Source organism: Citrobacter sp. Cpo071, from assembly GCF_030332765.1.
Lineage (GTDB): Bacteria > Pseudomonadota > Gammaproteobacteria > Enterobacterales > Enterobacteriaceae > Citrobacter > Citrobacter portucalensis.
In genome coordinates, this window is sequence record NZ_JAOWHE010000087.1 from 101147 (window position 1) to 158817 (window position 57671).

At 52.0% G+C, this 57671-nt stretch carries 56 protein-coding genes (2 of these 56 running past the window's edge); 38 read left to right on the top strand and 18 right to left on the bottom strand.

The features are described 5' to 3' along the window. The 5 genes from OGY09_RS23375 to adrA form a co-directional block, all read left to right on the top strand. Positions 1–798, top strand: the 3' portion of a protein-coding gene (locus tag OGY09_RS23375; RefSeq protein ID WP_032942508.1) for a multidrug efflux MFS transporter. It extends 399 nt beyond the left edge of the window; 798 of the gene's 1197 nt are visible here — the last part of the coding sequence; its start codon lies beyond the left edge, outside the window; the stop codon is at positions 796–798. A gap of 248 nt (positions 799–1046) precedes the next feature. Continuing rightward, positions 1047–1289 (top strand): sigma-S stabilization anti-adapter protein IraP, encoded by a 243-nt coding sequence (locus tag OGY09_RS23380; protein ID WP_032942509.1) that lies wholly within the window; start codon positions 1047–1049, stop codon positions 1287–1289. Between the two features lie 104 nt (positions 1290–1393). Then, positions 1394–2809 carry an alkaline phosphatase gene (phoA, locus tag OGY09_RS23385; protein ID WP_008783904.1) on the top strand — a complete coding sequence of 472 codons (1416 nt, stop codon included), beginning with the start codon at positions 1394–1396 and terminating at the stop codon, positions 2807–2809. 97 nt (positions 2810–2906) lie between these two features. Beyond that, a complete protein-coding gene (gene psiF / locus OGY09_RS23390; RefSeq protein WP_032942510.1) occupies positions 2907–3227 on the top strand; it encodes a phosphate starvation-inducible protein PsiF in 321 nt (106 codons plus the stop codon). A gap of 91 nt (positions 3228–3318) precedes the next feature. Next, complete coding sequence (adrA, locus tag OGY09_RS23395; protein ID WP_095533161.1) at positions 3319–4434, top strand: diguanylate cyclase AdrA; 1116 nt, start codon at positions 3319–3321, stop codon at positions 4432–4434. A 17-nt stretch (positions 4435–4451) separates the two neighbouring features. Here the strand turns inward: adrA and proC are convergent, their stop codons facing one another. Beyond that, positions 4452–5261 (bottom strand): pyrroline-5-carboxylate reductase, encoded by an 810-nt coding sequence (gene proC, locus OGY09_RS23400; RefSeq protein ID WP_032942512.1) that lies wholly within the window; start codon positions 5259–5261, stop codon positions 4452–4454. Positions 5262–5534: 273 nt separating this feature from the next. Here proC and OGY09_RS23405 point away from each other — a divergent pair, with 273 nt between their 5' ends. The 5 genes from OGY09_RS23405 to ppnP all read left to right on the top strand — a co-directional run bounded on the left by OGY09_RS23405 (position 5535) and on the right by ppnP (position 8220). Further along, a complete protein-coding gene (locus tag OGY09_RS23405; RefSeq protein ID WP_008783909.1) occupies positions 5535–5990 on the top strand; it encodes a YaiI/YqxD family protein in 456 nt (151 codons plus the stop codon). Between the two features lie 186 nt (positions 5991–6176). Continuing rightward, positions 6177–6722 (top strand): shikimate kinase AroL, encoded by a 546-nt coding sequence (gene aroL, locus OGY09_RS23410; protein ID WP_032942513.1) that lies wholly within the window; start codon positions 6177–6179, stop codon positions 6720–6722. A 26-nt stretch (positions 6723–6748) separates the two neighbouring features. After that, complete coding sequence (gene yaiA / locus OGY09_RS23415) at positions 6749–6940, top strand: protein YaiA (protein ID WP_003021472.1); 192 nt, start codon at positions 6749–6751, stop codon at positions 6938–6940. Between the two features lie 246 nt (positions 6941–7186). Continuing rightward, complete coding sequence (locus tag OGY09_RS23420) at positions 7187–7864, top strand: AroM family protein (protein ID WP_003830963.1); 678 nt, start codon at positions 7187–7189, stop codon at positions 7862–7864. 71 nt (positions 7865–7935) lie between these two features. Further along, a complete protein-coding gene (gene ppnP, locus OGY09_RS23425; RefSeq protein WP_003021477.1) occupies positions 7936–8220 on the top strand; it encodes a pyrimidine/purine nucleoside phosphorylase in 285 nt (94 codons plus the stop codon). Positions 8221–8270: 50 nt separating this feature from the next. Here ppnP and rdgC read toward each other — a convergent pair whose 3' ends face one another. Next, positions 8271–9182, bottom strand: a complete 912-nt coding sequence (gene rdgC / locus OGY09_RS23430; protein WP_003021479.1) for a recombination-associated protein RdgC — start codon at positions 9180–9182, stop codon at positions 8271–8273. Positions 9183–9273: 91 nt separating this feature from the next. Between rdgC and mak the strand changes: the two genes are divergently transcribed. Further along, positions 9274–10182, top strand: a complete 909-nt coding sequence (gene mak / locus OGY09_RS23435) for a fructokinase (protein WP_032942514.1) — start codon at positions 9274–9276, stop codon at positions 10180–10182. A gap of 27 nt (positions 10183–10209) precedes the next feature. On the opposite strand, the gene araJ is transcribed toward mak, so the two are convergent. Next, entirely contained in the window at positions 10210–11382 is a 1173-nt protein-coding gene (gene araJ, locus OGY09_RS23440) for an MFS transporter AraJ (RefSeq protein WP_032942515.1), read from the bottom strand. A 551-nt stretch (positions 11383–11933) separates the two neighbouring features. Between araJ and OGY09_RS23445 the strand changes: the two genes are divergently transcribed. The 4 genes from OGY09_RS23445 to OGY09_RS23460 all read left to right on the top strand — a co-directional run bounded on the left by OGY09_RS23445 (position 11934) and on the right by OGY09_RS23460 (position 16879). Further along, on the top strand, positions 11934–12491 hold the full coding sequence (locus tag OGY09_RS23445) for a fimbrial protein (RefSeq protein WP_008783915.1): 558 nt from the start codon (positions 11934–11936) through the stop codon (positions 12489–12491). 100 nt (positions 12492–12591) lie between these two features. After that, positions 12592–13314, top strand: coding sequence for a fimbrial biogenesis chaperone (locus OGY09_RS23450; protein ID WP_241033096.1), 723 nt, complete (start codon positions 12592–12594; stop codon positions 13312–13314). 26 nt (positions 13315–13340) lie between these two features. Next, positions 13341–15866, top strand: coding sequence for a fimbria/pilus outer membrane usher protein (locus tag OGY09_RS23455; protein WP_032942516.1), 2526 nt, complete (start codon positions 13341–13343; stop codon positions 15864–15866). A 14-nt stretch (positions 15867–15880) separates the two neighbouring features. Continuing rightward, positions 15881–16879 (top strand): fimbrial protein, encoded by a 999-nt coding sequence (locus tag OGY09_RS23460; protein ID WP_032942517.1) that lies wholly within the window; start codon positions 15881–15883, stop codon positions 16877–16879. A gap of 85 nt (positions 16880–16964) precedes the next feature. Here the strand turns inward: OGY09_RS23460 and sbcC are convergent, their stop codons facing one another. Together sbcC and sbcD are read right to left on the bottom strand one after the other, a co-directional pair. After that, the gene (gene sbcC / locus OGY09_RS23465) at positions 16965–20108 is read right to left on the bottom strand and encodes an exonuclease subunit SbcC (protein WP_032942518.1); all 3144 of its coding nucleotides are present in this window, start codon (positions 20106–20108) and stop codon (positions 16965–16967) included. Then, positions 20105–21307, bottom strand: a complete 1203-nt coding sequence (gene sbcD, locus OGY09_RS23470) for an exonuclease subunit SbcD (RefSeq protein WP_032942519.1) — start codon at positions 21305–21307, stop codon at positions 20105–20107. The genes sbcC and sbcD overlap by 4 nt, the downstream gene beginning before the upstream one ends. Positions 21308–21497: 190 nt before the next feature. Between sbcD and phoB the strand changes: the two genes are divergently transcribed. The 5 genes from phoB to malZ all read left to right on the top strand — a co-directional run bounded on the left by phoB (position 21498) and on the right by malZ (position 28669). Next, positions 21498–22187, top strand: coding sequence for a phosphate response regulator transcription factor PhoB (gene phoB / locus OGY09_RS23475; RefSeq protein ID WP_003830970.1), 690 nt, complete (start codon positions 21498–21500; stop codon positions 22185–22187). Positions 22188–22237: 50 nt separating this feature from the next. After that, positions 22238–23533, top strand: coding sequence for a phosphate regulon sensor histidine kinase PhoR (gene phoR / locus OGY09_RS23480; protein ID WP_003830971.1), 1296 nt, complete (start codon positions 22238–22240; stop codon positions 23531–23533). Between the two features lie 405 nt (positions 23534–23938). Beyond that, positions 23939–25258 carry a branched-chain amino acid transporter carrier protein BrnQ gene (gene brnQ, locus OGY09_RS23485; RefSeq protein ID WP_003021501.1) on the top strand — a complete coding sequence of 440 codons (1320 nt, stop codon included), beginning with the start codon at positions 23939–23941 and terminating at the stop codon, positions 25256–25258. A gap of 81 nt (positions 25259–25339) precedes the next feature. After that, positions 25340–26713: a proline-specific permease ProY gene (proY, locus tag OGY09_RS23490; protein ID WP_003021504.1), complete on the top strand. Its 1374-nt coding sequence runs from the start codon at positions 25340–25342 to the stop codon at positions 26711–26713. Positions 26714–26851: 138 nt separating this feature from the next. Further along, complete coding sequence (gene malZ, locus OGY09_RS23495; protein ID WP_032942521.1) at positions 26852–28669, top strand: maltodextrin glucosidase; 1818 nt, start codon at positions 26852–26854, stop codon at positions 28667–28669. On the opposite strand, the gene OGY09_RS23500 is transcribed toward malZ, so the two are convergent. Further along, positions 28663–29565: a LysR family transcriptional regulator gene (locus tag OGY09_RS23500; RefSeq protein WP_003830973.1), complete on the bottom strand. Its 903-nt coding sequence runs from the start codon at positions 29563–29565 to the stop codon at positions 28663–28665. The two genes, malZ and OGY09_RS23500, sit on opposite strands and share 7 nt — an antisense overlap. A 273-nt stretch (positions 29566–29838) precedes the next feature. On the opposite strand from OGY09_RS23500, the gene OGY09_RS23505 reads away from it, so the two are divergent. From OGY09_RS23505 to OGY09_RS23515, 3 genes are all read left to right on the top strand, one after another. Further along, positions 29839–30480: a hydrolase gene (locus OGY09_RS23505; RefSeq protein ID WP_003021513.1), complete on the top strand. Its 642-nt coding sequence runs from the start codon at positions 29839–29841 to the stop codon at positions 30478–30480. A gap of 173 nt (positions 30481–30653) precedes the next feature. Continuing rightward, positions 30654–31199, top strand: a complete 546-nt coding sequence (locus tag OGY09_RS23510) for an antibiotic biosynthesis monooxygenase (RefSeq protein ID WP_003830975.1) — start codon at positions 30654–30656, stop codon at positions 31197–31199. Positions 31200–31220: 21 nt separating this feature from the next. Beyond that, a complete protein-coding gene (locus OGY09_RS23515; RefSeq protein ID WP_032942522.1) occupies positions 31221–33089 on the top strand; it encodes an amidohydrolase in 1869 nt (622 codons plus the stop codon). Between the two features lie 67 nt (positions 33090–33156). On the opposite strand, the gene OGY09_RS23520 is transcribed toward OGY09_RS23515, so the two are convergent. Further along, positions 33157–33759 (bottom strand): peroxiredoxin, encoded by a 603-nt coding sequence (locus OGY09_RS23520; RefSeq protein WP_003021524.1) that lies wholly within the window; start codon positions 33757–33759, stop codon positions 33157–33159. A gap of 168 nt (positions 33760–33927) precedes the next feature. Then, positions 33928–34509 (bottom strand): ACP phosphodiesterase, encoded by a 582-nt coding sequence (gene acpH / locus OGY09_RS23525; protein ID WP_032942524.1) that lies wholly within the window; start codon positions 34507–34509, stop codon positions 33928–33930. Between the two features lie 90 nt (positions 34510–34599). Between acpH and queA the strand changes: the two genes are divergently transcribed. From queA to OGY09_RS23560, 7 genes are all read left to right on the top strand, one after another. Next, positions 34600–35664, top strand: coding sequence for a tRNA preQ1(34) S-adenosylmethionine ribosyltransferase-isomerase QueA (gene queA, locus OGY09_RS23530; protein ID WP_032942525.1), 1065 nt, complete (start codon positions 34600–34602; stop codon positions 35662–35664). A gap of 208 nt (positions 35665–35872) precedes the next feature. Continuing rightward, positions 35873–37000 carry a tRNA guanosine(34) transglycosylase Tgt gene (tgt, locus tag OGY09_RS23535; RefSeq protein ID WP_003021535.1) on the top strand — a complete coding sequence of 376 codons (1128 nt, stop codon included), beginning with the start codon at positions 35873–35875 and terminating at the stop codon, positions 36998–37000. Between the two features lie 22 nt (positions 37001–37022). After that, positions 37023–37355, top strand: coding sequence for a preprotein translocase subunit YajC (gene yajC / locus OGY09_RS23540; protein WP_003021544.1), 333 nt, complete (start codon positions 37023–37025; stop codon positions 37353–37355). 27 nt (positions 37356–37382) lie between these two features. Continuing rightward, complete coding sequence (gene secD, locus OGY09_RS23545) at positions 37383–39230, top strand: protein translocase subunit SecD (RefSeq protein WP_003021547.1); 1848 nt, start codon at positions 37383–37385, stop codon at positions 39228–39230. Positions 39231–39240: 10 nt separating this feature from the next. After that, the gene (gene secF, locus OGY09_RS23550) at positions 39241–40212 is read left to right on the top strand and encodes a protein translocase subunit SecF (protein ID WP_003021550.1); all 972 of its coding nucleotides are present in this window, start codon (positions 39241–39243) and stop codon (positions 40210–40212) included. A gap of 170 nt (positions 40213–40382) precedes the next feature. Beyond that, on the top strand, positions 40383–40748 hold the full coding sequence (locus tag OGY09_RS23555; protein WP_032942527.1) for a VOC family protein: 366 nt from the start codon (positions 40383–40385) through the stop codon (positions 40746–40748). 23 nt (positions 40749–40771) lie between these two features. Next, positions 40772–41464 (top strand): helix-turn-helix transcriptional regulator, encoded by a 693-nt coding sequence (locus tag OGY09_RS23560; protein WP_032942528.1) that lies wholly within the window; start codon positions 40772–40774, stop codon positions 41462–41464. A 45-nt stretch (positions 41465–41509) separates the two neighbouring features. On the opposite strand, the gene OGY09_RS23565 is transcribed toward OGY09_RS23560, so the two are convergent. Next, the gene (locus tag OGY09_RS23565) at positions 41510–42373 is read right to left on the bottom strand and encodes a nucleoside-specific channel-forming protein Tsx (RefSeq protein WP_003021561.1); all 864 of its coding nucleotides are present in this window, start codon (positions 42371–42373) and stop codon (positions 41510–41512) included. 298 nt (positions 42374–42671) lie between these two features. Further along, positions 42672–43211 (bottom strand): SadB/YajI family lipoprotein, encoded by a 540-nt coding sequence (locus OGY09_RS23570; RefSeq protein ID WP_032944319.1) that lies wholly within the window; start codon positions 43209–43211, stop codon positions 42672–42674. A gap of 153 nt (positions 43212–43364) precedes the next feature. Here OGY09_RS23570 and nrdR point away from each other — a divergent pair, with 153 nt between their 5' ends. The 6 genes from nrdR (at position 43365) to pgpA (ending at position 47472) form a co-directional block, all read left to right on the top strand. Continuing rightward, the gene (nrdR, locus tag OGY09_RS23575; RefSeq protein ID WP_003021571.1) at positions 43365–43814 is read left to right on the top strand and encodes a transcriptional regulator NrdR; all 450 of its coding nucleotides are present in this window, start codon (positions 43365–43367) and stop codon (positions 43812–43814) included. A 3-nt stretch (positions 43815–43817) separates the two neighbouring features. Continuing rightward, positions 43818–44921 carry a bifunctional diaminohydroxyphosphoribosylaminopyrimidine deaminase/5-amino-6-(5-phosphoribosylamino)uracil reductase RibD gene (gene ribD, locus OGY09_RS23580; RefSeq protein WP_008783929.1) on the top strand — a complete coding sequence of 368 codons (1104 nt, stop codon included), beginning with the start codon at positions 43818–43820 and terminating at the stop codon, positions 44919–44921. 90 nt (positions 44922–45011) lie between these two features. Continuing rightward, positions 45012–45482: a 6,7-dimethyl-8-ribityllumazine synthase gene (gene ribH / locus OGY09_RS23585; RefSeq protein ID WP_003021575.1), complete on the top strand. Its 471-nt coding sequence runs from the start codon at positions 45012–45014 to the stop codon at positions 45480–45482. Between the two features lie 19 nt (positions 45483–45501). Further along, entirely contained in the window at positions 45502–45921 is a 420-nt protein-coding gene (gene nusB, locus OGY09_RS23590) for a transcription antitermination factor NusB (protein WP_000801129.1), read from the top strand. 77 nt (positions 45922–45998) lie between these two features. Further along, a complete protein-coding gene (gene thiL / locus OGY09_RS23595) occupies positions 45999–46976 on the top strand; it encodes a thiamine-phosphate kinase (protein ID WP_008783930.1) in 978 nt (325 codons plus the stop codon). Then, complete coding sequence (gene pgpA / locus OGY09_RS23600) at positions 46954–47472, top strand: phosphatidylglycerophosphatase A (RefSeq protein WP_003021578.1); 519 nt, start codon at positions 46954–46956, stop codon at positions 47470–47472. The genes thiL and pgpA overlap by 23 nt, the downstream gene beginning before the upstream one ends. 99 nt (positions 47473–47571) lie before the next feature. On the opposite strand, the gene yajO is transcribed toward pgpA, so the two are convergent. From yajO to xseB, 4 genes are read right to left on the bottom strand one after another with little or no spacing between them, the layout of a single operon-like run. Next, positions 47572–48546 (bottom strand): 1-deoxyxylulose-5-phosphate synthase YajO, encoded by a 975-nt coding sequence (gene yajO, locus OGY09_RS23605; RefSeq protein WP_008783931.1) that lies wholly within the window; start codon positions 48544–48546, stop codon positions 47572–47574. 56 nt (positions 48547–48602) lie between these two features. Further along, on the bottom strand, positions 48603–50465 hold the full coding sequence (gene dxs / locus OGY09_RS23610; protein ID WP_003830996.1) for a 1-deoxy-D-xylulose-5-phosphate synthase: 1863 nt from the start codon (positions 50463–50465) through the stop codon (positions 48603–48605). A 24-nt stretch (positions 50466–50489) separates the two neighbouring features. Continuing rightward, on the bottom strand, positions 50490–51389 hold the full coding sequence (ispA, locus tag OGY09_RS23615; RefSeq protein WP_008783932.1) for a (2E,6E)-farnesyl diphosphate synthase: 900 nt from the start codon (positions 51387–51389) through the stop codon (positions 50490–50492). After that, on the bottom strand, positions 51390–51632 hold the full coding sequence (xseB, locus tag OGY09_RS23620) for an exodeoxyribonuclease VII small subunit (protein ID WP_003021586.1): 243 nt from the start codon (positions 51630–51632) through the stop codon (positions 51390–51392). 197 nt (positions 51633–51829) lie between these two features. Between xseB and thiI the strand changes: the two genes are divergently transcribed. After that, positions 51830–53278, top strand: coding sequence for a tRNA uracil 4-sulfurtransferase ThiI (gene thiI / locus OGY09_RS23625; RefSeq protein WP_008783933.1), 1449 nt, complete (start codon positions 51830–51832; stop codon positions 53276–53278). A 65-nt stretch (positions 53279–53343) separates the two neighbouring features. On the opposite strand, the gene OGY09_RS23630 is transcribed toward thiI, so the two are convergent. Genes OGY09_RS23630 through panE form a run of 3 tightly spaced genes read right to left on the bottom strand, consistent with a single transcriptional unit; the run spans position 53344 to position 55923 of the window. Continuing rightward, the gene (locus OGY09_RS23630; RefSeq protein WP_032942529.1) at positions 53344–54426 is read right to left on the bottom strand and encodes a hypothetical protein; all 1083 of its coding nucleotides are present in this window, start codon (positions 54424–54426) and stop codon (positions 53344–53346) included. Between the two features lie 32 nt (positions 54427–54458). Next, complete coding sequence (gene yajL, locus OGY09_RS23635) at positions 54459–55049, bottom strand: protein deglycase YajL (RefSeq protein WP_032942530.1); 591 nt, start codon at positions 55047–55049, stop codon at positions 54459–54461. Further along, positions 55012–55923, bottom strand: coding sequence for a 2-dehydropantoate 2-reductase (gene panE / locus OGY09_RS23640; protein ID WP_032942532.1), 912 nt, complete (start codon positions 55921–55923; stop codon positions 55012–55014). The genes yajL and panE overlap by 38 nt, the downstream gene beginning before the upstream one ends. 174 nt (positions 55924–56097) lie before the next feature. On the opposite strand from panE, the gene OGY09_RS23645 reads away from it, so the two are divergent. Further along, positions 56098–56589: a YajQ family cyclic di-GMP-binding protein gene (locus OGY09_RS23645; protein ID WP_003831002.1), complete on the top strand. Its 492-nt coding sequence runs from the start codon at positions 56098–56100 to the stop codon at positions 56587–56589. A 46-nt stretch (positions 56590–56635) separates the two neighbouring features. Here OGY09_RS23645 and OGY09_RS23650 read toward each other — a convergent pair whose 3' ends face one another. After that, positions 56636–57671, bottom strand: the 3' portion of a protein-coding gene (locus tag OGY09_RS23650) for an MFS transporter (RefSeq protein ID WP_032942533.1). 329 nt of this gene lie beyond the right edge of the window; 1036 of the gene's 1365 nt are visible here — the last part of the coding sequence; its start codon lies beyond the right edge, outside the window; it ends in the stop codon at positions 56636–56638.

A 57671-nucleotide genomic window follows, 5' to 3' on the forward strand; every position in this document is an offset into this window, starting at 1 on the left:
TGGGCGCTGAGTACGCTCTCTACGGCGCAAATTAGCGGCGTCATTGGCGGACCGCTGATGGGAGGCTTTATCGCCGATCATGTTGGCTTACGAGCGGTATTCTGTATTACCGCCGCCTTGCTGGTGGTGAGTTTTCTGGTCACACTGTTCTTGATCAAAGAGGGCGTTCGCCCGACGATTAAAAAAAGCGAACGTCTGAGTGGGAAGGCCGTGTTTGCCTCGCTTTCGCATCCAGCGTTGGTGATCAGCCTGTTTTTTACCACCATGGTGATTCAACTGTGTAACGGCTCAATTGGGCCTATTCTGGCGCTGTTTATTAAATCAATGGTCCCGGACAGTTCGAATATTGCTTTTCTCAGTGGGCTGATAGCCTCAGTACCGGGCATTTCTGCTCTGATTTCCGCGCCCCGACTTGGTAAATTAGGCGACCGTATTGGTACTGAGCGGATTTTAATGGCGACGTTAATCTTCGCGGTGGTGCTGTTTTTCGCCATGTCGTGGGTCACCACGCCGTTGCAGTTGGGAATTCTACGTTTTCTGCTCGGCTTTGCTGATGGTGCGATGTTGCCGGCGGTGCAGACGCTGCTGGTGAAATACTCCAGCGACCAGATAACCGGGCGCATCTTTGGCTATAACCAGTCATTTATGTATCTTGGCAACGTCGCTGGGCCATTGATGGGGGCAACAGTTTCGGCAATGGCGGGGTTCCGTTGGGTGTTCATTGCTACAGCAAGCATTGTGCTTATCAATATCTGGCAACTGGCTATTGCGTTGCGACGTCGGCGCGGGGTTCGTTGAGTTCCTGATTAACAACGCTGCTTGTCAGCGTTGTTAATCCATAACTGTGTATTATATATTTGTGTGATTATTACTTTTCTTACCTTTTTATATTGTATCATTCTGCATCCAGACGCATTTGCCCTTATTTTGTGTTGTGATTGTTTTCGCAAATCGTTTTATTCCTTATAAAAATACAACTTTCATCCTCTAGGCAGTCGTGAGCCTTAATGATAACGTGGCCCATATTTTGTTAAGGGAATAGGCAAATGAAAAACCTCGTCACTGAGTTGTTACTTAAGCTCGCGCAAAAAGAAGAAGAGTCGCAAGAACTGGCGGCACAGGTCGAAACGTTAGAGCGGGTAATCATTGAAATGCTGCGCAATATGACGTGGAACGATCGGCAAATATTTATTCGTCAAATTGAGGGGGTGCTGGCTGGCGGAAACTGCATGCCCGCGTTTCTGACGAACATACATAATGCTGGCGAGTGCGTACCAAAAGCGTTGTGATCCATCTGTGGTGGGGTAACCACAAGTTATCATAAAAGTGTCACATCAAATACTTATAGTCGCTTTGTTTTAATTTTACCGTATTTATACATGGAGAATATAAAGTGAAACAAAGCGCTCTGGCTATTGCCCTGTTACCTTTGCTGTTTACCCCGGTTATTAATGCAGAAACATCTACTGTAGCGGTTATGGATAATCGTGCCGCTCAGGGAGATATCACCACGCCGGGTGGCGCTCGCCGATTGTCTGCCGATCAAACGGCGGCTCTGCGCGAATCCCTGAACGATAAACCAGCCAAAAATATTATTTTGCTGATTGGCGATGGGATGGGCGATTCCGAAATAACGGCAGCGCGAAATTATGCTGAAGGCGCGGGCGGCTTTTTTAAAGGTATTGATGCTTTACCGTTGACCGGACAATACACACATTATGCGTTGGATAAGAAAACGGGCAAGCCCGATTATGTGACAGATTCAGCAGCATCTGCGACAGCATGGACAACCGGCGTGAAGACCTATAATGGGGCACTGGGTGTGGATATTCATGAAAAAGATCACACCACGATTCTGGAAATGGCCAAAGCGGCAGGTCTGGCGACAGGCAACGTTTCCACGGCTGAATTACAGGATGCCACGCCGGCCGCACTGGTTGCCCATGTCACTTCGCGTAAATGCTATGGCCCGAGCGTGACGGCTGAAAAATGCCCGACGAACGCGCTGGAAAAAGGCGGTAAAGGGTCAATTACCGAACAATTATTGAATGCTCGTGCGGATGTTACGTTAGGCGGCGGGGCAAAGACTTTTACTGAAACCGCTACGGCAGGTGAGTGGCAGGGTAAAACGCTGCGAGAACAAGCCCAGGCCCGTGGTTACCAGATGGTGAGTGATGCCGCGACGCTGGCGGCTGTTAGCGAAGCGAATCAGGATAAACCGCTGTTGGGTCTGTTCTCAGACGGTAATATGCCAGTGCGTTGGGAAGGGCCGAAAGCGTCTTATCACGGCAACCTGGATAAGCCGGTAGTGACCTGTACGCCAAATCCAAAACGTAACGACAGCGTGCCAACGCTGGCGCAGATGACGGATAAAGCGATTGAGCTGTTAAGCAAAAATGAGAAAGGTTTCTTCCTGCAAGTAGAAGGCGCGTCGATCGATAAACAAGATCACGCCGCTAACCCGTGTGGACAAATTGGTGAAACGGTCGATCTGGATGAAGCAGTGCAGCGTGCACTTGCCTTTGCGAAGAAAGATGGCAACACCCTGGTTGTGGTAACCGCTGACCACGCGCATGCCAGCCAGATCGTCGCACCGGATACCAAAGCGCCAGGTTTGACGCAGGCGCTGAACACTAAAGATGGCGCGGTGATGGTCATTAGCTATGGCAACTCTGAAGAAGAGTCCCAGGAGCACACCGGCAGCCAACTGCGTATTGCAGCCTATGGCCCTCATGCGGCGAATGTGGTTGGCCTGACCGATCAAACCGATCTGTTTTACACCATGAAAGCGGCGTTAGGACTGAAATAAGCTGATACCCGGCGGCAATACTTTTGCCGTCGGGTGGTTTTTTTATCGTTAGCAGCCAAACTTACCTGTGTGTCGTCGTTCAGAAAAGGATGGTGCTATGAAAATTACATTATTAATGACGTTACTTTTTGGTCTGATTTTTTTAACTACCGTCGGTGCTGCCGAGAAGACGTTAACCCCGCAACAACAGCGTATGACCACCTGCAATCAGCAGGCCACGGCGCAGACCTTAAAAGGGGATGAGCGTAAGACCTACATGAGTGATTGCCTGAAAAACAGTAAATCTGCGCCTGAGGAAAAGAGCCTGACGCCGCAGCAGCAGAAAATGCGTGAATGCAACGTCAAGGCGACGGAGCAGTCTCTGAAAGGCGATGATCGTAATAAGTTTATGAGCGCTTGCCTGAAAAAATCTGCTTAGCACTTCCGGGTGAGCAGGTAAAATCGCTCACCCGAAATATCATACTTCCGCCACCAGACCCCTTCCTATAATTTGGGAAATTTGTTTCAGAATATTCCCAAATACGATGAATGATGAAAACTTTTATCAAAAGAAGGTCGTCCCGAATGAAGCATTTATATTGCTTCATCAAAATGACCACCAACGTTCCGGTCTGCGATTTGCCCGACGAATCAGGCTGCCGCGAGCGGTGGGACTGGGGGGAATGTTTTTCCCTATCGCGTCGGTATTAGTTTCTCAGCCAATAACCGGAGGCTGGTGGCTTTTGCTGGTGGGATGGGCGTTTGTCTGGCCGCATCTGGCATGGCAATTGGCAAGTAAAGCTATCGATCCACTGCATAGCGAATATACCAACCTAAAAGCCGATGCCATTCTCGCCGGGATGTGGATGGGGATTATGGGGATAAACTTGCTGCCATCCACGGCGCTGTTGATGATTATCTGTATCAACCTGATGGGCGCAGGGGGTATGCGTGTCTTCATCGCAGGCGCCGTGTTGATGGTGGTTTCCTGCCTGGTGACGTTACAGTTAACGGATATTCCCGTGGCTTTTAGCAGTACGCAACTGAGTGTGCTGTTGTCGCTGCCGGTGTTAGTGGTTTACCCGTTGCTGTTTGCCTGGGTGAGTTACCAGACGCTCATCAGGCTGGCAGAACATAAACGTCGCTTACAGGTTATGAGCACGCGAGATGGGATGACCGGGGTTTATAACCGACGTCATTGGGAACTGTTGCTGCGGAATGAATTTGATAATTGCCGCCGCCATCAGCGTGATGCCACGCTCCTTATCATCGATATCGACCATTTTAAGAGTATCAATGATACCTGGGGCCATGACGTCGGGGATCAGGCCATTGTTGCACTGACCCGCCAGTTACAGATGACCTTACGCGGTAGCGATGTGATTGGTCGCTTTGGCGGTGATGAGTTTGCGGTAATCATGTGTGGCACGTCAGCGAGCAGCGCGATTGCAGCGATGTCTCGTGTTCACGAACGGCTTACCCAACTGCGTTTATCCTGCGCGCCGCAGGTTGACCTGCGCATTAGCGTGGGCGTTGCGCCGCTGACGTCTGAAACTGAACACTATCGAGAATGGTTAAAATCAGCAGATATGGCTCTCTACAAAGCAAAGAATTCCGGACGTAACCGCACTGAAGCGGCGGCCTGACGTCCGGCGGTGTTAACTCAGGAGCGGCTGAGTTTTTCCGACTGCTCCATGCACTTAATCATCGCTTCAATCACCGATGAACGGAAACCGCGTTCTTCCAGGACGCGTACCGCCTCAATGGTGGTTCCACCTGGCGAGCACACCATATCCTTCAATTCGCCAGGATGTTTACCCGTTTCCAGAACCATCTTCGCCGAACCCATTACCGCTTGTGCTGCAAATTTATAAGCCTGTGCGCGGGGCATCCCCCCCTGAACGGCGGCATCAGCCATCGCTTCGATAAACATAAATACATAGGCTGGTGCTGAACCGCTGACGCCAACGACCGGATGAATCATTGCCTCCGCAATGACTTCTGCTTCACCAAAGCAGCGGAAGATATTCAGCACGTCGGCTGTTTCTTCTGGCGTGACTAAGGCGTTCGGCGTGACGGAGGTCATTCCGGCGTTCACCAGCGACGGCGTGTTTGGCATCGCGCGAATGATTTTACGGTCGTGACCCAGGGCACGGGCCAGCTGATCGAGAGTGACGCCTGCGGCAATCGAGACGACCAGGGAATCTTTGTTCAGGCTGGAGGTAATTTCACTCAGCACCTTAATCATGATGCCTGGTTTTACGGCCCCAAAAATAATATCAGCGATTTGCGCGACTTCTTGTGCAGACTGCGCCGCATTAATGCCGTACTGGTCGTGTAGCGCGGCGACCTTATCGGGGGAAGGGGTGTAGACCCAGATTTGTCCGGGGAGAACCTGACCGCTGGCGATCATGCCGCCAAGAATGGCTTTGCCCATATTACCGCAGCCGATAAAACCAATTTTCTTGTCCATCTTGTCACTCCCTATGGATGATATTCATTGTTTTATACCCGTCATACTTCAAGTTGCATGTGTGTTGGCTGCGTTCGCTCACCCGAATCACTTACCAGAGTAAGCTCATCGGGACTCACTCTCTTGCCGCTTGCCTGCAACCCGATTTATTTAGGGTAAATCTGGGAAAGCTAAGCTTAGCGCGGAATGAATATGTTCAGAAGGAGAAACAGCACTTTGCCTGAAAGTAAAAGCACGCGACAATGTGCGACAGCACACCAGTGGGGAGAAGTTATGACAATATGGGTGGATGCCGATGCGTGTCCGAATGTGATTAAAGACATTTTGTACCGCGCCTCTGAGCGCATGCAAATGCCGCTTGTTTTGGTGGCCAACCAAAGCCTGCGCGTCCCGCCTTCGCGTTTCATCAGCACATTACGTGTGCCTGCGGGCTTTGACGTGGCTGATAACGAGATTGTGCGTCAATGCAGCGCCGGTGATTTAGTGATAACGGCAGATATTCCGCTGGCGGCTGAAGTGATTGAAAAAGGTGCGGCGGCGCTTAACCCGCGCGGCGAACGCTATACCGAAGCCACGATCCGCGAGCGTCTGATGATGCGTGATTTTATGGATACACTGCGAGCCAGCGGTATCCAGACCGGGGGGCCGGACAGTCTTTCGCCCCGCGACAGACAGCATTTTGCGGCTGAACTGGATAAGTGGTGGCTGGAAGTTCAGCGTAGAAAATAGAGTGTGTAATTTATTATTTACACTTTATTCATTGTGAATTCTTGTTATAGTAGGGGTTAACTCATCTCGCCATTCTTTCTGTAATTTTTTCTTTACGGTTTTGGCGATGTACTAGTTTGATGATATGATTATATTTTTAACCGCATCAGATCCCGCTTGTTGGCGGCTCTCTGGGGAAATTCTGTGATGACGCAACCTCTTTTTCTTGTTGGCCCCCGGGGGTGTGGTAAGACGACAACCGGTATGGCGCTGGCAAAGGCTATTGATTTCCAGTTCGTTGATACCGATCGCTGGTTGCAATCGCACGTGCAAATGACCGTGGCGGAAATCGTCGAAAGAGAAGGATGGGAAGGGTTTCGTGCCCAGGAAACGACCGCTCTGCAGGCTGTTACAGCTCCTGCCACGGTTGTTGCGACCGGCGGCGGTATCATTCTTACCGAATTTAATCGTCATTACATGCGCAGCCACGGCGTGGTTATCTATCTAAGCGCACCGGTATCGGTACTGGTTGATCGTCTGGAGGCCACGCCTGAAGAAGGATTACGACCGACTCTAACCGGCAAACCGTTGACCGAAGAGGTTCAGGAAGTGCTCGCCCAGCGCGATGTTTTGTATCGTGAGGCTGCGCACTATATCGTTGATGCCACCAATCCGCCTTCGCAGGTAGTGGAAGACATTCTTGGGATACTGGCGCAGGCAGCGCCATGGTTGCAGGGCGGTGTCTATACTTAATGTTCATCCAGTGAAAAGGAAGAACTATGCCGACACAACCACCTTACCCACGTCAAGCGACCATTGTTACGGTTGAAAAAGGGACGCCAGGCCAGACGGTAACCTGGTATCAACTTCGTGCTGATCACCCTAAACCGAATTCGTTGATCAGTGAGCATCCTTCAGCTCAGGAAGCGATGGATGCTAAAAAACGCTACGAAGACCCCGATAAAACCTGATATGAAGACCGCTCTGGCACGAGTCTTAAAAGTGCCAGTCCGGGCGTGCATCACATTATTTTAAATTTCGCCGTATACAGTAAAAATTGAAAATTAAACAATAACAATCCAGTACTGGAATGATCTGGAATCTTTACACAATACACCGCCGATCTACTGCTACGCTTTTGAGCATTTGTAGCACAGGTCAGCGCCCGGCACTTATCCGGGATTTCACAGCAAAGTAAGAAGACGGTGGAGCAACAAATGAGTACGTCGTTGGCTATCCTCACGATTGGCGTTGTGCCGATGTGTGAGATGTTACCGCTCCTGACGGAATATATTGATGAACAGCACATTACTCACCACAGTCTGCTGGGGCAGATGCAGCGAGAAGATGTGATGGCTGAGTACGGAGCTTCACCCGGTGACGAGCTGTTATTAACGCTGCTTAGCGACCACCAACTTGCTCATGTCTCACGTCAAAAAGTGGAACGCTCGCTGCAAAGCATTGTGGAGGTTCTCGATAATCAGGGATTTGATGTGATCCTGCTGATGAGTACCGCCTCAATTACCCGTCTGACCGCCCGCAATAGTATCTTGTTGGAACCTATACGCATTATTCCCCCGTTAGTGGCTTCGATTGTCGAAGGGCATCAGGTTGGGGTCATTGTACCTGTTGCTGAATTGCTCAAAGCCCAGACACAAAAGTGGCAGGTGTTACAAACTCCGCCAGTGTACGCCGTGGCGAATCCAGTAGAAGGTTCTGAACAACAGCTGATTGATGCCGGGAAATATCTCCTTGAGCAAGGTGCTGATGTTCTTATGCTGGACTGCCTGGGGTTTCATCAACGTCATCGTGATTTACTGCAAAAGTCGCTGGATGTCCCGGTTCTGCTGTCCAATGTGTTGATTGCCCGACTGGCTTCGGAATTGCTGGCGTAATTTTGCGTGACAGGTGGAACGTCAGCCCCCTATATTGGTTCCTAACTTAATCACGAGATAGGGCCAGTTGTATGCTTCAAAGTAATGAATACTTTTCCGGCAAAGTAAAATCGATCGGTTTTACCAGCAGCAGTACTGGCCGCGCCAGTGTAGGCGTGATGGCTGAAGGTGAATATACCTTTGGTACTGCGGCACCTGAAGAGATGACGGTAGTTAGTGGCGCACTGAACGTGCTGCTGCCAGGGGAAACCGAGTGGAAAGTGTATGCCGCAGGAGACGTGTTTAACGTACCGGGCAACAGCGAGTTTCATCTGCAGGTAGCAGAGCCAACATCCTATCTTTGCCGTTACCTGTAAGCGTAAAAATGACGAATGGCGATATTGAGTCGCCATTCGCTAAACACGGCTTAACGTTGCGCTTCGCCGCCTAATCCTTCCACCAGACTTTTAATCAGCGCCGCCAGTTCGCCTGTCATCAGGATGAAATCGGCATCAAAACGCTGAGCATAATCTTCGCGGTCGATATCTTCATTCTGATCGCGCAGCTCGTCGCTGAACTTCAGGCGCTTAATGGAGCCGTCGTCACACATAACGAACTGAATGCGCTGCTGCCAGTCGAGGGCCAGCTTAGTGACCAGTTTGCCCGCTTCGATATGCACGGCGATTTCGTCGCAGACCAGATCCTGTTTTTTCGCGCGGATCACACCGCCGTCTTCAAGGATCGCTTTCAGTTCAGCTTCATCCAGCAGTTGGAAGCCCTGCGCCGTGGTGCCGGAGCGAACCCATTCAGTCAGCGTCAGCTCAATAGGGTTTTCCATCGTCAGCGGAACGACCGGCAGCGAACCGAGACTCTTACGCAGCAGCGCCAGCGTATCTTCGGCTTTTTTCGCGCTCGCACAATCAACCATGATCAGATCGTTGACGGTATCGATCCACATCATTGTCTGGCTGAAGCGGCTAAAGGCGCGCGGCAGCAATGAGTGCAGAACTTCATCTTTCAGCGAGTCTTTTTCGGTCTTCTTAAGTTTGCGACCTTGCTCAGCTTCCAGTTTGAATATTTTGGCTTCCAGCGCCTGTTTGATAACCGGCGACGGCAGAATTTTTTCTTCTTTGCGGGCGCAGATAATAATTTGGCCATTGGCGGTATGCGTTAATGCATCGCTGTGCGATCCCATCGGCGGAACCCAGCCCATTTTTGCCATATCTTGGCTACCGCAAGGGGTGAACGTCATTGATGCCAGCTGTTTTTCCATCTCTTCGGCTCGCAAAGAAACATCGCGGCTAAGACGGTAAACCATTAAATTTTTGAACCACAGCATGATAATTTCCACGGCCTTGTCGTTAAATCCAGCGGGCATGATAGCGAATTGTCGCTATGCTTGCATTGTTAATCGGGAAGAGGAGCAAACAGTGCGTATAGGTATCGATTTGGGCGGTACGAAAACGGAAGTTATTGCGCTTGGCGATGCGGGCGAACAGCTTTTTCGCCATCGCCTGCCCACGCCGCGTGATGATTATCGGCAAACGATAGAAACCATTGCCACGCTGGTGGAGATGGCGGAAAACGCCACCGGTCAGACGGGAACCGTGGGAATGGGCATTCCAGGTTCAATCTCGCCCTACACCGGGGTGGTGAAGAATGCCAACTCGACCTGGCTTAACGGACAACCTTTTGACAAAGACCTGAGTTCGCGTCTGAATCGTGAAGTGCGGTTGGCAAATGATGCCAACTGTCTGGCGGTTTCAGAAGCGGTGGATGGTGCGGCGGCCGGGGCGCAAACCGTGTTTGCAGTGATTATCGGCACTGGATGTGGCGCAGGCGTGGCAATGAATGGTCGGGTGCACACGGGCGGTAACGGTACCGCGGGCGAGTGGGGGCATAATCCGCTGCCATGGATGGACGAAGATGAGCTGTGTTTCCGACAGGAAGTCCCCTGTTATTGCGGTAAACAAGGCTGCATTGAAACCTTCATTTCCGGGACCGGCTTTGCCACCGACTACCAGCGTCTGAGCGGTAAGCAGCTCAAAGGCAATGAAATTATCAGTCTTGTTACTGCGCAGGATGCTCTTGCGGAGCAGGCGTTGAGCCGCTATGAGCGTCGTCTGGCGAAATCACTGGCACATGTGGTGAATATTCTCGATCCGGACGTCATTGTGCTGGGGGGCGGAATGAGCAATGTCGACCGACTGTATCAAAACGTTCCGACGTTGATTAAGCAGTTTGTCTTTGGCGGCGAATGCGAAACGCCTCTACGCAAGGCGCTACACGGGGATTCCAGCGGTGTACGCGGTGCGGCCTGGCTGTGGCCGCAGGAGTAAGGTTCGCGTAGCCGGGTAGCGCAGATGCTATCCGGCAGCGTGTGTCATCTGGGGTACTGCGCGCTTCAGGCGACCGTACAGCAACAGTGACGACATCGCAGAAAACGACAGCAGTGCCGCCGGCAGCGTCACGTAGTTGTAGGCAAAGCCCAGCGTCAGCATCATGCCACCGCTGTAGGCGCCAATCGCGCTGCCGAGGTTAAAGGCAATTTGCCCGCCAGCCGCACCCAGCAGCTCCCCTCCTTTAGCATTTTGCAGCAATAAAATTTGCAGCGGTGCCGACAGGGCGAACAGGCCCGCGCAGCAAATAAAGGCGAAGGTCAGCGACGCGGCTTTGATCCCGCCAAAGGCAAAGAGCAACAGCAGAGCCAGCACAATCACGAAGTCGGTTATCACCGCAATGCGCAGCGGCGTATAGCGACCAGACAGCCGACCGCTCAGCAGATTTCCCAACACCATTCCTAATCCTACCAGCATCATGATGAAGGTCATCAGCGCTTCGGAAAAGCCGGAGATGAACATCATGTATGGTTTGACATAGCTGAACCAGGCGAAAACCCCGGCGTTACCAAACATGGTGGCGGAGAAAATGAGCCACGGGGCGGGGCTTTTCAAAAAGTGAAATTGTTCGCGCAGGTTTCCTTTTGCTTCATCGCTGATGTTAGGTACCCAAAAAGCGACCGAGACCATCACGGCGATATTAAAGACGGCAATCAGCAGGAACGTATAGCGCCAGCTAAATTCCTGACTCAGCCAGGTGCCGACGGGAATGCCAACCAAATTGGCAACGGTCATACCCGAAATCATGCCCGCGACAGCGGCGGTGACTTTTCCCGGGCGGGCGAGCTTCGACAGGATAATTGCGCCAACGCCAAAAAACGCGCCGTGCGGGAAGCCTGAAACCAGCCTGCCTACCGCCAGCATAAAATACGAGGAGGAGAGGGTGAAAATGGCGTTGCCAATCACACACAGCGTGACCAGAAACAGCAGAATATGCTTGAGCGAAAAGCGGCTGGAAAAGAGTGCAATAATGGGCGCGCCAAGCACCACGCCAAAGGCGTAAAACGAAATCATATGGCCAGCGGCAGGAATGGAGATTCCCACGTCCCGCGCCAATTCGGTGAGTACACCCATGATGCCAAACTCGGCCATGCCCAGCCCAAACGTCCCCAGGGCTAAAGAGAAAATGACTTTTTTCATACCACCTGTCATACACAGCAACAACAGCTAAGTAGGGCTAATGCTATCATATTTGTGAAGTCTGAACGAACGATTGCAATTATTCTTGAAAGCAATTATTTGCATGTTAGATGCCGATAACATACGGACTCGGAATTGTAGTCTTTTCAATATATAAAATACACTAAAATAATGTTTTATTGATGGGCGGTTTCTGGTTGGGAATGGATTATTGTATTCACAGCGTATATGAATCGATAGTGATTTATTTTTTATATATAAAGCACATAGCTATAAATTATTTAAATATTGTTTTTGTTTTATCGGTTAGCTTATTATAAATTGCTGTTTTGTAATGATATTATTTTTTTTGTCTTTGTGCTGTTGATGAAATAAAAATCATATTATATTATATATGCCGACCACAATATTCATTGGGTTAGAACGCATAAGATTCTATCTTTCGGACCTCTTCTGAGGACTGTTTGGGATTTTTATATGCAAAAGTCTTTGGCGGAAATTTCAGAGGCAGCATTCGAAAGATAATAAAATTTATTATAGGGAAATTTCACATGAAAAAGAAAGTACTCCTTTCTGCCTCTTTGTTGCTTGTTGCGGCTATCAATGTTGTGCATGCGGCAGACTTAACTGATGACCAGGGCACCGTCACTTTTACCGGTACTATTATTAACCCACCTTGCCAGGTTGATACAGACAGCGAAGATGTTCAGGTACCCTTTACCCCGCTGGGGACAAACGCCTTTGCTGGTATTGGCGAAGAAGCGTCTCAGGTTCAGCCATTTGCAATTAAATTGACTAAGTGCCCGGCAAATACTGTGGTAAACCTGACCTTTGCAGGTGATACCGCAACGGAAAATACGCAGCTGAAAGCGCTTACTGGCGGCGTTGATACCGGTGTTGGTATTGTGGTTTATGGCGCTGATGCCAGCAATGATAAAGTCGTTTTTAACGACGAAGCGAACTCTGCTTTTGCTCAAACGACCGGGGCAAGCGAAGAAAATGACCTGACGTTTAACTTCACATCAAAAGTTGTGGCAACCGTTGATCCGGCGAGTATCAAAGGCGGCGAGTTTGCTGCAACCACAACCTATACCATTTACTATCCATAAGGGACGTAGAGTGGGTGTGACGTAAGTTCAGACAGGATATGCCATAGGATAATCAGGGTATGTCCTGTAATTCTTTTCGAGATTTAGCCATAAGGGATGAATGATGAATCTCAACATTTCTGGTTTGCTGTTTTCAGCAATACTAATTCTTTTTCAAAACACTGCTTCGGCGGGGGTGCAAATTAGTAATACGCGTATTATTTATCCTGGAGATGTGGATGAAGTTCAGGCAACAGTAAAAAATACGGGTAATGGAAATCAGCTTGTTCAGGCATGGGTTGATAACTTCGATAAGAATGATAAAAGTAAGCCTCCTCTTATTATTACTCCTCCGTTATTTAAACTTATTGGCGGACAGACAAATATCCTGCATTTTATCTCAGTCGATAAAAATGGCATCCTGACAAAAGATCGTGAACAAATTTTTTGGGCTAATATCAAGTCTATCGAAGCGACGCCTAAAGTGTTAGTACAACAAAGTAAGCTACAATTGGCTACCCGCAGTCGTATTAAGCTGATATGGCGACCAAAGGGATTAAATAAAAGCGACGCGCAAGAAGCATACAAAAGCCTGGTATTTTCGGTTTCAGGTGGACGTTTGGCTGTGGATAACCCGACGGCATACTATATTTCTTTGCATAATATGACCGTTGACGGCAAAGAGGTAAAGCCGCCGAAAGATACGCTTTCTGCTGTGTCTATGATGATTTCACCCTATTCAAAAATGATCTATTCCCTACCGGGTGGGAACGCTAAGTCTGTTCGGTGGAGCGCAATTGACGACTACGGTAATGCCACTTCCGAACAGGAAAAGTCACTTTAAATTCGGCGGATAAGGATATCCACAATATGCGGCCTATCAATAATTATCATGAAATTCTCTCATTGAAATTATCAGCTATTGCCGCCGCATTGATGTTGTGTAGTCCGTTTTGTATCGCTGAATCACAAGTTGCTGATGATGAGTTTAATATTGATGCGCTACGTTTTGATTCCCCAATAGACAGCGCAGAGGCGATCCGTACTTTTTTAGACGATAATGCACTTGCACCAGGCGTCTACCTCAGTTCTGTTTATTTTAATAATCATTTTGTTGAAAAAAAGAATGTGACGTATGTGCTTAATGAAGCCCATACCGCACTCATTCCCGTGTTAAAAAAATCAGAACTGGCCGCCTATGGCGTCAATGTCAGCAAAATGCCATTGATGAAAACGATGTCTGATGACGCCACGGTTGATGATATCGGACGTTACATTGAAGAGGCTTCCTGGACTTTCTCCACTCAGCAACAACGGCTGGATATTCGTGTTCCGCAAGTTGCAGTTAATCAGGAAGTGCAAGGGTATATCGACCCTGATAATTGGGATGATGGAATACCTGCTGCACTGTTGGGTTATTACTATAGCGGCTCTAAAACACACTACAGCTCTCAGGGCTCGTCGACACAAAATTACCTAAGTTTAAACAGTGGACTGAATTTAGGGCCGTGGCGCATACGAAACAATGGAAATTACCAAAGCGGAGATGGTTGGGAAAACATTTCGACGTATATTCAGCGGGATATAAAGCGCCTGCGTAGCCAACTGACGCTCGGCGATAGCTCTACAGCGGGAGATATTTTTGACAGCCTTCCGATTCGTGGTATTCGTCTGCAAACAGATACCGCTATGCTGCCCTATAGCCAACAAGGGTTTGCGCCGGTGATCCGGGGGATTGCGAAAAGCGATGCTAAGGTGACCATTAAGCAAAATGGCTACACTCTCTATCAAACCTATGTCAGCGCAGGGGCGTTTGAAATTACGGATATACCGCAGGTATCTTCCGGCAGTGATTTCGATATAACAATCACGGAGGCTGATGGGAGTGAGCGTAGCTTCGTTCAGACGTCGTCTTCTTTACCTATCATGCAGCGACAGGGGGCATTGCAATATAGCGTTGCCGCCGGGCATTACCAAAATAATGATACATCAGAGGATCCTAATCTGGTCGAAGCGCAACTTATCTATGGGTTGCCTTATGGTTTTACCGTGTATAGCGGCGTGTTGGGCAGTGATTTTTATCGTTCCGCGGCATTAGGTTTTGGTATTGATCTTCATGATTTTGGCGCGTTTTCGTTTGATGCCACAACGGCCAGAAGCGAAGTGGCTGATAACGTCTGGCAGGGGATGTCTTATCGTGCCCAGTATGCGAAGAATATCGATACGACCAACACCAATCTTACGCTTGCGAGTTATCGTTACTCTACCCGTAATTTTTATACGTTTACGGAAACGTTAAATAACCGAACTAACGATATTGATGACGACAGTTTTTATGCTTATCGCAATACCAATAACCGTCGTAGCCGCTTTCAGGTAAATATCAGCCAGAGCCTGAATGAGCTAGGTTCTTTCTATATCTCCGGTTATCAGCAAGATTACTGGGGACTGGCGGGATATGAGCGCACGATATCTGTCGGTTATAACCAGAACTGGGAACGGATCCGATTTATGCTCAACTATTCGTTGACGCAAACGCCAACCTCACATCGTGATGAGCAGGTTTCATTTACTGTCAGTATTCCCTTAGATAAATGGTTACCCAGTGCCTGGGCGAATTATACTTATACAGATAACCGTCATCGTAGTCAGCAACATCTGATTGGGATCAGTGGTACTGCATTGCAGGATGATAACCTCAATTATAATCTCCAGCAGTCCTGGGGGAATAATGGAATGGGGGAGAACGGAAGTATGAATGCCACCTGGCAAGGCTCATTTGGCTCTGTTTCTGGTGGGTACAATTATGACAACAACAGCAGGCAAGTGAATTATAAGTTACAAGGTGGGATTATCGGCCATGCTGGCGGGATTACCTTAGCACAGTCGCTACCTGAAACGGTGACCTTAGTCGATGCCGACGATGAACCTGATATTAAAGTAGAAAACAGTACCGGTGTATATACTGATTCCTATGGCTACGCCGTTATTCCATATGCCTCACCCTATCGAACGAATAACATTATATTGAATACAGCGAGTAACCCTCAGGTTGATATCGCGGAACCCGTCAAACAGGTAATTCCTTCGCGTGGTGCGGTCACACTGGCAACATTTTCTGCACGCACCGGTATACGTGTTTTGTTATCGCTACAACATAATGGAAATAACGTTCCTTTCGGCGCGCTTGCGGCATTGGCAGGAGAAAACGAAAAAAATTATGCCAGTATCGTGGGTGATAACGGACAGGTTTATTTAACCGGTGTATCGGCAGGCGATCGCGTTATGGTGAAGTGGGGTGAGAAAGCGACACAGCAGTGTACCGCGCAGATTGCTATTCCTGCCGATGAACTTACCAACAAAGCCGTTGCTATATTAGCGGCAGAGTGTAAATAAAGGTGAAAGTGATAATGATATCCTTCATTAGGTATGTGATTGTATTTTTTGTACTAAACTGGTCAGTGGTAAGTTATGCTTCATGTTATTATAGAAATGATACGACAGCTGCAACCTATACGGTCACCGTTCCGACTATTAACGCTCAGCGCGATGTCCCTGCAGGAACTGTCCTATGGGATAGCGGTTATCTTAGTGCTCCAAATCAATCGGATATATTTTGTAATGGGGTGCACCCAATCTATCGTGGATATGATGACTCATCATTGACGCTGGTAAATGGCGTTGAAGAATATGTTTATCAGACGAATAACCCAGGTATTGGGATTAAAATTTGGTGGTTGTCTGTTGAGAGTGGCAAAAGCTACTCACCAAGTGATGCCCGTATTTTTTATTCTCCGGCAAAGGCCGAGGGTAATAAAACATGTAATGGGTGTGAATACATAAATGTATCGGCAATGTTTGAGGTGCGATTAATCTCAACCGGGCAACCTATTACAGATACTCCCTTGCAATTATCACGATTTAGTGCTTCCCGAATATATGAATCCGCCGCCCAACTTCATATTAACTTTACCGATGCAGATGTGGTGGTTAACAGTGCCAGTTGTGTGCTTAATAGTAAGAATATTTCTGTTAATTTGGGACGTTACTTTAAAACTGTCAGTCTGAATAACCCGGGTGATACTGGTGATGCGGTTGATTTTAAAATTGATTTGACGTGCGATCCGGATACCAATGTCAATGTATTATTTTCTGGTACAACGGCAGCAGGCGATAGCACTATTCTGACATTACATGATCTTGATTCTCCGGCGTCTGCGCAAGGTGTCGGTGTGCAAATTTTATATAACGATCGGTTAGTGACTTTTGGTGAACTCCTGCCCACGGTGAAAAATGTTGCAGAAGGGAGCGTCAACCTGCCGTTTAAAGCACACGTCATACGTTTAAATGAGAACTTGCGGGCCGGCGAAATCAACGCCACGGCGACCTTTGATATGATTTACCGCTAGCGGTTATTTTTTAAGCGTAAGAATAATATGCAGGGAATGATATTGCCGATCTTGTCGGCAATATCAATACGTCGAAAAATCAGCGTCATTCCACTCTGAAAGTGTTGTCGAGTTTGCTGTAGCCCAGCCCGTTGATTTTTTTCACTTTGATTTGCACCGGAATGCGTTCTTTCATTGCTTCGACGTGGCTGATCACGCCAATGGTTTTACCGCTAGCGTTGAGTGCATCCAGTGCGTCCAGCGCGGTATCCAGCGTTTCGCTGTCCAGCGTGCCGAAGCCTTCGTCGAGGAACAGGGAGTCAATTCGTGTTTTGTGGCTGACCAGATCGGACAATGCCAGCGCCAGCGCCAGACTCACCAGGAAGCTCTCACCTCCGGAGAGCGTACGCGTGTCACGCACCGCATCGGCTTGCCAGGTATCGACCACCTCCAGCTCCAGCGCTTCGCTGGCCTTGCGCTGCAACAGATAGCGACCGTGTAGACGGGTTAACTGGTTGTTGGCAAGCCAGACCAGGTTATCCAGCGTCAGTCCCTGGGCAAATTTGCGGAACTTATCTCCCTCTTTCGAGCCGATCAGCGCATTCAGATAGCCCCAGTCTTCGACCTGTTGCGCGACGTTATCAATCTCCTGCATCAGCGCCTGCTGTTGCTGGCGGTTTTCAGCATCCTGCCTGAGTTGCTGGCGAATCTCTCCCTGACGAGTGGTGTTATCCCGCAGCAGTTGGGTGAGCTGCGCCAGCGTGTCGCGAAGATGTTGTGCCGTGAGCGTGAGATCCACCCCGGTTGGTTGCTGCTGTTGATGAGTCGCCAGCGCCTGCTGGGCCTGATTAAGCAGCGTTTGTGCCTGTTGTTGCTGGACTTCCAGCGATTGTTTCAACTGCTCAAGACGGTTGAAGGTCTCTTCATCCAGCAGGGCAGCAATAAAGGCGTCACGGTTGTCAAAGATGCTGGCCTGCAATGCGGCATCAAACTGCGCCTGAATGTCTGCGGCGCGCTGAACGTCCTGTGCTTCCTGCTGCTGCAAGGTTTGCCACTGTCCCTGTAAAGAGAGGCAATCGTCGTGCACCTGCCGCCAGTTTTCCAGCGACAGATCCTCAATGATTTCAGAAAGCGCCTCAGATTCTGGCAGCGTTTCCAGCAGCGGCGCAAGCTGGGCAATCCGGGCCTGTAACTCAGTCAGTTCATTCTGGCGCTGTTGCCACATTTGCGCTTCGTTCGCCCGTTCTCTTAGCCATGAGGAGACTTCATCCTCGGGCGGAAGGGCCAGACCATGACGGTCCAGCTCTGAGGTTAACGTTGCCTGGCGCTGGTCAATATGCTGTTGGAGTTGAGTAATCTGTTCGGTATGCGCGGCGATTTGCGCCTGCAGGGTATGACGCAAGCTTAACTGGTGAAGCTGTTGTTCGTACTCTTCCTGAGCGGCTAGCCACGGGGCAATTTCATCCTGCGGTTGTAGCGATACGTTGAGGCTGGCGGTAACGGTCAACCACTCTTTAGTAAGTGCTTGCTCCTCCTGAGAAAGCCTCTGTGCTTCATGTTCATCGCGCTGAAGTTGCTGCGTTATCGCCTCAAGCTGCCCGCGCAGGGTTGAACCCTCATCGGCCAGCGTTTTGACCTCTTTTTCCAGCGCTTCACGTCGTGCCTGATTTACGCTCAGCTCAAGCGTCTGGTAACGCTCGATAGCCGGATGTGTGGTAGAGCCACAAAGCGGACAAGGTTTGCCGGATTCCAGTAATGCCCGATGGCTTTCCAGATCTTTGATGCGGGCTTCCTGCTCGCAAATGAGTCTCACATCGGCAAGTTGCTGATTTTTATCTTTATAGCGCTGACGTTTCTCGGCAAGTACCGCGTTGCGCTGGGTCAGCTCTTGCTGGCGCTGCACCAGTGAAGCGCGTAGCTGTGCCAGCTGCTTTTGCTTCGGGGCGATTTGCCCGTGCAGATTACTGAGGCGCTGGCGTAGTGGACGAAGCTGCACATGTTGCGCCTGCGCTTCTGTCACTTCCTGCGGCGAAAGGGTCAACGTGGGAAGCTGAAGGGCATCGAGTTTACGTGTGTCGTTCTCCCGCAGCTGCTGCCACTGGCGTAGCTGGGCGCTGGCGTCGGACTGTTGCGCCAGCAGCGCTTTCCATCCTGCCAGTTCGCTACTCCATAAGCGGAAGCGGTCATGTTCGTTTAGCCAGTTGGTTAACGTCTGTTGTTCGGCGAGTATCGCGGTCGATTGCGTGTGCGCTTGCTGACGGATACGCCCGCGCAGCGCTAAGCTGCTTTGTAAGCGAGTATTCACTTCCTGAATCTTCTGGCGCGTACGCTCGATAGTAGCCGTTTGTTCCTGGATTCGCTCCCAGTGAGGGCGCAATGCTCTGGCCGGCTGCGCCAGGCTCAGCGCTGCCAGCTGCGGCTGCGCGTCTTCTTGCGCCTGAAGTGCTGCCTGTAATGCCTGCTGGTGGCGGTTTATGTCCGTCTGAAGCTCATTTTGCCGAATAAGCCAGTTGAGGTGCTGTTGCTGGGTTTGTTGGCTGGTAAGGTATTGTTTTTCTTCGTCAGTAAGTACCTGCAAACTTTCCGTCAGGGACTGCACCTGCTCTGGTGCTAACAGCGCCACGCCGCTGGCCTGGGCCTGCAGTTTTTCCAGCTCCGTACGCGCCGACTTGTGCTTTTCAAACACCATGGCGGAGATTTGGCCGTAGATCTCAGTACCAGTTAACTCCTCCAGAAGCTCGGCGCGCTCTTTCGGTTTGGCATTAAGAAAGGCGGCAAACTGGCCCTGAGACAGTAGCATCGAACGGGTAAAACGCCCGTAATCCAGCCCGGTAAGCTCGGCTGTCATCTCCAGCTTGTCTTTGACTTTATCGGCGAGGATTTTACCGTCAGCGCAGCGGGCTAGCTCTACGCGCGGGACCTGCAGGTTGCCCTCGGGCTGATTGCGCGCCCGGTTCTGGCTCCAGAATGCGCGGTAGGCTTCGCCGCGCACCTCAAACTCAACTTCGGCCAGACACTCCGCGGTATCGCGAGTCATCAGGTCGTTTTGCGACTGTGACACGGTATTCAGGCGCGGTGTTTCGTGGTACAGGGCGAGGCAAATCGCGTCCAGCAGGGTGGTTTTCCCCGCGCCCGTTGGCCCGGTAATGGCGAACAACCCGTTGCTGGCAAAAGGTTCTGCTGTGAAATCGACTTTCCATTCTCCCTTCAGGGAGTTGAGGTTCTTCAGGCGCAGGCTGAGAATTTTCATGCTTCACTCTCCCCGGCAAGCGTGTGTAAGGTTGCGCTAAACAGCTGATTCAACCGCTCACGCTGAGGCTCCTCGAGCTCTTCCAGCGCCAGGCGGCGGTCAAAAACTTCCGTTACGCTTAGCTCGCTTAACGTTTCGCGTCGTTCATTGGCCATAATACGTTCACGTTGTTCCCGACTGCGGCGCACCAATAACACCTCGACCGGTAAATCTTCGGTTAAGGCCTGGATCTTACGTTGCATGTCATGCAGATAGTCGTCGGTGGTGATTTCAATATCCAGCCATATCGGCGGCTCTTGTGGCACGTTACGCCACTGTTCAAGCTGGGCGGTAATGGCGGCTAAATCGCCTTTCAGTACCGCAAGCGGCTGGGTGACCGGTACGGTGAGATTTTCAACGGCGCTGAGTCTCCCCGCTTCGAAACTCACCAGATGTACACATTTGCTTTTGCCGCACTCGTCAAAACTGAGGGCAATCGGTGAACCGCAGTAGCGAATATGGTCCGTCCCGCCGATAACCTGCGCCCGGTGAATATGCCCCAGTGCGATGTAGTCCGCAGGTGGAAAGTTTTGCGCCGGAAAGGCGTCCAGCGTACCGATATAAATGTCACGTACGGCGTCACTTTTACTGGCGCCAACGGTGGTCAAATGCCCGGTCGCAATGATGGGCAGGTTTCGCTCGCCACGCAGCGTGCAGGCGTCCTGATACTGCTGCTGGTAATAGTCGGTGATTGCCCCCAGCAGATGCTGCTGTTTTTCTTGTCCGGTTAGCCCGGCCTGGCTGGTAATGATGTCACGTGGTCGTAAGAAAGGAACCGGACACAGGATCGCTCCCGGCGTGCCATCACGTTGCGGCAGCACCTGCGGCGCATGGCCGGCGCTGGCAACGACTGTGGTGTTGAGAAACGCCAGAATATCGCGGGATTCATTGAGCGTGGCGACGGAATCGTGGTTGCCTGCCAGCACGACCAGATGACAGCCAGTTTGCTGCAAATTGACGACAAAACGGTTATACAGCTCACGGGCGTAGCTTGGCGGTGAGCCGGTATCGAAAATATCGCCCGCCACAATAATGGCATCCACCTGCTGGGATTGTGCCGTTTCCAGCAGCCAGTCGAGAAAGGCCTGATGTTCAGCGGCGCGGCTCTTGCTGTAGAAATTTTGGCCCAGATGCCAGTCAGACGTGTGAAGGATGCGCATAAGAGTTCCATGACGATAAAACAGTGGCGGGGATTATAACCTTTCAAGGACGGTAATATCTTGTCTCCGGGCTGTCATAATTCGTCTGGCTGCGTTAAACCTGGACTATCTTTTCATAAATCTGTCATAAAACTGACGCATAATGGCACCGTATTGATGGCAAACGATTTAATTATAAACAGGGCAAATCATGGCGAGACGTATTCTGGTCGTAGAAGATGAAGCTCCAATTCGTGAAATGGTCTGCTTCGTGCTCGAGCAAAACGGTTTTCAACCCGTAGAAGCCGAAGACTATGACAGTGCTGTGAACCAACTCAATGAACCCTGGCCGGATCTCGTCCTGCTTGACTGGATGCTTCCCGGCGGCTCGGGTCTACAGTTTATTAAGCATCTCAAGCGCGAAGCCATGACGCGGGACATCCCCGTGATGATGCTGACGGCGAGGGGAGAAGAGGAAGATCGCGTCCGGGGTCTGGAAACCGGTGCGGATGACTATATTACCAAGCCGTTTTCTCCCAAGGAGCTGGTGGCGCGTATTAAAGCTGTGCTGCGTCGAATTTCCCCCATGGCGGTGGAAGAGGTTATTGAGATGCAGGGGCTGAGTCTTGATCCCACTTCGCATCGCGTGATGACCGGCGAAGAACCGCTGGATATGGGGCCGACCGAATTCAAACTGTTGCACTTCTTTATGACTCACCCCGAACGCGTATACAGTCGTGAACAACTCCTCAATCATGTCTGGGGAACCAATGTCTACGTAGAAGACCGGACAGTGGATGTGCATATCCGCCGCTTACGTAAAGCGCTGGAGCACAGCGGACACGATCGTATGGTGCAGACAGTTCGCGGGACGGGATATCGTTTTTCGACCCGCTTTTGACTGACAAGAATCAGGGCCTGATGGATTAGGCCGTTTATGGAGTAAGACGTTTGCTAGAACGATTGTCATGGAAAAGGTTGGTACTGGAGCTGATCCTGTGCTGCATACCGGCATTTATCCTTAGCGCTTTTTTCGGTTACCTGCCCTGGTTTTTACTGGCGTCGGTAACGGGCCTGCTTATCTGGCATTTCTGGAATTTATTACGTTTGTCCTGGTGGTTATGGGTAGACAGAAGTATGACGCCGCCGCCGGGGCGAGGCAGTTGGGAGCCGTTGTTATATGGGCTGCATCAAATGCAGCTTCGCAACAAAAAGCGCCGTCGAGAACTGGGTAACCTGATTAAACGTTTTCGCAGCGGGGCGGAATCCCTACCCGACGCGGTGGTGTTGACCACCGAAGAAGGCGGTATCTTCTGGTGTAACGGACTGGCTCAGCAGGTTCTGGGACTGCGCTGGCCGGACGATAGCGGGCAAAATATTCTTAACCTGCTGCGTTACCCGGAATTTACACAATATCTGAAAACGCGCGATTTTAGCCGGCCAATCAATCTGGTGCTCAATACCGGACGGCATCTGGAAATTCGCGTGATGCCCTATACCGATAAGCAATTGTTGATGGTGGCGCGCGACGTTACCCAGATGCACCAACTGGAAGGTTCACGGCGTAACTTTTTCGCCAACGCCAGCCATGAGCTGCGCACACCGCTGACGGTGCTGCAAGGTTACCTGGAAATGATGCAGGAGCATCCGCTGGAAGGGACAACGCGCGAAAAAGCGCTGCATACCATGCGCGAACAAACGTACCGTATGGAAGGCCTGGTGAAGCAGCTGCTGACGCTGTCAAAAATTGAAGCTGCGCCGACGTTGCAGCTGAATGAGAAAGTCGACGTGCCCATGATGCTGCGCGTGATCGAGCACGAAGCGCAAACCCTGAGCCAGCATAAACATACGTTTACCTTTGATGTCGATAACAGCCTGAACGTGCGAGGCAACGAGGAGCAGTTGCGTAGCGCTATCTCGAATCTCGTGTACAACGCGGTGAACCACACACCAGCGGGAACGCACATTACCGTACGCTGGCAGCATGTGGCGTCGGGGGCGGAGTTTTGCGTGGAAGACAACGGTCCGGGCATTGCCCCCGAGCATATACCACGTTTGACCGAGCGTTTTTATCGTGTGGATAAGGCGAGATCGCGACAAACGGGCGGTAGCGGGCTGGGTCTGGCTATTGTGAAACATGCGCTGCATCATCACGACAGCCGTTTGAACATCGAAAGCGAACCAGGCAAAGGGACGCGATTTAGTTTCATGATCCCGGAACGTTTCATTGCCAAAAGTAACGGCTAAGACGTATTCGTAAGATAATCTTTCCAAAAGCCAGCGCAAGCTGGTTTTTTTTATGTGGTCAATAGATGCCTCCTGAATTTCACGACGTTTGATTGTTTTTTGTTCGAACTATTACCCATACCTTTTTCCATGAAATGGTGTTTTGTGCTAACCCTATTTTTCATATCGCTATATTGTTCTGGTTTTTGGATCCCACCTTGCTTTAAAACGTTATAAGCGTTTAAATTGCGCTCCAGGTGCTGTCATACCGACTGCATTTACGCGGTAAATCGAAAAACTATTCTTCGCCGCGCCAGGTCGGGAGTGTTTCCCGCTGGAATTGAGCAAAAATGCCGCTGTATTGTCCCCTAGGGAAAGGCAAAAATTTACTATTTTCAACACCACATCCACAGGCAGTAAGACTTTATGACCCATCAGTTAAAATCGCGCGATATTATCGCTTTGGGATTTATGACATTTGCACTGTTCGTTGGTGCAGGTAACATCATCTTCCCCCCAATGGTTGGTTTGCAGGCAGGTGAACACGTCTGGACTGCGGCTTTTGGCTTTTTGATTACGGCCGTTGGCCTGCCGGTTCTTACCGTTGTCGCGCTGGCGAAAGTCGGCGGTGGTGTGGACCGACTGAGCACGCCTATCGGTAAAGTTGCCGGTCTGCTGCTGGCGACCGTTTGCTATCTGGCCGTTGGGCCGTTATTTGCTACCCCGCGTACCGCGACGGTCTCTTTCGAAGTCGGGATTGCACCGCTGACTGGTGACTCTGCGCTGCCGCTGTTTATCTATAGCGTTATCTATTTCGCGATTGTCATTCTGGTTTCGCTTTATCCGGGCAAACTGCTGGATACGGTGGGTAATTTCCTGGCACCGCTCAAAATCCTGGCTCTGGTGGTCCTGTCTGTCGCTGCAATCGTCTGGCCAGCAGGCCCGATCAGTAATGCGATGGAAGCCTATCAAACTGCGGCGTTTTCTAATGGCTTCGTGAACGGGTATCTGACCATGGATACGCTGGGCGCGATGGTGTTTGGTATTGTTATCGTTAACGCCGCTCGCTCGCGTGGTGTTACTGAAGCGCGTCTGCTGACCCGTTATACCGTTTGGGCGGGTTTAATGGCGGGTGTGGGCTTAACGCTGCTGTATCTCGCGCTGTTCCGTCTGGGTTCAGACAGCGCGATTCTGGTCGATCAGTCTGCTAACGGCGCGGCGATTCTGCATGCGTATGTTCAGCACACCTTTGGCGGTGCAGGAAGCTTCCTGCTGGCGGCGCTGATTTTCATCGCCTGTCTGGTTACCGCGGTTGGCCTGACCTGTGCGTGCGCAGAGTTCTTTGCCCAGTACGTTCCACTGTCTTATCGTACGCTGGTATTTATCCTCGGCGGCTTCTCGATGGTGGTTTCTAACCTGGGTCTGAGCCATCTGATTCAGATCTCTATTCCGGTGCTGACGGCTATCTATCCGCCATGTATCGCACTGGTTGTATTAAGCTTTACCCGCTCATGGTGGCATAATTCTTCCCGCGTCATTGCACCTGCGATGTTTATCAGCCTGATTTTTGGTATCCTTGATGGCATTAAAGCTTCTGCAATTGGCGACGTGTTACCGGCCTGGACCCAGCGTTTACCGCTGGCGGAGCAGGGGCTGGCGTGGTTGATGCCAACAGTCGTGATGGTGGTCCTGGCAGTTATCTGGGATCGCGCCGCGGGTCGACAAGTGACCTCCAGCGCACACTAATATCACTGACAATAAGTTTTAACCACGGGGCTATTAACATGGCCCCGTGGTTTTTTTATTGTGTTAACAGGTTAGGAATCGATGGAAAGTAATAACAAGCTAAAGCGTGGGCTGAGCACCCGGCACATCCGCTTTATGGCATTAGGTTCAGCAATTGGTACCGGGTTGTTTTACGGCTCGGCCGACGCTATCAAAATGGCGGGGCCAAGCGTATTGCTGGCCTATATTATCGGCGGTGTCGCGGCGTACATTATTATGCGTGCGCTGGGCGAAATGTCTGTTCATAACCCGGCAGCCAGCTCCTTCTCGCGCTACGCGCAGGAAAACCTCGGACCGCTGGCAGGCTACATTACCGGCTGGACCTACTGTTTTGAAATCCTGATTGTCGCCATTGCCGACGTGACAGCCTTCGGCATATACATGGGCGTCTGGTTCCCGGCGGTACCGCACTGGATTTGGGTACTCAGCGTGGTGCTGATTATCTGCGCCATCAACCTGATGAGCGTGAAGGTATTTGGTGAGCTGGAGTTCTGGTTCTCGTTCTTCAAAGTCGCCACCATTATCATCATGATTGTCGCCGGTTTCGGTATCATCATTTGGGGGATTGGCAACGGTGGGCAACCTACCGGTATCCATAACTTATGGAGCAACGGTGGCTTCTTCAGCAACGGCTGGCTCGGCATGGTGATGTCGCTGCAAATGGTGATGTTTGCCTATGGCGGGATTGAGATTATCGGGATTACCGCAGGCGAAGCCAAAGACCCGGAAAAATCTATTCCGCGCGCCATCAATTCCGTACCAATGCGTATCCTGGTGTTTTATGTGGGGACGCTGTTCGTCATTATGTCTATCTACCCGTGGAACCAGGTGGGTACCGACGGTAGCCCGTTCGTTATGACGTTCCAGCATATGGGCATTACCTTTGCTGCCGGGATCCTCAACTTTGTGGTTCTGACTGCGTCGTTGTCGGCTATTAACTCTGACGTCTTCGGTGTGGGGCGTATGCTACACGGCATGGCGGAGCAGGGCAGTGCCCCGAAAATGTTCGCCAAGACGTCGCGTCGTGGCGTGCCGTGGGTGACGGTAATGGTGATGACTATCGCGCTGCTGTTTGCGGTGTACCTTAACTACATCATGCCGGAAAACGTCTTCCTGGTGATCGCCTCTTTGGCGACTTTCGCCACGGTATGGGTGTGGATTATGATCCTGTTGTCGCAGATTGCTTTCCGTCGTCGTCTGCCGCCGGAAGAGGTCAAAGCGCTGAAATTTAAAGTTCCGGGTGGGGTAACGACGACCGTTGTTGGCCTGATTTTCCTGGTCTTTATCATCGCGCTCATCGGCTATCATCCGGATACCCGTATTTCGCTGTACGTCGGCTTTGCGTGGATTGTCCTGCTGCTGGTCGGATGGGGATTCAAGCGCCGTCGCGAGCGCCAACTGGCTGAAGCACAGTAATATTTTTGCCGGGTAGCTTTGCGTTACCCGGCAAGTTTCTCCTCCCCCGAACTCCTCCCCCAATAAACGTTAAGATGATGAGTGATCCTGCACTTCGCTATGGCAAGGTGACGTCATTATCATCAAAGGGGATACGTGATGTTGAACGCCTGGCACCTTCCGGTTGCCCCATTTGTTAAGCAAAACAAAGATCAACTGACGATTACATTATGGTTGGCGGGGGAAAATCCACCCCAGCGGGTGACGCTACGCGCAGAAAACGATAACGAAGAGATTTCGCTGGCTATGCACAAGCAGCGCAGCCAGCCGCAGCCGGGCGTGACCGCGTGGCGAGCGGCGATCGATCTCTCCAGCGGGCAGCCTCGTCGACGCTATAGCTTTAAATTACTTTGGCTCGATCGTCAGCTGTGGTTCACCCCACAGGGATTCAGCCGTTTTCCGCCTGCGCGTCTGGAGCAGTTTGCCGTCGATGTGCCGGATAATGGTCCGCAGTGGGTTGCCGATCAGATTTTCTATCAAGTTTTCCCGGACCGTTTTGCCCGCAGCCAGTCGCGTGAAGCGGGACAGGATAATGTCTATTACCACCACGCCGCCGGACACGACATCGTGCGGCGCGAATGGGACGAACCGCTTACGGCTCAGGCCGGTGGCTCCACGTTTTATGGCGGCGATTTGGACGGCATCAGCGAAAAGCTACCGTACCTGAAAACGTTAGGGGTCACGGCGCTGTACCTGAATCCTGTTTTTACCGCCCCGAGCGTGCATAAATACGATACCGAAGATTACCGTCATGTTGATCCACAATTTGGCGGCGACAGGGCACTACTGCGTCTGCGGCACAACACCCAACAGCAGGGCATGCGTCTGATTCTCGACGGCGTCTTTAACCATAGCGGCGATTCGCACGCCTGGTTTGACCGACATAATCGGGGAACAGACGGGGCGTGCCATAACCCAGAATCCCCCTGGCGCGATTGGTATCATTTTTCAGCCGACGGCGTTGCGCTCGACTGGCTGGGATATTCCAGCTTACCTAAGCTGGACTTTTCCTCGGAAAGCCTGGTGAATGAAATTTATCGTGGTGAAGACAGTATCGTCCGCCACTGGCTGAAAGCGCCGTGGAGTATGGACGGCTGGCGTCTTGATGTGGTGCATATGCTGGGAGAGGCCGGAGGCGCACGTAACAACCTACAACATGTGGCCGGAATTACGCAGGCGGCAAAAGAAACCCAGCCAGAGGCGTATGTGGTGGGTGAGCATTTTGGCGATGCGCGCCAGTGGTTGCAGGCTGATGCAGAAGATGCCGCCATGAACTATCGCGGCTTTACTTTCCCCCTCTGGGGATTCCTCGCCAATACCGATATCTCATACGACCCGCAATCCATTGATGCCCAGACCTGTATGGCGTGGATGGATAACTACCGCGCGGGGTTGTCGCATCAGCAACAGCTGCGGATGTTTAATCAGCTCGACAGCCATGATACCGCCCGCTTTAAATCTCTGCTCGGTAAAGACGTCGCACGGTTACCGCTAGCGGTGGTATGGCTGTTTACCTGGCCTGGCGTGCCCTGTATTTACTACGGTGACGAAGTGGGGCTGGACGGGAACAACGATCCGTTTTGTCGCAAACCGTTCCCGTGGCAGCCTGAAAAACAGGACGCTGCTCTGCTGGCGTTGTATCAGCGGTTGGCAAAATTACGCCACCAGAATCAGGCGCTGCGCCACGGTGGTTGCCAGGTGATTTACGCCGAGGATAACGTGGTAGTGTTTGTTCGCGTGCTAAACCGACAGCGCGTAATGGTGGCGATTAACCGTGGCCACGCTTGTGAAGTGGTCCTGCCTGCCTCGCCATTACTGAGCGTGAGTCAATGGCAGCACAAAGAGGGCAACGGCATGCTTGCCGACGATATCCTGACGTTGTCGGCGATTTCCGCCTCAGTATGGATAGGTCATTGATATAAGCGCGCAATTTCCGGGCTTGCCAGCAGCGTTTCCCGCCACCAGCGCTGTGCCAGCCCATCGCGGTTATTGCGCCATGCCATATATGCCACGTCTTTTTGGCGAAATGAGATAACCGTTTTTTCCACCAGCTCGCCCGTGGTAAGCCACGGGCTGGCAATATGGCGGGGGAGAAATCCGCAGCCCATACCGGCTCGTAGTAGCATCACCTTACTGTGGAAGTCATCGACGCGGATTTGCGCCTGTTCCTCCATCAGATTGGTTTGTAACGGATGGCAGAAGCGGGCGCTGTCGCTGATAACAATCGCCCGATGCAGGCATAACTGTTCGTTGGTCAGGCCGTCTGCTGCTGCTGCCAGCGGATGCTCAGGCGCAACGACAAACACATTGTCCAACGTGCCGAGCATTTTATAGGACCAGGCTGCAGACGTTGGCGGTTCATTAATTGCCCCCAGAATAATATCGGCTCCATTATGGGTCAGCTCCTCCCAGGAGCCCGCCAGCGTATGGTGGGTAAAACTGAGGCGAGTTTGTTTATTCAGCGCATGAAATTCATCGATAATGGGCAACAGCGCGGCGAAAGGGAAGGAGTCGTCCAGCGCAATTGCCAGCTCTTTTTCCCAGCCTGAACTCAGCTGTACCGCCTGCTTTTCGAGATCTTTTGCCGCATTCAGCAGCAAACGCCCTTTTTCCAGCATCATCTGTCCGGTATCGGTAAATTTTGCCCGGTGCCCGGAACGGTCAAGCAGCTCGATATTCAAATCGCTTTCCAGCTTCTGAATCATATAGCTGAGTGCGGCAGGGGTTTTAAACAGCGACTCGGCCGCTGCGGCAAATGAACCCTGTTTGTCGAGTGCGTCGAGAATAAGCAAAACATCCAGATTAATGCGCATAAGCAGAAAATATCCTGAAAATTAAACCCTTCTGTTGTACCGAATGAAGAAAAACAATGCCAGTGAATAAATTAGATGAGTCATGCGCATTTTTTTGATGTTGTTTAGGATATATCGCAACACAAAATTAATAGTTTCACAGGATAGTAAGTTTTCTTTAATAACTCGTTAGAAATTTCCCGCTATACTCAACAAGCTTTCTGATTCAGGATCCTGCTGCTGACGGCAGATACAGACCGTTGCCTTTTAACTTATTGATTAAGAAGGTGTGCTATGTCTATTCGGGAACTGATTGACCCTCAAAATTCTACGCTTATTTTTATTGATCATCAGCCGCAAATGTCATTCGGTGTGGCAAATATTGATCGCCAGACTTTAAAAAATAATACCGTTGCATTAGCGAAAGCCGGGAAAATATTCAATGTTCCGGTGATTTATACTTCTGTAGAAACCAAAAGTTTTAGCGGATATATCTGGCCGGAATTGTTAGCGGTTCATCCTGATGTCAAACCCATTGAACGCACCTCAATGAACTCCTGGGAAGATGCGGCGTTTGTGAAAGCGGTGGAAGCGACCGGGCGTAAAAAACTGATTATCTCCGCGCTGTGGACCGAAGTATGCCTGACTTTTCCGGCGCTAATGGCACTGGAGGCAGGCTATGAAGTTTATGTGGTAACTGATACCTCCGGCGGCACGTCCGTAGATGCTCATGAGCGTTCTATCGACCGCATGGTACAGGCAGGTGCCGTACCCGTAACCTGGCAACAGGTTCTTCTCGAGTACCAGCGCGACTGGTCCCGCAAAGAAACCTACGACGCCGTAATGGATCTGGTACGCGAGCACAGCGGCGCCTACGGTATGGGCGTGGATTATGCCTATACCATGGTGCATGGCGCGCCGGAACGTAAAGCTTAAATACATGTCATCCTTCATGTTGCATCTTTGTTGGCTTCGCTTGCGTACCCCGGTCACTTACTTATGTAAGCTCCCGGGGATCCACAACCTTGCCGCCTCGATGCACCATGAATGATTTTGTGTATTGCTTTCCTGGCCTAAGCGGCCTGTTTCCTGTCAACAAGGAACCCTTCATGGCGCAGAACAAACATGTGACGTTGGTAATTACTCACACTCTGCTACCTGAGCAGGCGCAGCGGTATGAGCAGTGGCTGGGGAAAATCATGCCTGTAGCGGCTGAATTTCCCGGTCATCTCGGGGCGAACGTGATTCGCCCGGCAGATGGCAACAACCTGTGGAACATCATTATCCGCTTCGACACGCTTGAGCATCTGTATAGCTGGACCCAGTCCGATACGCGCCGCGTGTTGGTCGAAGAGATTGCTCCACTGCTGGCTGAAGGTGACAAAACCGAAATTCGCACCGAAGCAGCATTCTGGTTTACGCCGCCCGCGCCCCATGTACGCCAGCCCAAACGCTGGAAACAGTTTCTGATAACCCTGCTGGTGATATTTCCCAGCACCAATCTGGTGCCGTGGTTGACCGGCATTGTGCTGCCTGCAATGAAGGGCTCGTTACTCCTGCATCTCATCAATGATGCCTTTGTGGTTGCGCTGGTGGTCTGGTTCTGGATGCCCATCGTAACCCGTCTGTTTGCCGGATGGCTGAAAAAAGCCTGACCGGTATCTCAGGAGATTGTTATGTCTCAAACTGCCACACTGATTCTGACTCACGGAAAAATTCATACTCTCGACAGGCAAAGTCCGCAGGTCGAGGCGGTAGCGATCGCCAACGGAAAGATCCTGGCGACCGGTAGCCACGATCGGGTAATGAGCTTTGCCGCCGAAGGGACGCAGGTTGTCGATCTGCAAGGACATACGGTGATCCCGGGCCTGAACGATTCGCACCTGCACCTTATTCGTGGTGGACTGAATTACAACCTGGAATTGCGTTGGGAGGGCGTGCCGTCACTGGCGGACGCGCTACGCATGCTCAAAGACCAGGCTGACAGAACGCCGTCGCCACAATGGGTACGCGTGGTGGGCGGCTGGAGTGAATTCCAGTTTGCCGAACGTCGCATGCCAACCCTCGAAGAACTGAATGAAGCCGCTCCGGATACTCCGGTTTTTGTTCTGCATCTCTACGACCGGGCTTTGCTCAACCGCGCCGCGCTGAAAGCGGTTGGCTATACCAAAGCGACGCCGGATCCGGCGGGCGGTGAGATTGTGCGTGATAGCAACGGCAACCCGACCGGAATGCTGATCGCTAAACCGAACGCCATGATCCTTTATTCGACGCTGGCAAAAGGACCAAAACTGCCGCTGGAAATGCAGGTTAACTCGACCCGTCAGTTTATGCGTGAACTGAACCGTCTGGGACTGACCAGCGCCATCGATGCGGGCGGCGGCTTCCAGAACTACCCGGAAGATTACGAGATCATTGAGCAGTTACACGCTAACAAACAGATGACGGTACGTATTGCCTACAATCTGTTTACCCAGCGTCCGAAGCAGGAACTGGAAGACTTTGAACGCTGGACCGATATGCTCAAGCCAGGGCAGGGAACCGACTTCTATCGTGCCAACGGGGCGGGGGAAATGCTGGTCTTTTCTGCAGCGGATTTTGAAGACTTCCTTCAGCCACGTCCGGATCTGCCGGAGGGGATGGAAGATGAGCTGGAGCGCGTGGTTCGTCACCTGGTGGAGCATCGCTGGCCGTTCCGCCTGCACGCCACCTACGATGAATCTATCAGCCGAATGTTGGACGTATTTGAGAAAGTTAATCGTGATATCCCGTTCAATGGCCTGCACTGGTTCTTCGATCACGCCGAAACAATTACTGAACGGAACATTGAGCGTGTAAAAGCACTGGGCGGCGGGATTGCGGTCCAGCACCGTATGGCGTTCCAGGGAGAGTATTTTGTCGATCGCTACGGCAAAGACGCGGTTAAACATACGCCGCCGGTGGCGAAAATGCTGGCGGCTGACGTTCCGGTCGGGCTGGGGACTGATGCCACCCGCGTGGCCAGCTACAACCCGTGGACCGCGCTCTACTGGCTGGTTTCGGGCCGTACCGTTGGCGGGATGGCAATGTACGATGATAACAACCGTCTGCAGCGTGATGTTGCCCTGGAACTGTGGACGGCCGGGAGCGCCTGGTTTTCCAGCGAGCAGGGTAAGAAAGGGCGCATCGAGAAAGATCAACTGGCCGACCTGGTGGTGCTGTCTAAAGATTACTTCAGCGTGCCGGAAGAAGAGATCAAAGGTATTGAGTCGGTGATGACCGTTGTTGATGGCAAAGTGGTTTACGCCGCAGGGCATTTCACCCCGCTGGCACCACCTGCTATTCCGATTGTGCCGGACTGGTCGCCAGTGGTGAAGGTGCCAGGGCATTATCGCTCAGCACCACCTGCTGCGGCGAAAATTGGCGCAATGGTGCAGATGCACCAGTGCTGCGGCAGCTGCGGCGTACACGGTCACCAGCATGATATTGCGCGGAAATCGGGGATTCCGGTGTCAGATGACCGGGCTTTCTGGGGCGCGCTTGGCTGTTCCTGCTTCGCGTTTTAATCGCTTATCGGATCTGCTAACAATAAAAAAGGCCCGCATTTGCGGGCCTTTTGTCGATTCATGCCAATTACAGGCTGGAAACGTTCTCGGTCAGGTATTTTGCCACGCCGTCCGGAGACGCGTTCATACCTTCTTTACCTTTTTCCCACTGTGCCGGGCAAACGTCGCCGTGCTCTTCGTGGAACTGCAGCGCGTCAACCATGCGCAGCATTTCGTCGATGTTACGACCCAGCGGCAGATCGTTAACCACCTGGTGGCGAACAACGCCGTTAGCGTCGATCAGGAAAGAACCGCGCAGCGCAACGCCCGCTTCCGGGTGCTCGATGCCGTAGGCTTTCTGGATTTCGCGTTTGATGTCAGCAACCATTGCGTATTTCACTGCACCGATGCCGCCTTTGTCGACAGGGGTGTTACGCCATGCGTTGTGGACAAATTCAGAGTCGAAGGAAACACCAACAACTTCAACGCCGCGCTTCTGGAATTCTTCGTAACGTTTGTCGAATGCGATCAATTCTGACGGGCAAACGAAGGTGAAGTCCATCGGCCAGAAGAACAGAACGGTAGTTTTACCGTTGGTATGCTGTTTGAAGTTGAAGTTTTCAACGATCTCACCGCTACCCAGTACCGCAGCTGCTGTGAAATCCGGAGCCTGACGAGTTACCAGTACCATATAATTCTCCTGCAATGTTAAGGGGTTTTTGGAACGCAACGCGGGCCAGTATAGAGAGTGTTCGTGAATAAGACAAAGAGGCGCTGGCAATCAATGAGACAGGTTTTGTCTATCAATCTTTTGCCGGACGGCGGCTACAGCTTATCCGGCGGGGAATGCGGACTGCGATCAAAGGGTTTTACGTCGCGCCTGTTCCATCATTTGCGGATAAAACTGCCAGAATCGTTCTTCTAACGCATCGTAATGCGTATCGAGGTCATACCATGAGTCGCGTAGGGCATCGAGCCGTGGACGGCGGCTGGCCATGCCGTTCAGGACGTTCTGGATAAAATCCATATCCCGATAACGCTCAAGCCATTTCTCTGACCATATATAGTTGTTCAGATTGATAAAGCGCGGCGGCGATTCCGGCAAAATAGTGGTTACCTGGGTACGGGCATAGCGCACAAAGTCCGTCAGCGGGAAGTCAGGGGAGATTTCCGACCAATGACGCGACAGAAAATGATCCCACATAACGTCCAGCGTAATCGGCGCGACACGGCGTGTTTCGCTACGAAACCACTCTTTGGCTTCACGCACCTGCGGTAAGTTATCGGTCATCACGTCGATACGACGATGCATGAAGATGCCTGCTACCACATCAGGCGAGTAGTGCGTTTCCGGATTACCCCGGACAAAATCGGCCAGCAGATTGCCGGAAAGCGAGCTATCGGCAAGATGAGCGAGATGCAAATGTGCAAGAAAATTCATAGTTAAACGTTTATCCAGAGGGGTAAAGGTTGCAGGGAGAACGCCCCGGCACTAGACTACCCGCCTCTTATTTTAGTCTGAGTCAGTGTCATGCGCGTTACCGATTTCACCTTTGAACTACCCGAATCCCTGATTGCCCACTATCCGCAAGCTGAGCGCAGTAGCTGTCGCTTGCTGTCTTTGGACGGGCCGACGGGCGCGCTGACGCACGGTACTTTCACCGATTTGCTCGATAAGCTCAACCCTGGAGACTTGCTGGTCTTTAACAACACCCGCGTCATTCCTGCGCGTCTGTTTGGTCGTAAAGCCAGCGGCGGCAAGATTGAAGTGCTGGTCGAGCGTATGCTGGATGACAAACGTATTCTGGCGCATATTCGTGCCTCGAAAGCGCCGAAACCGGGTGCCGAGCTGCTGCTGGGCGACGACGAAAGTATTAAAGCGACGATGGTCGCCCGCCATGACGCGCTGTTTGAAGTTGAGTTTAACGACGAACGCAGCGTGCTGGATATCCTCAACGCCATCGGCCATATGCCGTTGCCGCCGTATATCGACCGTCCGGATGAAGACGCCGACCGCGAGCTGTACCAGACCGTATACAGCGAAAAACCGGGTGCCGTCGCTGCGCCGACCGCGGGTCTGCATTTTGACGATCCGCTGCTGGCTAAACTGCGCGATAAAGGCATTGAAATGGCGTTCGTCACCCTGCACGTTGGAGCGGGTACTTTCCAGCCGGTGCGCGTAGACACCATCGAAGACCACATTATGCATTCTGAATATGCGGAAGTGCCGCAGGATGTGGTGGACGCGGTGCTGGCGGCGAAAGCGCGCGGTAATCGCGTGATAGCCGTGGGAACAACGTCCGTTCGCTCACTGGAAAGTGCGGCGCAGGCGGCCAAAAACGATCTCATCGAGCCGTTCTTCGGCGATACACAGATCTTTATTTATCCAGGCTATAAATATCAGGTGATTGATGCCCTGGTCACCAACTTCCACCTGCCGGAATCGACGCTGATTATGCTGGTTTCCGCATTTGCTGGTTATAAAAACACCATGCACGCCTATCATGAAGCGGTAAAAGCGGAATATCGCTTTTTTAGTTACGGGGATGCCATGTTTATCACGTACAATCCGCAGGCTATTTCTGAGCGACCGTGAGAAGGCTATCTCACTTGCCATTTTGATGTCGGGCAGTGCTCGCCATCCTCACGTACTGCGTGTACGCTCCGGTGGCTGTGCGCTGGTCGCCCCCAAACTGGCTGCGCCGATTGCGCCTTCGCCAGTGGGTTAATATATTTTTACTCCGTGGAGTGATTCCGTGGGGAAAGTTTAATCATCAGACTGTCTCTCTGATGCAGGAGAAAAAATGAAATTTGAACTGGATACCACAGACGGTCGCGCGCGCCGCGGCCGCCTGGTTTTTGATCGTGGCGTAGTAGAAACGCCTGCTTTTATGCCGGTCGGTACTTACGGCACAGTAAAAGGCATGACGCCGGAAGAAGTTGAAGCGACCGGCGCACAGATTATCCTCGGCAATACTTTCCACCTGTGGCTGCGCCCGGGTCAGGAAATCATGAAACTGCACGGCGATCTGCACGATTTCATGCAGTGGAAAGGGCCAATCCTTACCGATTCCGGCGGCTTCCAGGTGTTCAGTCTGGGCGATATCCGCAAGATTACCGAGCAGGGTGTGCATTTCCGTAACCCGATCAACGGCGATCCGATTTTCCTCGATCCTGAGAAGTCAATGGAGATTCAATACGATCTCGGTTCCGATATCGTGATGATCTTCGACGAATGTACACCGTATCCGGCCGACTGGGACTATGCTAAACGCTCAATGGAGATGTCTTTGCGTTGGGCGAAGCGCAGCCGTGACCGTTTTGATAGCCTCGGCAACAAAAATGCGCTTTTTGGCATCATTCAGGGCAGTGTTTACGAAGATTTACGTGATATCTCCGTCAAAGGTCTGGTAGATATCGGCTTTGATGGCTACGCTGTCGGCGGTTTGGCTGTCGGTGAGCCGAAGGAAGATATGCACCGCATTCTGGAACATGTTTGCCCGCAGATTCCGGCAGATAAACCGCGTTACCTGATGGGCGTCGGCAAACCAGAAGATCTGGTTGAGGGCGTGCGTCGCGGTATCGATATGTTTGACTGCGTGATGCCAACGCGAAATGCCCGTAATGGTCATTTGTTTGTGACTGACGGCGTGGTAAAAATTCGTAACGCGAAACATAAAAGCGACACCAGTCCGCTCGATGCTGAGTGTGATTGTTACACCTGTCGCAATTATTCGCGCGCTTACTTGCATCATCTCGACCGTTGCAACGAAATATTGGGCGCGCGACTCAACACGATTCATAACCTTCGCTACTACCAGCGTTTGATGGCGGGTTTACGCAAGGCTATTGAAGAGGGTAAATTAGAGAGCTTCGTGACCGATTTTTACCAACGTCAGGGTAGACCAGTTCCACCTGTGAACGTTGATTAATTTTAATAATGAGGGAATTTGAATGAGCTTTTTTATTTCTGATGCGGTAGCGGCAACAGGTGCTCCGGCGCAGGGCAGCCCGATGTCTCTGATTCTGATGCTGGTGGTGTTTGGTCTGATTTTCTATTTCATGATCCTGCGCCCACAGCAAAAGCGTACCAAAGAACACAAGAACCTGATGAACTCCATTGCGAAAGGCGATGAAGTACTGACTAACGGTGGTCTGGTGGGTCGCGTGACTAAAGTAGCAGAATCTGGCTACATCGCTATCGCGCTGAACGACACCACTGAAGTGGTTATCAAACGTGATTTCGTAGCTGCCGTTCTGCCGAAAGGCACCATGAAGGCGCTGTAATTTATTGTTTTCCCAAAGGGAACTGCCGTGTTAAACCGTTATCCTTTGTGGAAGTATGTCATGCTGATCGTCGTTATTGTCGTCGGTCTGCTCTATGCGCTTCCCAACCTGTATGGTGAGGATCCGGCTGTTCAAATCACTGGCGTGCGCGGTGCCGCCGCCAGTGAGCAAACGCTGATCCAGGTCCAGAAAACGTTACAAGAAGATAAAATCACACCTAAGTCTGTGGCTCTGGAAGAGGGTGCTATTCTCGCGCGCTTCGACTCCACTGATACCCAACTGCGCGCACGTGAAGTATTAATGGGCGTACTGGGCGATCAGTACGTCGTGGCGCTTAACCTTGCTCCGGCAACCCCGCGCTGGCTGGCTGCCATTCACGCAGAACCGATGAAACTCGGTCTTGACCTGCGTGGCGGCGTTCACTTCCTGATGGAAGTGGATATGGACACCGCGCTGAGTAAGTTGCAGGAACAAAATATCGATAGCCTGCGCAGCGATCTGCGTGAAAAAGGCATTCCTTATACTACCGTTCGCAAAGAAGATAACTACGGTCTGAGCATCACTTTCCGTGATAGCAGCGCCCGTGATGAAGCTATCTCTTACCTGAGCAAACGTCACCAGGATCTGGTTATTTCCAGCCAGGGCAGCAATGCTCTGCGTGCGGTAATGACCGATGCGCGCCTGAGCGAAGCCCGTGAATACGCGGTACAGCAGAACATCAACATTCTGCGTAATCGTGTTAACCAACTGGGTGTTGCTGAGCCGGTGGTACAACGTCAGGGTGCTGACCGCATTGTGGTCGAACTGCCGGGTATTCAGGATACCGCGCGTGCGAAAGAAATTCTGGGCGCAACCGCGACGCTGGAATTCCGTCTGGTAAATACCAACGTTGACCAGTCTGCTGCGGCATCCGGGCGTGTACCGGGTGACTCGGAAGTGAAACAATCTCGTGAAGGTCAGCCGGTTGTACTGTACAAGCGCGTGATCCTGACCGGTGACCATATCACCGACTCCACTTCCAGCCAGGACGAATACAATCAGCCGCAGGTTAACATCTCGCTGGATAGCGCAGGTGGTAACATCATGTCCAACTTCACCAAGGACAACATCGGTAAGCCGATGGCGACCCTGTTCGTGGAGTACAAAGACAGCGGTAAGAAAGATGCCAACGGTCGTGCAGTACTGGTGAAGCAGGAAGAGGTGATTAACATCGCCAATATCCAGTCTCGCCTGGGTAACAGCTTCCGTATCACCGGTATCAACAACCCGAACGAAGCACGCCAGCTTTCCCTGCTGTTACGTGCCGGTGCGTTGATTGCGCCGATTCAGATTGTTGAAGAACGTACCATCGGCCCAACCCTGGGTATGCAGAACATTAAACAGGGTCTGGAAGCATGTCTGGCCGGTCTGGTGGTGTCTATCCTGTTCATGATCTTCTTCTATAAGAAGTTCGGTCTGATTGCGACCAGTGCGCTGATTGCTAACCTGGTGCTGATTGTCGGTATTATGTCGTTGCTGCCGGGTGCTACGCTGAGTATGCCGGGGATTGCGGGGATCGTCTTAACCCTTGCCGTCGCGGTCGATGCGAACGTACTGATCAACGAACGTATCAAAGAAGAGTTGAGTAACGGGCGTTCGGTGCAGCAGGCCATCAATGAAGGTTATGCGGGCGCATTTAGCTCCATCTTTGATGCGAACATTACGACGCTGATCAAGGTCATCATCCTGTACGCAGTTGGCACCGGGGCAATTAAAGGGTTCGCGATTACTACCGGTATTGGTGTGGCGACGTCGATGTTTACCGCGATTGTCGGTACACGTGCCATCGTAAACCTGTTGTATGGCGGCAAGCGCGTCAAAAAGCTGTCAATCTGAGGAGTGCGAAGTGGCACAGGAATATACTGTTGAACAATTGAACCACGGCCGTAAAGTCTGGGACTTTATGCGCTGGGACTACTGGGCTTTCGGCATTTCAGGTTTCCTGCTGATTGCGGCCATCGTGGTGATGGGCGTACGCGGGTTTAACTGGGGTCTCGATTTCACCGGTGGTACGGTTATTGAAATCACGCTGGAAAAACCGGCCGATATGGACGTGATGCGCGATGCGCTGGAGAAAGCGGGCTTCGTTGATCCGCTTCTGCAGAACTTCGGCAGCAGCCACGACATTATGGTACGTATGCCGCCAACTGAAGGTGCAGACGGCGGTCAGGTGCTGGGTAGCAAAGTGTTGAGTGTGATTAACGAATCCACCAACCAAAACGCCGCGGTGAAGCGAATTGAATTCGTGGGTCCGAGCGTGGGTGCAGACCTGGCGCAAACCGGTGCGATGGCGCTGATGGCGGCGTTGATCTCCATCCTGGTGTACGTCGGTTTCCGCTTTGAGTGGCGACTGGCGGCTGGGGTAGTTATCGCGCTGGCGCACGACGTGATTATCACACTTGGGATCCTGTCGTTGTTCCATATCGAGATTGACCTGACTATCGTCGCATCACTGATGTCGGTAATCGGTTACTCGCTGAACGACAGTATCGTTGTATCTGACCGTATTCGTGAAAACTTCCGCAAAATTCGTCGCGGTACGCCTTACGAAATCTTTAACGTGTCACTGACTCAAACGCTGCACCGTACGTTGATTACGTCCGGTACAACGTTGATGGTTATTCTGATGCTGTTCCTGTTCGGTGGTCCGGTACTGGAAGGATTCTCGCTGACCATGCTTATCGGTGTTTCTATCGGTACTGCGTCTTCTATCTACGTGGCATCGGCGCTGGCGCTGAAGCTGGGTATGAAGCGTGAGCACATGCTGCAGCAGAAGGTCGAGAAAGAAGGGGCGGATCAACCGTCGATTCTGCCTTAACCCATCCAGGAGTGAAGATACTGGAATCCCGATCGCAAGGTCGGGATTTTTTTTGCCTGTGAATTAGCGACAGGTAATTATCTTTTCCTGTCGCCACACTACTGACAGTATGCTGTCAGTAGCCCTGTCATATAGTCCTCCTGAGATTACCCACACAGGCAGGAGGAAGTATGAGCAATGTAATTAATTGGTTTGAAATCCCCGTGGTACAAATGGATCGCGCCATCGCTTTTTATGAGCCAGTAATGCAGGTTTCTTTGCGCCGGGAGAACATGGACTGCGCTGAGCTCGCCGTATTTCCGCATCAGGATCCCGCTCCCGGCGGGGCGCTGGCTAAATTTGACGGTATTACGCCTTCAGCGCAGGGCGCTATTATTTATCTGCATACGGACGATTTGGCTGCAACGCTTGAACGCGTCGCCACTGCTGGCGGTCAGTGTGTGTTTGGCCCACTCGAACTGGGGCAGGACATTGGTACGATTGCGCTATTTACTGACAGCGAAGGCAATCGTGTTGGTTTACATCAACCCGCGTAATATTTTCAGCACTGAGGATTAAAATGAGCAGACGCGCCGACCGCTTGTTTCAGATTGTGCAAATCCTGCGTGGCAGGCGAGTGACAACGGCGGCGCTGCTGGCAGAGCGTCTTGAGGTTTCTGAACGGACGATTTATCGCGATATCCGCGATCTCTCTTTATCCGGTGTGCCTATTGAAGGCGAAGTGGGCAGCGGATACCGCTTAATGGCCGGGTTTGATCTACCGCCGTTGATGTTAACGCATCACGAATCAGAAGCATTGATGGTAGCGATTCGATTGCTGAAAACATGGGGTGGGGATTCACTCTCACAGGCGTTGGAATCCGCGCAGGAAAAAGTGTTGGCGATATTGCCGCCAGAGAGTCGGCGCAGAGCCGAGCAAACGCGGATTTTCGCGCCAGATTTTGGTAATCAGCCGCATTCACGCAGTGCCTTCGATCTCATACATCGCGCGGTTTCAGCCCAGCAGGTGCTGGCGCTGCATTATCGCGATGAGTCCGGGAACCTCTCCTGGCGCGACGTTCAGCCGCTGGGATTATTTTTCTGGGGCGAGCACTGGCTGCTGGTTGGCTGGTGCGAGAAGCGTGACGATTATCGTTGCTTTCGCGTTGATCGATGTCTGAAGATTACGCCACTCGACAGGCATTTTCGCGAATCGGCAGATCGCTCGCTAAGTGACTTTTTGCGTAAAGTACGCTGTGAAGACCAGCCATAAAAAAGCCAGCGGTTAAGCTGGCTTGTCTGCGAAACATTGTCTGGATTAGAAGTTGTAACCTACGACCAGGTAACCACCCCAACCGGTAGATTTCGCGCTGAAGTCGCCTTCGCCCCAGTTCAGGGTATCTCCACCTTTCCACTGGCCGCCGTTATGGAAGTAACGCGCTACGACGGAGTAGTGCCAGTGATCGTAGTTCAGCGCCAGGACGTGGCTGGATGCGATAGAGTTGCTGGTGCGGTTCGGATCATCACCCAAATCTGAGCCCCAGTCGAAGTTGGTGAAGCCGATGTAGGTCAACTGGCCGCCCCAAACCTGGGTGATCGGCACAAAGTATTTCACTTTGAAACGGTAGCCATCCCACTCGTTTTCGTTGGATGCGCCATAGTTCTGCCACTGGTATTTAGCATACACGTTCAGGGACAGACCCATCGGCAGACCGGTATCGATATCGGTACCCAGACCCATATACCAGGTGCTCTGGCGGCTGGCTTTGTTATCACCCATATCGTAGATGTAGTTGTTGGCGAAATACCATTCTTTGAACGGACCAAAGCTCAGGTCAGCACCGGTCAGTTTGTCGATGGAGAAACGCGGTTCGATTTCCATAAACAGCGGGGAACCGTCAGACCAAATACCTTTATCGTTGCCGTTACCCCAGTCGAAGGTTTTCGGAATATCGATGTAGCCATAGAAGTCAAACCAGTCTTTTTTGGCAAACGCTTCGTATTCCAGATACACGTCGTTGTTCAGTTTCGGGGAGAAACGGGTGTGATAGCTACCCACCACGTTGACACTCTGGTGCCACCAGTCGGACAGATATTGCGGTTTGTCATTTTCTGCTGCGTTGGCAGTAAAAGACGAGGAGAGCGCCAGCACTGCACCGGCTGCAAGTAATGTTTTTTTCATATGTATGCCACTGTTTGAAATCCCTTTCGGGAGTGAAAAATGCGCAATTTGCGTTTCTAAATATTTCGTAATTCTTCGGAGCCTATTATAAAAATCATTGTTCACAAAAATATGTCTTGTTTCACAGTTCTATCATTTACGTAATCGATTGCGTTCACGTTTGCGTACTTTAGGCGGCGAATTGTACTGGCTCCCATGAATGTTGCCAAGTTTTACCAGAAATATCGGTTATGTCAGGGGAGTAACAAAAAGAAGCGGAGTGATGTTGCGGAACGCACAAAACGTTCCGCAAAAAAGTTTATTGGCTAACAGGCTGGACGTCGTGGATGCGCACAAATCCTAACTGATCTGGAGTGAGGCCATTCATCTGTAACGGAATGTCTACGTCGCTGGGAGCTAGAATACTCGCCGGAGCGTTGACCAATTGGTTATGAACGTTCACTTCCTGATAGTTGTCCGTGGTGCCCTGAATTTGCCCGTACTCGACGGTGGCGCTAAAGGCGGGTAAAGGCGTGTTGGATTCACCCTGAATTCGTAGCGTCAGGCGCGTACCATCGGCGTTCGGTGCAATGTTCACCAGCGACATGCGTAAGGTGCCAATCTGGCTGTCCAGTCGTGCCGGGGTTTTGGAGCCGGGCAGCAGATAGGCGCCGCTGGTTGATTTTGCATTCAACATATTTTGTTGCGTAATTTTTACCGTTTCCTGATTAAGCTGCGTCATCTCTTTATTCAACGTGCTAACGCTTTGATGCATCTGGCGTACTTCGCTTTGCTGTGCGCAGGCACTAAGACTAAAGAGACTTCCCACCAGGAGAATTCTTAGGTAACGTCTTGTCATTGTGATTACTTCCTTCATTGTCGCGATAGCATAATGGTAGTGTGCACTGAGCACGAAGGCATCGATCCTTTGTCTCAAAAGCGCAGCGCCTTTGTTGTCACGGCAGTTCAGGGTAAAATAGATTCTGTTAACCACTGAGGTACAGGACGCCGTATGCATTGCCCATTCTGTTTCGCCGTAGACACTAAGGTAATTGACTCTCGTCTTGTAGGCGAGGGCTCCTCGGTACGCCGCCGTCGGCAGTGTCTGGTTTGTAACGAACGTTTCACCACTTTTGAAGTGGCTGAACTTGTCATGCCGCGCGTTGTGAAAAGCAACGATGTGCGTGAACCCTTTAATGAAGAAAAGCTGCGCAGCGGCATGCTCAGAGCGCTTGAGAAACGGCCTGTCAGCGCAGATGACGTCGAAATGGCGTTAAACCATATCAAATCACAGCTGCGTGCGACGGGCGAGCGTGAGGTGCCGAGCAAGATGATTGGCAACCTGGTGATGGAGCAGTTGAAAAAGCTCGATAAAGTCGCCTACATCCGCTTTGCCTCTGTCTACCGGAGTTTCGAAGACATCAAAGAATTTGGCGAAGAGATTGCTCGCCTACAGGACTAAGCCATGCAGGATGAATTGTACATGGCGCGCGCGCTAAAGCTTGCTGCGCGCGGACGTTTTACCACTCACCCTAACCCCAACGTGGGCTGCGTGATTGTGAAAGATGGGGAGATCGTCGGTGAAGGATATCATCACCGAGCGGGCGAACCGCATGCCGAAGTTCATGCTCTGCGGATGGCTGGAGAAAAAGCGCAGGGGGCAACTGCCTACGTGACGCTTGAACCCTGTAGTCATCATGGTCGCACGCCGCCGTGTTGCGATGCACTGATTGCGGCGGGGGTGTCGCGTGTGGTTGCCGCGATGCAGGATCCCAATCCGCAGGTAGCAGGTCGTGGCCTCTATCGCTTGCAGCAGGCGGGCATTGACGTCAGCCACGGGCTGATGATGAGCGAAGTTGAGCAACTGAATAAAGGCTTCCTCAAGCGCATGCGTACGGGATTCCCGTATCTTCAGCTTAAGCTTGGCGCGTCGCTTGATGGCCGTACAGCGATGGCCAGCGGTGAAAGCCAGTGGATCACCTCGCCACAGGCGCGCCGTGATGTGCAACGCTTGCGCGCGCAAAGCCATGCCATTTTAACCAGCAGTGCGACGGTGCTGGCAGACGACCCTCAGCTTACCGTGCGTTGGTCGGAGCTTGGGGAGTCAACTCAGGCGAGTTACCCGCAGGAAGAGCTGCGTCAGCCAATCCGCATTGTTCTTGATAGCCAGAATCAGGTCACACCGGCGCACCGAATTGTGCAACAGCCTGGAGAAACCTGGATTGTCCGGACTGAAGACGACCCTCGTAGCTGGCCGGAGACGGTGCGCAGCCTGAAGGTGCCGGAACATAACGGGCATCTGGATCTGGTGGTGCTAATGATGCAACTGGGCAAACAGCAAATTAACAGCATTTGGGTTGAAGCAGGCCCAACACTCGCCGGGGCATTATTACAGGCCGGTTTGGTCGATGAGCTAATCGTGTATGTTGCGCCTAAACTGTTAGGCAGCGATGCGAGAGGATTATGTGTGCTTCCAGGCCTTGAGAAACTGGCTGACGCACCCCATTTCAAATTCAATGAGATACGCCAGGTGGGCCCGGACGTTTGCCTGCATTTAACGACTGCGTGAGGCTTTCTGATTTAGAGGAAGCAGCGCACAGAATATTATGATAAAATCCGCCCCCCTTACGGGGCCATAAATCGAACCCGAAGGAAGAATATGAACATTATTGAAGCTAACGTTGCTACCCCGGACGCTCGCGTCGCCATCACCATTGCGCGTTTCAACAACTTTATCAATGACAGCCTGCTGGAAGGTGCTATCGACGCCCTGAAACGTATTGGCCAGGTTAAAGATGAAAACATTACCGTTGTTTGGGTTCCTGGTGCATATGAGCTGCCACTGGCGGCTGACGCACTGGCAAAAACCGGTAAATACGACGCGGTGATTGCGCTCGGTACGGTGATCCGTGGCGGTACCGCGCACTTCGAATATGTGGCTGGCGGTGCAAGCAATGGCCTGGCGCATGTCGCTCAGGACAGTGGCATTCCGGTAGCCTTCGGTGTTCTGACCACCGAAAGTATTGAACAAGCCATCGAACGTGCTGGCACTAAAGCCGGTAACAAAGGCGCAGAAGCTGCACTGACTGCGCTTGAAATGATTAATGTATTGAAAGCCATCAAGGCCTGATTTTTGTAAGGGGAAATCCGTGAAACCTGCTGCTCGTCGCCGCGCCCGTGAGTGTGCCGTCCAGGCGCTCTACTCCTGGCAGTTGTCCCAGAACGACATCGCTGATGTTGAATACCAGTTCCTGGCGGAACAGGACGTTAAAGATGTCGACGTTCTGTATTTCCGTGAACTGCTGTCCGGGGTGGCGACTAACAGCGCGTACCTGGATGGATTAATGAAGCCTTACCTGTCTCGTCTGTTGGAAGAGCTGGGTCAGGTAGAAAAAGCCGTACTGCGTATTGCGCTGTTTGAATTGTCTAAACGTAGTGATGTGCCGTACAAAGTGGCCATCAACGAAGCGATTGAACTGGCAAAAACCTTCGGCGCTGAAGATAGCCACAAATTCGTGAACGGCGTACTGGATAAAGCAGCACCTGTGATTCGCCCCAACAAAAAGTAATCCCGAGGCCGGCTGGATGGTGGAACCTGTTTCCGCTGTCCCCGGCTTTTTCTTTTTTTTCTGCTGAGGCATAACGTATGGCATGTGGCGAGTTTTCCCTGATTGCCCGTTATTTTGACCGCGTAAGAACTTCTCGTCTTGATGTCGAAACCGGTATTGGTGACGACTGCGCACTTCTGAACATCCCTGAAAAACAAACGCTGGCGATCAGTACCGATACGCTGGTGGCAGGCAACCACTTCCTCCCCGACATTGATCCGACCGATCTCGCCTGGAAAGCGCTGGCGGTGAATTTGAGCGATCTGGCGGCGATGGGGGCGGATCCTGCGTGGCTGACGCTGGCGCTCACGTTACCTGACGTCGATGAAGCCTGGCTGGAAGCCTTCAGCGATGGCCTGTTTGAACTCCTCAATTACTATGATATGCAGCTGATTGGTGGTGACACCACGCGTGGGCCGCTGTCGATGACGCTGGGTATCCATGGCTACGTCCCCGTTGGGCGGGCCTTAAAACGCTCAGGCGCGAAACCGGGTGACTGGATTTATGTTACCGGCACGCCGGGCGACAGTGCGGCCGGGCTGGCGATTTTGCAGAACCGATTGCAGGTTGCAGATGCAACAGACGCGGACTATCTGCTGCAACGTCATCTGCGTCCCACGCCGCGTATTTTGCAGGGACAAGCCCTGCGCGATCTGGCCAGTGCGGCTATCGATCTCTCCGATGGCCTGATTTCCGATTTGGGACACATCGTTAATGCTAGCGGCTGTGGCGCACGGGTTAACGTTGATGTGCTGCCATACTCCACGGCATTGTCACAGCACGTTGAGCCGGAACAGGCCCTGCGCTGGGCGCTCTCGGGAGGTGAAGATTATGAGTTATGCTTTACCGTACCGGAAATTAATCGTGGTGCGCTGGAAGTGGCGCTGGGAAATCTCGGCGCAGCGTTTACCTGCATTGGGCAGATGAGCGCGGACGTGGAAGGCATTCACTTTACGCGCGATGGAAAACCCGTCACGTTTGACTGGAAAGGATATGACCATTTTGCCGCGCCTTAAAAAAGATGTCGCCAAAAGCCGCCTGAGTATGCGCAATCCGTGGCACCTGTTAGCCACCGGTTTTGGCAGCGGGCTGAGCCCAATTGTTCCAGGCACGATGGGATCGCTGGCGGCGATCCCTTTTTGGTATTTAATGACTTTTCTGCCGTGGCAGCTGTATTCGCTGGTGGTGATGTTATCTATCTGTATCGGCGTTTATCTGTGCCATCAAACGGCGAAAGATATGGGCGTGCACGATCACGGTAGTATTGTCTGGGACGAGTTTGTCGGGATGTGGATTACCCTGATGGCGCTGCCGACCAACGACTGGCAGTGGGTTGCCGCCGGATTTGTGATTTTCCGTATTCTGGATATGTGGAAGCCGTGGCCGATTCGTTGGTTTGATCGCAACGTGCATGGCGGGACGGGGATCATGATCGACGATATTGTGGCCGGGATACTCTCTGCCGGAATTTTGTATTTTATCGGTCATCACTGGCCGGTAGGTATCATTTAACCCTTTTCAGCGGCTATTGTAGGCCCGATAAGCGCCGCGACATCGGGCGATCAGTGCCGGATGCGCTATGCTTATCCGGCCTACAATCTACAACCTCGCTTATTTAAATCCCACCACCGGATGCTGTTTGTACGGCGTTTCCAGCTCGGCAATCTGCTCCGGCTTCAACGTTAAATCCACCGCGTTGAGCAACTCATCCAGCTGTTCCTCACGCGAAGAGCCAATAATTGGCGCTGCCACGCCGGGTTTGCTCAGCAGCCAGGCCAGCGCAACCTGTGCCCGCGTTACACCCAACTCCTCACTGACACCGGTCAGTCGTGCGGCGATTTGCGCGTCGTTTTCATCGCTCTCGTTGTACAAATTTTTACCGACTTCATCGGAAACCAGACGTGCGGTTGTTTCTCCCCAGGGACGCGTCAGGCGACCACGCGCCAGCGGGCTCCATGGGATAACGGCCACGCCTTCCTGATAGCAAAGCGGCAGCATTTCGCGTTCTTCTTCGCGGTAGATTAGGTTGTAGTGATCCTGCATGCTGACGAACTGCGCCCAGCCGTGTTGCTTCTGTAAGGCCAGAGCCTGGGCAAACTGCGAAGCGTGCATGGATGAGGCGCCAATATAGCGAGCTTTACCGGCTTTCACGACGTCGTTTAGAGCCTCCAGCGTTTCTTCGATTGGCGTGTTGTAATCCCAGCGGTGAATTTGCAGGATGTCCACATAGTCCATACCCAGGCGTCTGAGGCTATCGTCGATTGAGCGCAGAATTTGTGCGCGGGATAATCCTTCCGCTAAATCATCAACCTGGTGAAAAACCTTGGTAGCGACCACGACATCTTCGCGGCGGGCGAAATCACGCAGCGCGCGGCCGACAATCTCTTCGCTGCTGCCAGCGGAGTAGCTGTTGGCGGTATCGAAAAAGTTAATGCCGCCCTCAAGGGCGTGTTTGATTATCGGGCGGCTGCTTTCTTCAGGTAGCGTCCAGGCGTGATTGCCGCGATTGGGTTCGCCAAATGTCATGCAACCCAGGCAAAGGCGGGAGACCCGTAGGTCGGTTTTTCCTAAGATGTTGTATTTCATCAATCCACTCCTGCTTAGCTCGTGATGAATTAAGCATAGCAGGAGCGGGGAGGGGATTATGCCAGCCAGGCCTTGATTTTGGTCTCAATTCCGGCGGCATTCAAACCCAGATCGGCACGGGCTTCATCCTGAGTTCCCTGCGGGATGAAGAAGTCTGGTAGGCCAATGTTCAGCACCGGGACGGGCTTACGATGGGCCATCAGCACTTCGTTTACGCCGCTGCCAGCACCACCCATAATGGCGTTCTCTTCAATGGTAACCAGCACCTCGTGTTGGGCAGCCATTTCAAGGATCAACGTTTCATCCAGTGGTTTTACAAAGCGCATATCGACCAGCGTGGCGTTCAGCGACTCTGCGACCTGAGCGGCTTCCGGCATCAGGGTGCCAAAGTTGAGAATTGCCACTTTTTCCCCGTGACGTTTCACGATGCCTTTACCAATTGGCAGTTGTTCCAGCGGGGTCAGCTCAACGCCTACCGCGTTGCCGCGTGGGTAGCGCACGACCGTTGGACCGTCGTTGTAGTGATAGCCGGTGAACAGCATCTGGCGGCATTCGTTTTCATCACTCGGGGTCATGATGACCATTTCCGGGATGCAGCGCAGGAAGGAGAGATCGAACGCCCCCTGATGGGTTTGTCCATCTGCGCCAACAATCCCTGCCCGGTCAACGGCGAAAAGGACCGGCAGTTTCTGGATGGCTACATCGTGCAGCACCTGATCGTAGGCGCGTTGCAGGAAGGTTGAGTAAATGGCTACCACCGGCTTGTAGCCGCCAATCGCCAGACCGGCAGCAAATGTCACCGCGTGCTGCTCGGCAATCGCCACATCGAAATAGCGATCCGGGAACTTACGTGAAAACTCCACCATTCCGGAACCTTCGCGCATTGCCGGGGTGATTGCCATCAGCTTATTGTCTTTCGCCGCGGTCTCGCACAGCCAGTCACCGAAAATTTTTGAATAGCTCGGCAGACCGCCGCTGCTTTTCGGCAGGCATCCGCTGGACGGATCAAATTTTGGTACCGCGTGGAACGTAATCGGATCTTTTTCCGCAGGCTCATAGCCACGACCCTTTTTGGTCATGATGTGCAGGAACTGCGGGCCTTTCAGATCGCGCATGTTTTTGAGCGTAGTAATAAGCCCCAGCACGTCGTGACCGTCCACCGGACCGATATAGTTAAAGCCCAGTTCTTCAAACAGAGTCCCCGGCACAACCATACCTTTAATGTGTTCTTCGGTACGTTTGAGCAGTTCTTTAATCGGCGGCACGCCGGAGAAGACTTTCTTCCCGCCTTCGCGCAGCGATGAGTAGAGTTTGCCAGAGAGCAGCTGTGCCAGATGATTGTTCAGCGCGCCAACGTTCTCTGAAATCGACATTTCGTTGTCGTTGAGGATAACCAGCATGTCGGGCCTAATATCGCCCGCGTGGTTCATCGCTTCAAACGCCATCCCTGCGGTGATGGCACCATCACCAATCACACACACGGTACGGCGCTCTTTACCTTCTTTCTCGGCGGCAACGGCAATACCGATACCTGCGCTGATGGAGGTAGAAGAGTGCCCAACGCTCAGTACGTCATACTCGCTTTCACCGCGCCATGGGAACGGATGCAGGCCGCCTTTCTGACGAATGGTGCCGATTTTATCGCGGCGACCAGTCAGAATTTTGTGCGGATAAGCCTGATGTCCCACATCCCAGATTAACTGGTCAAACGGGGTGTTGTAGACATAGTGCAGCGCGACGGTGAGTTCCACCGTGCCCAGACCAGAGGCGAAGTGCCCGCTGGAACGGCTTACGCTGTCGAGCAAATAGCGGCGCAGTTCGTCGCAAAGCTTTGGCAGGCTCTCTTTTGGCAGCAGACGTAACTCCTGGGTGGAGTCGACCAGCGCCAGGGTCGGGTATTTGGCTATATCAAAACTCATCGCAAGCTCATGGGATATGTTGGTTTATTTATCACGCTGGATTATGTAGTCCGCTAGCGCTTCCAGTGCCGAGGTATCGAGTGACTGTGCGGCCAGCAGACTTAGCGACTGGCGGGCATCCTCGATTAAATCCCGGGCTTTATTCTGGGCTTGCTCAAGACCCAGAAGTGCAGGATAGGTACTTTTGCCAAGCTGCTGGTCAGCACCCTGACGTTTACCCAATGTTGCAGTATCGCCTACCACATCCAGGATGTCATCCTGAACCTGGAAAGCCAGACCGATGCTTTCTGCGTATTTGTCGAGTATTGGCAGGCATTCTCGCCCTTTATCGCCAGCACTTAACGCCCCCAAACGCACGGCGGCGCGAATCAATGCTCCGGTTTTATGGCGGTGAATCCGCTCCAGTGCATCCAGCTCAACCTGATGACCTTCAGCTTCCAGATCCAGTGCCTGGCCGCCGCACATACCGGCGATGCCGCTGGCCTGAGCCAGTTCAGAGATCATCGCGATGCGGTCACGGTCAGTGACTTCCGGCATTGGGGCGTCGCTGATAATGGAGAATGCCAGCGTTTGTAGCGCATCTCCGGCCAGGATCGCATTTGCCTCGCCAAATTTTACGTGGCAAGTCGGCAGACCGCGTCGCAGGTCATCGTCATCCATCGCGGGCAAATCATCGTGCATCAGCGAATAGGCATGAATGCATTCGACGGCGGCAGCGGGAGCATCAAGCGTACTCAGGCTGACACCAAACATCTGACCGGTCGCATACACCAGGAACGGGCGCAGGCGTTTACCGCCTAATAATGCGCCATATTGCATGGTTTCTACCACGGGAGTGTTCTGAAAGGGCAGTGGCGCGATAAAACGGCTCAGTGCCTGGTTTGCCTGCTCAACGCAAGCCTGTAGCTGCTGCGTAAAATCCATTTACTCATTATCCGGTGTAAAAGGCGTAAGGGCGGCGTCTTCAGTATCTGACAGCAGGATTTGTACGCGCTGTTCAGCCTGTTGCAATTTGACCTGTCCCTGACGCGCCAACTGTACGCCACGTTCGAATTCGTTCAACGCTTCTTCTAACGGCAGGTCGCCGCCTTCCAGACGGGTAACAATTTGTTCCAGCTCGCTCAGCGCGGTTTCAAAACTGGCGGGCGCTTCATTTTTCTTCGGCATAATGAATGTCTGACTCTCTGTATTGGCAGCACAAGACTATGGTAACGGACTCGCACTGATAAGCAAATAACGCGCAATGTGCACAGTAGCCGCGTGATGGTGATATACTTGCGCGCCTGGATGCAGTCGCGGGTATGGGCTGCTGTATTTTTTTTCCATTACAAGTCATTCAGACTTGCCTAAGAACCATTGCCGCCATGAAGTTTATCATTAAATTGTTCCCAGAAATCACCATCAAAAGCCAATCTGTGCGTTTGCGCTTTATAAAAATTCTGACAGGGAACATTCGTAACGTTTTAAAGCACTATGATGAAGACCTTGCCGTTGTCCGTCACTGGGATCACGTTGAGGTTCGCGCTAAAGATGAAAGCCAGCGCCTGGATATTCGCGACGCGCTGACCCGTATTCCGGGTATCCACCACATTCTCGAAGTAGAAGACGTGCCGTTTACCGATATGCACGATATTTTCGAGAAGGCACTGGTGCAGTATCGCGATCAACTGGAAGGTAAAACCTTCTGTGTTCGCGTGAAGCGTCGCGGGAAGCATGAGTTTAGCTCCATTGAGGTGGAACGTTATGTTGGCGGTGGACTGAACCAACATATTGAATCTGCACGCGTGAAGCTGACGAAGCCGGATGTGACCGTTAATCTTGAAATCGAAAACGACCGTCTGCTGCTGGTTAAAGGCCGCTATGAAGGTATTGGTGGTTTCCCGATTGGGACGCAGGAAGACGTACTGTCGCTGATTTCCGGCGGTTTCGACTCTGGTGTATCCAGCTACATGCTGATGCGTCGCGGCTGCCGTGTACACTATTGCTTCTTTAACCTTGGCGGCGCAGCGCATGAAATCGGCGTTCGCCAGGTGGCGCATTACCTGTGGAATCGCTTCGGTAGTTCGCATCGCGTGCGTTTTGTTGCTATCAACTTTGAACCGGTGGTCGGTGAGATCCTGGAGAAAGTTGATGACGGCCAGATGGGCGTGGTTCTCAAACGTATGATGGTTCGCGCGGCGTCGAAAGTCGCTGAGCGCTACGGCGTACAGGCGCTGGTAACCGGTGAAGCACTGGGCCAGGTGTCCAGCCAGACGCTGACCAACCTGCGTCTGATCGATAACGTTTCTGACACCCTGATCCTGCGCCCGCTTATCTCCCATGATAAAGAGCACATCATCAATCTGGCGCGTGAAATTGGCACCGAAGACTTTGCCCGTACCATGCCGGAATACTGCGGTGTAATTTCAAAAAGCCCGACGGTGAAAGCGATCAAAGCGAAGATTGAGGCCGAAGAAGAAAACTTCGATTTCTCTATCCTCGATAAAGTGGTTGAAGAAGCGAACAATATCGATATTCGCGATATCGCCCAGCAGACGCAGCAGACCGTGGTAGAAGTGGAAACCGTGAGCGGTTTCGGCCCGAATGACGTAATCCTTGATATCCGTTCTGTGGATGAACAGGATGATAAACCGCTGAAGGTTGAAGGTGTGGACGTCGTTTCTCTGCCATTCTACAAGCTGAGCACTAAATTCGGCGATCTGGACCAGAGTAAAACCTGGCTGCTGTGGTGTGAACGCGGGGTGATGAGCCGTCTGCAGGCGCTTTATCTGCGCGAGCAGGGCTTTGAGAACGTGAAGGTGTATCGCCCGTAATTGAGTAAACATCGTGTTGTAGGCCGGATAAGGCGGTTACGCCGCCATCCGGCAATATAACGATATTATTCAAAACGAACGGGAAGCGTCTTCCCGTTCGACTCCCAGACCCCCTGATAGACACCGTCTTTTAACTCCAGCGTTATCTTCTCTTGCGATTGTTCAGCCGCAGATGTCTTCAGTTCATAATGTTGATTGTCGTCTGTGTCGCATTTGCCGGTCAATTCAATCGGTGCGCCAAATTTTTGGTAAAAGTAAGCCCCTTCAAAAAAATCACCGTATTTGCAGTCCACCTTCAATACAATACGCATGCTTTTTCCCAGCGTGCCGTACATGACTTTGCCGTCAATGCCGGGCGCTGGCGAAACTGGTGTTGTACTCTTTGCGGTAGTCAGATATTGGCCGTACGGTGTGAGTCGATTTTGCAGTTCCGTGGTTGGGATTTTCGTTGTGAAATCACCCAACTCGTCGAGCGCACGGCTGGCGTGGTTGCTACAGCGTCCGTTCAGGAAAGCCAGATGGTCTTTTTGCAGGGAGAATTTGTCGATGTAGTACAAACCGTCGGTGTAGGTTGCGCACGATGCGTAGAATTCGGCATAGTTAAAATCTTCACCTTTCTCTTCTTTTATTTGTTCTGGTGTTTGCGAATTATGCGCCGTAACAAAGGTATCGATTTGGCCGCGGATATCTTTTCTGGTGCGGGTGTTTAATTCGGCGATTGTAGCCCGGGAAAAGAGATCGTTAAGGGTAATTGCCGCACCGCTGGCTAAATCGAAGCTGATCGGCACATTGTACGACTCGCAATACGCCCCGCAACCTTCGATAAACATATTCATGGTCAGGATTTTTGCGTCGCGATACTCAACCGTGTAGTCAAGGTTTGCGGTGGGATTCATGGCTGATTTCGCAAACTGATTTACTGTGGCCTGTGGAGTATTGCCCGGTAGCTGATTGATAAAGCTTGCGAAAATATAATCGTTAATGCGTTTTGCAACTTTGGGGTTATCCGTCGAGGAAAACCATGGCAAGCGATACTGCATTTCAGTGCTTCCGGGATAGCGATATTCAATACTCTTTATTTCGAGTTGCGTCGCTGTGGCATAACCGGAAAGGAGCAGTAAAGCCACTCCACTCAGATATCCTTTCATTATGATTCCTTATAAGGGAGTGGCTCGAAGATTTACTCGTAGTAGTTATAGATTCCCGCGGCCATCACCAGTTGTGACGCCACCTCGTGAGCTTTTTCGCGACTCACCAGAAGATCAATGATTTTCAAACCGAAATCAATGGAAGTCCCCGGTCCCTGGCTGGTTAACAGGTTGACGCGAGGATCCCATACGACGCGCTTGTCCTGCCACTGGTCAGCGGGAATTTGGTCTTTCAGCGCCGGAAAACCGGTCATGTTACCGATGGGGAAAATATCGTGTGGGACGAGTACGGTGGCGGCCGCGGCGCAAATTGCCGCGACAATGCGCCCGGAACGATGAAACTGTTTCACGGTTTCGATAAGCAGCGGGCTGTCGCGAAAACACTCGGCGCCTTTAATACCGCCCGGCAGCACGATAATGTCGAAATCGCCGTCAGCAACTTCGACTAATGGCGCATCCGCTAGCAGCTTCACTCCGCGTGAGCACACGATCGCCAGGTCGCCATCGCTGGCGACGCTGGCGGTCGTGACCTTAATTCCGCCGCGCACCAGCAGATCGATAGTGGTGACCGCTTCGGTCTCTTCACTACCAGGGGCGAGACATACCAGTGCTTGAGCGCTCATACTCACTTTCCTTTCTCTTTACCATTTCAAACAGTTGGGCGTTTTCCGGGACGGCGATGCCGTGCGCACGGGCGCGTTTTAACAAATATCCGGTAATGTAGTCGATCTCTGTATGACGCAGGGCACGAATGTCTTGCAGCATTGATGAGATATTTTCCGCCGTACTGTCAATCACTTGCTCGACATAATAGCGTAAATCATCCACAGATGTGTGGTGGCCTTCGCGTTCAATGACCGCGGCCACTTCCTCGCAGATGAGTGCTATTTTTTCAGGATGATGGCGTAACTCGCCGTTTGGGCAATCCCATAATGCGGTCAGCGGGTTAATGACGCAGTTGACGGCCAGCTTTCGCCACAGCTCGGCGCGAATAGTGTCGTGCCAGGCGACGTCCGGTAGCACCTCTTGCAGGACTTCAGCCAGATAACTGAAATCACCGTCTTGTTCACGCGCAGGACCAATGCGCGTTGTTCCCTGAGCGACATGAATGATGACGTTGCCGTCACGGCGTGCCGCGTGGGTGGTGGTGCCTATCAGCAGAGGTTGCTTAATGTTATGCAGCTCTTCAATTGTCCCCATGCCGTTGTGAATCAGCAGAATGGGAGTAGTTTCAGGCAGAATTGCGGCCAGGCCTTTTACCGCATCAGAAACCTGCCAGGCTTTCAGGGTGACCAGTAGCAGGTCGCTTTTTGCCAAAAAGTCGGGGTCGTTTGCCGTCAGGGATTCATTAAAAACTGACCCATCCGTGTCGATCAGGTTTACGCTGCAATAGGGTTGCGGTACGCGTAGCCACCCTTGCACCTCATGTCCATGTTTGCATAGCGCGGTAAGCCAAAGCTGTCCTAGCGCTCCACATCCCAGTACGGTAATTTTCATTCTTCCTCCTCACCTGCAACAGCACCAGGTGTTAATCCATATCGGCCGTACCCCATTATTGTTCGCAGGTATCAGTACCACGTACAATTAAAGGATACAGCCTAGTATAGCGCTGTCTGTTGGGTAACTTTGCAGGTATTATGCTTCGCATCAAAAATGAAGGGAGAGGAAAAGATGCCATCTTTCGATATTGTCTCTGAAGTTGATCTTCAGGAAGCCCGTAACGCGGTAGATAACGCCAGCCGCGAAGTGGAGTCACGCTTTGATTTTCGTGGCGTTGAAGCGACTTTTGAGCTGAATGAGTCAAATAAGACGATTAAGGTGCTGAGCGAATCTGATTTTCAGGTCAATCAGTTGCTGGATATTCTGCGTGCCAAGCTGCTCAAACGCGGTATTGAAGGCACGTCGCTGGACGTACCAGAAACCTTCGTGCACAGCGGTAAAACCTGGTTTGTTGAAGCTAAGCTGAAACAAGGCATTGAAAGTGCAGTGCAAAAGAAGATCGTTAAGCTGATCAAAGACAGCAAACTGAAGGTGCAGGCGCAGATTCAGGGCGAAGAAATCCGTGTAACCGGCAAGGCGCGTGACGACCTGCAATCCGTTATGGCGCTGGTTCGCGGCGGCGACCTCGGTCAACCGTTCCAGTTCAAGAACTTCCGCGATTAAGTCGTTATGTCAGATGGCGTAAGCCGCCATCTGACAAATCTCATCTTTACGCCTGCCTGATGGCCTGCTCAACCTCAAATCGATTGGTGACTTTGCTGTCGATTTTCACGTAGGCCGAATGTTCTTTCGCGACAATTAACACTTCGCTTATCCCTTCTTTAGCCAGCAGACGCTGCTTCAGGGTGTCATCCGCAGCAATTTCCGGTGGGATTTCCACCCGCAGGCTGCTGACATACGGCGGCTCTTTCATTGTACTCGCCACCAATAACCACACTGCCGCCAGAAGCGCACCGGCCAGGAATACGGCCTGACCATCAAACATTTCAACCACCCAACCGCCGAGCGAACCGCCAATCGCCACGCCAAGAAACTGGCTGGTGGAGTAAACGCCCATTGCCGTGCCTTTATAGCCAGCCGGAGACTCTTTACTGATAAGCGAGGGGAGGAGGGCTTCCATCAGGTTGAAGGCGAGGAAGAATATCTGCACGCCCGCAATCAACCCCCAGAAACGCACGTTAGCGCTCCACAATACAATCTCTGCAATAAGTATCAGTAACACGCAGGCGAGGAACACGCGTTTCATGCGGCGCTTCACTTCGGCGTAAATGATGAACGGCACTACGGAAACAAAGGACAGCAGCATCGTCACCAGATAAATTTTCCAGTGCTCTGCGGCGGGGAAGCCTGCTTTCGCCAGTTGACCTGGTAAGGCGACGAAGGTGGACATCAGCAATATGTGCAGACACATGATGCCAAAGTTGAGCTTCAGCAGTTTGGGCTCTGCCAGCACTTTGCTGAAGCTGCCTTTTACCATGCCCGACTCGCGGTTCAGCACGTGGGTAGTGCTATTGGGAACGACCCAAATGGTCAGCACGATACCCGTGGTAGCAAGGGCTGCAATCATCCAGAACAGCGCGTGTAGCCCCAGCGCATGGGTAACGATTGGTCCCAGCACCATCGCAATGGCGAAGGTGATACCAAAGCTGACGCCGATAAACGCCATCGCTTTGGTACGGTTTTGCTCACGGGTTAAGTCGGAAAGCAGCGCCATTACGGCAGCCGCAATCGCGCCAGAGCCTTGC

Coding starts and splice junctions, on each gene's coding strand:
- OGY09_RS23380 (WP_032942509.1), top strand. CDS start 1,047: ATGAAAAACCTCGTCACTGAGTTGTTACTTAAGCTCGCGCAAAAAGAA.
- psiF (WP_032942510.1), top strand. CDS start 2,907: ATGAAAATTACATTATTAATGACGTTACTTTTTGGTCTGATTTTTTTA.
- proC (WP_032942512.1), bottom strand. CDS start 5,261: ATGGACAAGAAAATTGGTTTTATCGGCTGCGGTAATATGGGCAAAGCC.
- OGY09_RS23405 (WP_008783909.1), top strand. CDS start 5,535: ATGACAATATGGGTGGATGCCGATGCGTGTCCGAATGTGATTAAAGAC.
- aroL (WP_032942513.1), top strand. CDS start 6,177: ATGACGCAACCTCTTTTTCTTGTTGGCCCCCGGGGGTGTGGTAAGACG.
- yaiA (WP_003021472.1), top strand. CDS start 6,749: ATGCCGACACAACCACCTTACCCACGTCAAGCGACCATTGTTACGGTT.
- OGY09_RS23420 (WP_003830963.1), top strand. CDS start 7,187: ATGAGTACGTCGTTGGCTATCCTCACGATTGGCGTTGTGCCGATGTGT.
- ppnP (WP_003021477.1), top strand. CDS start 7,936: ATGCTTCAAAGTAATGAATACTTTTCCGGCAAAGTAAAATCGATCGGT.
- rdgC (WP_003021479.1), bottom strand. CDS start 9,182: ATGCTGTGGTTCAAAAATTTAATGGTTTACCGTCTTAGCCGCGATGTT.
- araJ (WP_032942515.1), bottom strand. CDS start 11,382: ATGAAAAAAGTCATTTTCTCTTTAGCCCTGGGGACGTTTGGGCTGGGC.
- OGY09_RS23445 (WP_008783915.1), top strand. CDS start 11,934: ATGAAAAAGAAAGTACTCCTTTCTGCCTCTTTGTTGCTTGTTGCGGCT.
- OGY09_RS23450 (WP_241033096.1), top strand. CDS start 12,592: ATGATGAATCTCAACATTTCTGGTTTGCTGTTTTCAGCAATACTAATT.
- OGY09_RS23455 (WP_032942516.1), top strand. CDS start 13,341: ATGCGGCCTATCAATAATTATCATGAAATTCTCTCATTGAAATTATCA.
- OGY09_RS23460 (WP_032942517.1), top strand. CDS start 15,881: ATGATATCCTTCATTAGGTATGTGATTGTATTTTTTGTACTAAACTGG.
- sbcC (WP_032942518.1), bottom strand. CDS start 20,108: ATGAAAATTCTCAGCCTGCGCCTGAAGAACCTCAACTCCCTGAAGGGA.
- sbcD (WP_032942519.1), bottom strand. CDS start 21,307: ATGCGCATCCTTCACACGTCTGACTGGCATCTGGGCCAAAATTTCTAC.
- phoB (WP_003830970.1), top strand. CDS start 21,498: ATGGCGAGACGTATTCTGGTCGTAGAAGATGAAGCTCCAATTCGTGAA.
- brnQ (WP_003021501.1), top strand. CDS start 23,939: ATGACCCATCAGTTAAAATCGCGCGATATTATCGCTTTGGGATTTATG.
- proY (WP_003021504.1), top strand. CDS start 25,340: ATGGAAAGTAATAACAAGCTAAAGCGTGGGCTGAGCACCCGGCACATC.
- malZ (WP_032942521.1), top strand. CDS start 26,852: ATGTTGAACGCCTGGCACCTTCCGGTTGCCCCATTTGTTAAGCAAAAC.
- OGY09_RS23500 (WP_003830973.1), bottom strand. CDS start 29,565: ATGCGCATTAATCTGGATGTTTTGCTTATTCTCGACGCACTCGACAAA.
- OGY09_RS23505 (WP_003021513.1), top strand. CDS start 29,839: ATGTCTATTCGGGAACTGATTGACCCTCAAAATTCTACGCTTATTTTT.
- OGY09_RS23510 (WP_003830975.1), top strand. CDS start 30,654: ATGGCGCAGAACAAACATGTGACGTTGGTAATTACTCACACTCTGCTA.
- OGY09_RS23515 (WP_032942522.1), top strand. CDS start 31,221: ATGTCTCAAACTGCCACACTGATTCTGACTCACGGAAAAATTCATACT.
- OGY09_RS23520 (WP_003021524.1), bottom strand. CDS start 33,759: ATGGTACTGGTAACTCGTCAGGCTCCGGATTTCACAGCAGCTGCGGTA.
- acpH (WP_032942524.1), bottom strand. CDS start 34,509: ATGAATTTTCTTGCACATTTGCATCTCGCTCATCTTGCCGATAGCTCG.
- queA (WP_032942525.1), top strand. CDS start 34,600: ATGCGCGTTACCGATTTCACCTTTGAACTACCCGAATCCCTGATTGCC.
- tgt (WP_003021535.1), top strand. CDS start 35,873: ATGAAATTTGAACTGGATACCACAGACGGTCGCGCGCGCCGCGGCCGC.
- yajC (WP_003021544.1), top strand. CDS start 37,023: ATGAGCTTTTTTATTTCTGATGCGGTAGCGGCAACAGGTGCTCCGGCG.
- OGY09_RS23555 (WP_032942527.1), top strand. CDS start 40,383: ATGAGCAATGTAATTAATTGGTTTGAAATCCCCGTGGTACAAATGGAT.
- OGY09_RS23560 (WP_032942528.1), top strand. CDS start 40,772: ATGAGCAGACGCGCCGACCGCTTGTTTCAGATTGTGCAAATCCTGCGT.
- OGY09_RS23565 (WP_003021561.1), bottom strand. CDS start 42,373: ATGAAAAAAACATTACTTGCAGCCGGTGCAGTGCTGGCGCTCTCCTCG.
- OGY09_RS23570 (WP_032944319.1), bottom strand. CDS start 43,211: ATGACAAGACGTTACCTAAGAATTCTCCTGGTGGGAAGTCTCTTTAGT.
- nrdR (WP_003021571.1), top strand. CDS start 43,365: ATGCATTGCCCATTCTGTTTCGCCGTAGACACTAAGGTAATTGACTCT.
- ribD (WP_008783929.1), top strand. CDS start 43,818: ATGCAGGATGAATTGTACATGGCGCGCGCGCTAAAGCTTGCTGCGCGC.
- ribH (WP_003021575.1), top strand. CDS start 45,012: ATGAACATTATTGAAGCTAACGTTGCTACCCCGGACGCTCGCGTCGCC.
- thiL (WP_008783930.1), top strand. CDS start 45,999: ATGGCATGTGGCGAGTTTTCCCTGATTGCCCGTTATTTTGACCGCGTA.
- pgpA (WP_003021578.1), top strand. CDS start 46,954: ATGACCATTTTGCCGCGCCTTAAAAAAGATGTCGCCAAAAGCCGCCTG.
- yajO (WP_008783931.1), bottom strand. CDS start 48,546: ATGAAATACAACATCTTAGGAAAAACCGACCTACGGGTCTCCCGCCTT.
- dxs (WP_003830996.1), bottom strand. CDS start 50,465: ATGAGTTTTGATATAGCCAAATACCCGACCCTGGCGCTGGTCGACTCC.
- ispA (WP_008783932.1), bottom strand. CDS start 51,389: ATGGATTTTACGCAGCAGCTACAGGCTTGCGTTGAGCAGGCAAACCAG.
- xseB (WP_003021586.1), bottom strand. CDS start 51,632: ATGCCGAAGAAAAATGAAGCGCCCGCCAGTTTTGAAACCGCGCTGAGC.
- thiI (WP_008783933.1), top strand. CDS start 51,830: ATGAAGTTTATCATTAAATTGTTCCCAGAAATCACCATCAAAAGCCAA.
- OGY09_RS23630 (WP_032942529.1), bottom strand. CDS start 54,426: ATGAAAGGATATCTGAGTGGAGTGGCTTTACTGCTCCTTTCCGGTTAT.
- yajL (WP_032942530.1), bottom strand. CDS start 55,049: ATGAGCGCTCAAGCACTGGTATGTCTCGCCCCTGGTAGTGAAGAGACC.
- panE (WP_032942532.1), bottom strand. CDS start 55,923: ATGAAAATTACCGTACTGGGATGTGGAGCGCTAGGACAGCTTTGGCTT.
- OGY09_RS23645 (WP_003831002.1), top strand. CDS start 56,098: ATGCCATCTTTCGATATTGTCTCTGAAGTTGATCTTCAGGAAGCCCGT.